The sequence below is a fragment of the Membranihabitans marinus genome, assembly GCF_019802045.1.
Classification (GTDB): Bacteria; Bacteroidota; Bacteroidia; order Chitinophagales; family Saprospiraceae; genus Membranihabitans; species Membranihabitans marinus_A.
Window position 1 is genome coordinate 461,372 of record NZ_JAHVHU010000002.1, and the last position, 57,671, is coordinate 519,042.

Annotated in this window: 40 protein-coding genes (1 of these 40 cut by a window edge); 33 read left to right on the plus strand and 7 right to left on the minus strand. The window is 42.9% G+C overall.

Annotated elements, in window-relative coordinates:
• The first annotated feature begins 130 nt into the window (after positions 1–130).
• From KUV50_RS02090 to KUV50_RS02120, 7 genes are all read left to right on the plus strand, one after another.
• Positions 131–1,423 (plus strand): hypothetical protein, encoded by a 1,293-nt coding sequence (locus KUV50_RS02090; protein ID WP_222578422.1) that lies wholly within the window; start codon positions 131–133, stop codon positions 1,421–1,423.
• A gap of 317 nt (positions 1,424–1,740) precedes the next feature.
• Positions 1,741–1,881, plus strand: a complete 141-nt coding sequence (locus KUV50_RS19670; protein WP_222578423.1) for a putative collagen-binding domain-containing protein — start codon at positions 1,741–1,743, stop codon at positions 1,879–1,881.
• A 306-nt stretch (positions 1,882–2,187) separates the two neighbouring features.
• On the plus strand, positions 2,188–3,507 hold the full coding sequence (locus KUV50_RS02100) for a M23 family metallopeptidase (RefSeq protein WP_222578424.1): 1,320 nt from the start codon (positions 2,188–2,190) through the stop codon (positions 3,505–3,507).
• 412 nt (positions 3,508–3,919) lie between these two features.
• On the plus strand, positions 3,920–7,099 hold the full coding sequence (locus tag KUV50_RS02105) for a SusC/RagA family TonB-linked outer membrane protein (protein WP_222578425.1): 3,180 nt from the start codon (positions 3,920–3,922) through the stop codon (positions 7,097–7,099).
• A 23-nt stretch (positions 7,100–7,122) separates the two neighbouring features.
• The gene (locus KUV50_RS02110) at positions 7,123–8,892 is read left to right on the plus strand and encodes a RagB/SusD family nutrient uptake outer membrane protein (protein WP_222578426.1); all 1,770 of its coding nucleotides are present in this window, start codon (positions 7,123–7,125) and stop codon (positions 8,890–8,892) included.
• Between the two features lie 323 nt (positions 8,893–9,215).
• The gene (locus KUV50_RS02115) at positions 9,216–11,099 is read left to right on the plus strand and encodes a heparinase II/III family protein (protein ID WP_222578427.1); all 1,884 of its coding nucleotides are present in this window, start codon (positions 9,216–9,218) and stop codon (positions 11,097–11,099) included.
• 48 nt (positions 11,100–11,147) lie between these two features.
• On the plus strand, positions 11,148–13,334 hold the full coding sequence (locus KUV50_RS02120) for a polysaccharide lyase family 8 super-sandwich domain-containing protein (protein ID WP_222578428.1): 2,187 nt from the start codon (positions 11,148–11,150) through the stop codon (positions 13,332–13,334).
• A gap of 123 nt (positions 13,335–13,457) precedes the next feature.
• Here KUV50_RS02120 and rluF read toward each other — a convergent pair whose 3' ends face one another.
• Positions 13,458–14,216, minus strand: coding sequence for a 23S rRNA pseudouridine(2604) synthase RluF (gene rluF, locus KUV50_RS02125; protein WP_261394958.1), 759 nt, complete (start codon positions 14,214–14,216; stop codon positions 13,458–13,460).
• Between the two features lie 528 nt (positions 14,217–14,744).
• Here rluF and proC point away from each other — a divergent pair.
• The 3 genes from proC (at position 14,745) to KUV50_RS02140 (ending at position 17,587) form a co-directional block, all read left to right on the plus strand.
• Positions 14,745–15,545 (plus strand): pyrroline-5-carboxylate reductase, encoded by an 801-nt coding sequence (gene proC / locus KUV50_RS02130; RefSeq protein ID WP_222578429.1) that lies wholly within the window; start codon positions 14,745–14,747, stop codon positions 15,543–15,545.
• Between the two features lie 30 nt (positions 15,546–15,575).
• Positions 15,576–16,346 (plus strand): glutamate 5-kinase, encoded by a 771-nt coding sequence (proB, locus tag KUV50_RS02135; protein WP_222578430.1) that lies wholly within the window; start codon positions 15,576–15,578, stop codon positions 16,344–16,346.
• A gap of 155 nt (positions 16,347–16,501) precedes the next feature.
• Positions 16,502–17,587 carry a hypothetical protein gene (locus tag KUV50_RS02140; RefSeq protein ID WP_222578431.1) on the plus strand — a complete coding sequence of 362 codons (1,086 nt, stop codon included), beginning with the start codon at positions 16,502–16,504 and terminating at the stop codon, positions 17,585–17,587.
• Positions 17,588–17,721: 134 nt separating this feature from the next.
• Here KUV50_RS02140 and KUV50_RS02145 read toward each other — a convergent pair whose 3' ends face one another.
• Positions 17,722–19,218, minus strand: a complete 1,497-nt coding sequence (locus tag KUV50_RS02145) for a PhoPQ-activated pathogenicity-related family protein (protein WP_222578432.1) — start codon at positions 19,216–19,218, stop codon at positions 17,722–17,724.
• Positions 19,219–19,456: 238 nt separating this feature from the next.
• On the opposite strand from KUV50_RS02145, the gene KUV50_RS02150 reads away from it, so the two are divergent.
• The gene (locus KUV50_RS02150) at positions 19,457–19,873 is read left to right on the plus strand and encodes a Uma2 family endonuclease (RefSeq protein ID WP_222578433.1); all 417 of its coding nucleotides are present in this window, start codon (positions 19,457–19,459) and stop codon (positions 19,871–19,873) included.
• Positions 19,874–20,048: 175 nt separating this feature from the next.
• Here KUV50_RS02150 and KUV50_RS02160 read toward each other — a convergent pair whose 3' ends face one another.
• The 4 genes from KUV50_RS02160 to KUV50_RS02175 all read right to left on the minus strand — a co-directional run bounded on the left by KUV50_RS02160 (position 20,049) and on the right by KUV50_RS02175 (position 25,411).
• On the minus strand, positions 20,049–21,206 hold the full coding sequence (locus KUV50_RS02160) for a hypothetical protein (RefSeq protein ID WP_222578434.1): 1,158 nt from the start codon (positions 21,204–21,206) through the stop codon (positions 20,049–20,051).
• A gap of 585 nt (positions 21,207–21,791) precedes the next feature.
• A complete protein-coding gene (locus KUV50_RS02165) occupies positions 21,792–23,345 on the minus strand; it encodes a hypothetical protein (protein WP_222578435.1) in 1,554 nt (517 codons plus the stop codon).
• Positions 23,346–23,395: 50 nt separating this feature from the next.
• Entirely contained in the window at positions 23,396–24,568 is a 1,173-nt protein-coding gene (locus KUV50_RS02170) for a sialidase family protein (RefSeq protein WP_222578436.1), read from the minus strand.
• A 150-nt stretch (positions 24,569–24,718) separates the two neighbouring features.
• Positions 24,719–25,411, minus strand: coding sequence for a FadR/GntR family transcriptional regulator (locus KUV50_RS02175; protein WP_222578437.1), 693 nt, complete (start codon positions 25,409–25,411; stop codon positions 24,719–24,721).
• Between the two features lie 337 nt (positions 25,412–25,748).
• On the opposite strand from KUV50_RS02175, the gene KUV50_RS02180 reads away from it, so the two are divergent.
• From KUV50_RS02180 to KUV50_RS02195, 4 genes are all read left to right on the plus strand, one after another.
• Entirely contained in the window at positions 25,749–27,146 is a 1,398-nt protein-coding gene (locus tag KUV50_RS02180) for a neutral/alkaline non-lysosomal ceramidase N-terminal domain-containing protein (RefSeq protein ID WP_222578438.1), read from the plus strand.
• A 91-nt stretch (positions 27,147–27,237) separates the two neighbouring features.
• Positions 27,238–28,908, plus strand: a complete 1,671-nt coding sequence (locus KUV50_RS02185) for a LamG domain-containing protein (RefSeq protein ID WP_222578439.1) — start codon at positions 27,238–27,240, stop codon at positions 28,906–28,908.
• Positions 28,909–29,089: 181 nt separating this feature from the next.
• Complete coding sequence (locus tag KUV50_RS02190; protein WP_222578440.1) at positions 29,090–30,685, plus strand: hypothetical protein; 1,596 nt, start codon at positions 29,090–29,092, stop codon at positions 30,683–30,685.
• 173 nt (positions 30,686–30,858) lie between these two features.
• A complete protein-coding gene (locus KUV50_RS02195; protein WP_222578441.1) occupies positions 30,859–32,004 on the plus strand; it encodes an SGNH/GDSL hydrolase family protein in 1,146 nt (381 codons plus the stop codon).
• A 374-nt stretch (positions 32,005–32,378) separates the two neighbouring features.
• Here KUV50_RS02195 and KUV50_RS02200 read toward each other — a convergent pair whose 3' ends face one another.
• Positions 32,379–33,071, minus strand: coding sequence for a FadR/GntR family transcriptional regulator (locus KUV50_RS02200; RefSeq protein WP_222578442.1), 693 nt, complete (start codon positions 33,069–33,071; stop codon positions 32,379–32,381).
• A gap of 317 nt (positions 33,072–33,388) precedes the next feature.
• Between KUV50_RS02200 and KUV50_RS02205 the strand changes: the two genes are divergently transcribed.
• From KUV50_RS02205 to KUV50_RS02290, 18 genes are all read left to right on the plus strand, one after another.
• Positions 33,389–36,553, plus strand: coding sequence for a SusC/RagA family TonB-linked outer membrane protein (locus KUV50_RS02205; RefSeq protein ID WP_222578443.1), 3,165 nt, complete (start codon positions 33,389–33,391; stop codon positions 36,551–36,553).
• A gap of 13 nt (positions 36,554–36,566) precedes the next feature.
• Entirely contained in the window at positions 36,567–38,456 is a 1,890-nt protein-coding gene (locus KUV50_RS02210; protein WP_222578444.1) for a RagB/SusD family nutrient uptake outer membrane protein, read from the plus strand.
• Positions 38,457–38,497: 41 nt separating this feature from the next.
• Entirely contained in the window at positions 38,498–39,673 is a 1,176-nt protein-coding gene (locus tag KUV50_RS02215) for a DUF5000 domain-containing lipoprotein (protein WP_222578445.1), read from the plus strand.
• 50 nt (positions 39,674–39,723) lie between these two features.
• Complete coding sequence (locus KUV50_RS02220; protein ID WP_222578446.1) at positions 39,724–40,398, plus strand: DUF4998 domain-containing protein; 675 nt, start codon at positions 39,724–39,726, stop codon at positions 40,396–40,398.
• A gap of 3 nt (positions 40,399–40,401) precedes the next feature.
• The gene (locus tag KUV50_RS02225) at positions 40,402–41,607 is read left to right on the plus strand and encodes a sialidase family protein (RefSeq protein WP_222578447.1); all 1,206 of its coding nucleotides are present in this window, start codon (positions 40,402–40,404) and stop codon (positions 41,605–41,607) included.
• A 23-nt stretch (positions 41,608–41,630) separates the two neighbouring features.
• Entirely contained in the window at positions 41,631–44,429 is a 2,799-nt protein-coding gene (locus tag KUV50_RS02230; RefSeq protein WP_222578448.1) for an FG-GAP repeat domain-containing protein, read from the plus strand.
• A gap of 160 nt (positions 44,430–44,589) precedes the next feature.
• Positions 44,590–45,726 carry a sialidase family protein gene (locus KUV50_RS02235; protein ID WP_222578449.1) on the plus strand — a complete coding sequence of 379 codons (1,137 nt, stop codon included), beginning with the start codon at positions 44,590–44,592 and terminating at the stop codon, positions 45,724–45,726.
• Positions 45,727–45,855: 129 nt separating this feature from the next.
• Positions 45,856–46,353 (plus strand): hypothetical protein, encoded by a 498-nt coding sequence (locus tag KUV50_RS02240; RefSeq protein ID WP_222578450.1) that lies wholly within the window; start codon positions 45,856–45,858, stop codon positions 46,351–46,353.
• Between the two features lie 14 nt (positions 46,354–46,367).
• A complete protein-coding gene (locus KUV50_RS02245; RefSeq protein WP_222578451.1) occupies positions 46,368–47,531 on the plus strand; it encodes a sialidase family protein in 1,164 nt (387 codons plus the stop codon).
• A gap of 1 nt (position 47,532) precedes the next feature.
• Entirely contained in the window at positions 47,533–48,309 is a 777-nt protein-coding gene (locus tag KUV50_RS02250; protein ID WP_222578452.1) for an SGNH/GDSL hydrolase family protein, read from the plus strand.
• A 29-nt stretch (positions 48,310–48,338) separates the two neighbouring features.
• Positions 48,339–49,622, plus strand: coding sequence for a sialidase family protein (locus tag KUV50_RS02255; protein WP_222578453.1), 1,284 nt, complete (start codon positions 48,339–48,341; stop codon positions 49,620–49,622).
• 4 nt (positions 49,623–49,626) lie between these two features.
• Positions 49,627–50,784 carry a sialidase family protein gene (locus KUV50_RS02260; protein WP_222578454.1) on the plus strand — a complete coding sequence of 386 codons (1,158 nt, stop codon included), beginning with the start codon at positions 49,627–49,629 and terminating at the stop codon, positions 50,782–50,784.
• Positions 50,785–50,814: 30 nt separating this feature from the next.
• Positions 50,815–51,699, plus strand: a complete 885-nt coding sequence (locus KUV50_RS02265; protein WP_222578455.1) for a hypothetical protein — start codon at positions 50,815–50,817, stop codon at positions 51,697–51,699.
• A 34-nt stretch (positions 51,700–51,733) separates the two neighbouring features.
• Entirely contained in the window at positions 51,734–53,842 is a 2,109-nt protein-coding gene (locus KUV50_RS02270) for an exo-alpha-sialidase (RefSeq protein ID WP_222578456.1), read from the plus strand.
• A gap of 165 nt (positions 53,843–54,007) precedes the next feature.
• Positions 54,008–55,171 (plus strand): sialidase family protein, encoded by a 1,164-nt coding sequence (locus tag KUV50_RS02275; protein WP_222578457.1) that lies wholly within the window; start codon positions 54,008–54,010, stop codon positions 55,169–55,171.
• Between the two features lie 250 nt (positions 55,172–55,421).
• Positions 55,422–56,243 (plus strand): HpcH/HpaI aldolase family protein, encoded by an 822-nt coding sequence (locus KUV50_RS02280; RefSeq protein WP_222578458.1) that lies wholly within the window; start codon positions 55,422–55,424, stop codon positions 56,241–56,243.
• An 84-nt stretch (positions 56,244–56,327) separates the two neighbouring features.
• A complete protein-coding gene (locus tag KUV50_RS02285) occupies positions 56,328–57,131 on the plus strand; it encodes an SGNH/GDSL hydrolase family protein (protein WP_222578459.1) in 804 nt (267 codons plus the stop codon).
• Positions 57,132–57,145: 14 nt separating this feature from the next.
• On the plus strand, positions 57,146–57,671 hold the 5' portion of the coding sequence (locus tag KUV50_RS02290) for a succinylglutamate desuccinylase/aspartoacylase family protein (RefSeq protein ID WP_222578460.1). The gene runs 413 nt beyond the window's last position; 526 of the gene's 939 nt are visible here — the first part of the coding sequence; it begins with the start codon at positions 57,146–57,148; its stop codon lies off the right edge, out of view.

Genomic DNA, 57,671 nt, shown 5'->3' on the forward strand with positions numbered 1-57,671 from the left:
GGAAGAGTTCCAAGGAGATTAGTACGGAACTCACCATTTTTATCAATACGGTCAAATTTCAAATGAGGAAGGATTTAAAGATCCTGTGGGATTTTGTACGGGTCCTGATATTCATCCACGTAAAAAGTATATGTCGCCAAAGACTGTGGGCGCTCTGCCTTATAGGGGCTTTTTTATACTATCGATTCAGCTTTTAATTGGCTTTAACCATCTTCTAGCGCAAGAGATAAAAGGCGACACCATTCCCAATACCGTTTTATCAGCGCAAGTCAATGCGCCATTTGTATATATTGATTGTCAGGATTGTGATCATAATTTTATCCGAACCGAATTGAGTTTTGTGCATTATGTCCGTGATCCGGAAATGGCCGATATTCATGTATTTGTTACAACACAAGAAACCGCTGGAGGAGGGCGGGAGTATCAATTTTCATTTATTGGTCGCCGTGCCTTTGCAGGAACTGATTATACGCTAAAACACTATGTAGGACAAAATGCGACTGAATCGGAAAATCGAAATGCAATTATCGGATTTCTGAATATGGGTTATGCATCGTTCATATTGCAAACTCCGCTTGGAGCACGATTCTCTATTGAATATAAAAGGGACGGACGTGATAGTGTCGTGCCCGAAATAAATGATCCTTGGAATTATTGGGTTTTTCAGGCATATGTGGGAAGTGTACAACTTGAAATGGAATCCAATCAAACTAAATTTAATTCACGCTGGGGACTATATGCTGATCGGGTCACGGAAGATTGGAAATTTCGGCTTAGGCCTTATTTTAATTATGGACTGGTCAATATTCAGGCAGAAGATCGAGATGATCCTGTGGTGAGTATCCAACGCCGACACGGATTTGATTCTTATGCCATAAAAAGTTTAAACGATCATTGGTCGGCCGGTCTTTTCGGTACCTATTTGACTAACAACGGACAGAATCTTCACCACAATATTGTTATCAGTCCAGGAATTGAATACAGCTTATTTCCATATAAAGTGGCTACCCGAAAAGCCATTACCTTTACTTACCAGCTTGGTTACGGTTACCATGATTATTATGAGGAAACAATTTATGGAAAGATAAAGGAAAACCTGTTTGACCATCAATTCAAAGGAGTGGTCAATATTTTGCAACCCTGGGGAAACATCGAAACCGGATTTTCGGGGTCACAGTATCTACACGATTTATCACGATTCAGGGTGGAGCTATATGGCCAGACTTCCGTCCGAGTGTTTGAAGGTTTTTCGCTTGGATTTCAGACGGAATATAGTGTAGTCCGCGATCAGCTGGGACTTCCAAAAGGAGAAGCCTCCTTGGAAGATGTCCTTCTAAACAACGCGAATTGGCCACAGATTTTTTTTTCGGAGGCTCTATTGCCATTACTTACACCTTTGGCTCAAAGTATACCAATATTGTAAATACCCGATTTTAAACACCTTTATAGAAATACCTATATAAATAAATAAAAGAATGCAGTTCGATGTCTTTAAGCCCTCCCCGGGTTGGTTATCCTATTGATCCTGGGATGTCAACAAGATAACGAACCCGTTCCTCAAATCGAATTGTATTCGATGTATGAAATTTCCATCAATGGCTCCGAAGAAGGATTTTTTCTGGAATTCCCTCGGGTGGATTTTCACAAACCTGACGGGGGTGTAGTCCGGGCAGAAGGATTTTATACGAATCGATTCGGACAGCGAATGCGGCCAATGCCATTCCTAAGACATCAATCACGTTGCCAAATTCGAAGTTTTTATTCCATTGGTATAATCCTCGGACTGGAGAATGGAGGGAGAAGAAGGAAGTGAATGGGGGAGATGTCGAATTAAAGGCCCCAGGGGATCAGGACTGGGTGGTGCTTCTCAAAAAGAAATAGGACGATCCGGGCATGAATCGATAAATTAGTCCATAGCTATGTCCTTATTTAATTTTGATATATCCTGAATGACTGACCCTTGTCTTCCTCTGTTTTATTTCATAAGTACAATATTTTGCATTCCGATAAGATCTGAAATTCGAAGGCAAAGCAGCTGTGCAGAATGTTTAGGATCTGTGTATTCTGCCTGTTCATGCCCTCATGGTTCGGGTATGATTTTATGCGTAAGAACCATCTTTTAAATATCTGCGTTTTAAAAACACTATGAACAAAAAAGTTTATTTCTTCTCAATTCAAACACGGGGCATGAAATGTAGAATGTATTCTCCTCTGGTTTGGGCACTCATTTCAGGTGTGCTTTTCGTTCTCTTAATCACCAGGTGTACCCGGATAGAAGGCTTGTTGCAGAATCAATCTCCCCGGGAATCCTATCTGGAAGCCATTGAGAACACACCGTTATCTGATAACCAACTATGGCAGCGATGGGGTAAAGTTGGAGATTCAGCAGTGAAAACCTCTGTGTCTGTTGAACTGCCTTTTCAACAAAAAATCAATTATTTTCCAGATGCACCCCTCTCCTGGGCATGGAAATTTGATATCAGGGCGGGTCGGAGGTTGGAGTTCAATTGTTTGCCAGCAGATACATCTCATCAATTATTTTTGGACTTATTTGAGGTAGAGGAAGGTGAAATCCGATATATAAAATCAGCTGTGGGTGCCAGTCTGGTATATGAAGTGAAAGAAGATGGAGTTTTAGTAGTGAGACTGCAGCCAGAATTATTGATTGGCGGACAAGCAACATTTCGGATCACCGATTACCCAACACTTGGTTTTCCTGTGGAGGGAGCGATGCCTTCTGATATCGGTAGCTTTTGGGGAGATCCACGGGATGGTGGAGATCGCATGCATGAAGGAGTGGATATTTTTGCTCCAAGAGGAACGCCTGTCATAGCGGTATCTTCCGGTCGGGTCAATCGCATAGGAAACGGGGGGCTCGGGGGAAAGACCGTTTGGGTTCGTACCAAAAATCACGCTTTGTATTATGCACACCTGGATTCTATCACCGTGGAATATGGAACGTTGGTTGGATATGGAGACACCCTTGGTTTTGTCGGCAATACAGGGAATGCGCGTACGACGCCGCCTCACCTGCATTTTGGTATTTACCGGCGTGGTGCGGTAAATCCTTTGCCTTTTATTGAACCACCGGAAACCAGATTCCAGGCTGTGGAGGTAGAACTTCAGCCGGATACCCGATGGGGAAGAATTTCAGCCTCCCTGGCCAATGTACGACCGATCCCTTCTACGAACCTGCCGCCGATCACCTCATTACGAAAAAATCAGATCGTTGGTATTCGGGGTGCTACGGCGGGATGGTTTGATGTTTTATTGCCTGGTGATACTTTAGGTTATATTCACCATAGTCTGGTGACGACAGCACTTACTGCGCTAAATCATATTGCGGTAAAAGAAGCCAGCTCACTGCTATATCCTTGGCCATTTTCTCAAATTACTTTCCAGGTAGAATCTGAATCGAATTTTGACAATTATGGTGTTTTTGACAGTATGACTTTGACCCGGTATCAGAACCATTGGGTTTTTACAGAGCTTTCGCCTGAAGATTGATATTTTGACTTTTATTACTATGGTATTGGTTAATTATTGATTCTGCAAAACCATAACTAGATGTTACTGTAAATGTAAATGGATAACAATCATTAAAAATAATGTTAAGAAAAGGGGTGTATCCTTGATATGTGCCATTGATTGATCAAATAGTGCCATAATATTTAACTAAATATAACATAAATTGGTCGTTATATTAAAGGTAGGATGATTGATATGTGATCAGAAATCTTCTATGGAGATTTTATTGGATTTAATTTTACCGATCTCAGTAGAGATTGTGTAATAACGGAATATTAGTATATATCATTACTGTTTTAGATTGTATTGAGATATGCCCTTATCAGAGTTAATCCAACCGACTATGCAATCGATTACAAAATTATTTTTTATTCAATCAAAAATGTAACAGATGAAAAGACCAATTTTAATTTTAATTCTGGCGCTGTTCGCATTCCCCGCACTGTACGCACAAGACGCCATCGATGTGTCGGGAAATGTGAGTGATGCCAAAGGGGAACCTCTGGTAGGGGTGAATGTCATCGTACAGGAAGGTGCCAATGGTACTTCTACAGATTTTGATGGGAAGTATGTCCTGGAGAATGTACAGCCTGGTGCTGTATTGTTGTTCTCGTATATTGGATATGAAACGCAGGAAGTACCTGTTGATAATAGAACGACAGTATCTGTAGTGATGAAAGAAAATCTGGAAACATTGGAAGAAGTAGTCGTTGTGGGCTATGGATCTCAAAAGAAAGTAAACCTTACTGGAGCGGTGTCCTCCATTACGAGTGAAGCATTGGAAGATCGGCCGATCCCCAGTGTAGGCCAGGGCTTGCAAGGGCTTATTCCAAACTTAAATATCTCCATACGAAATGGAGACCCCACGCGAAATGCGGATTTTAATATCCGGGGTTTTGAGTCGATTAACGGGGGATCGCCCTTGATCCTGGTGGATGGTGTTCCCATGGATTTGGAGCGAATTAATCCCAATGATATTGCCAGTGTAAACGTGCTGAAAGACGCTTCTGCGGCAGCAGTATACGGGGCTCGGGCTGCTTTTGGAGTGATACTGGTAGAAACAAAGCACGGGCAGGATGGCAAAGCCCGAATCAGTCTCTCAACGGAACTTTCACAGGCTAAACCCATATTTCACATCGATCCTGTTCATGATCCTTATGATTTTGTCTTGGCTCGTAATCAGGCGACGATGCGCACAAATGGAGCACCTGCCTACAACGACCGATTTGTGGAAAATGTTCGAAAGTATTCCCAGGAGGGTGGTCCTGAATGGGGCGTATACGAAGGTGATCTTGAATTTTACGGATTCAATGATTATCAAAACAAATTGATGACCGATTTTGCACCGCAGCAAAAATATGATATGAGTGTGTCTGGGGGCTCCGAAAGAAATTCATACTATGTGTCATTGGGTATGCTCAATAAAGATGGGTATTTGCGGAATTCAGAGAAAAATGAAAATTTTAAGCGGTATAACATCTTGATGAAAGCTGAATTCAAAATTAACGACTGGTTTTCACTCGACCCGAAGATCGTGTTTAACTCACAGCAAAACGATAAACCCCACTTTTACAACTGGGATGTGAATATTAATACAGTAGCGCGTGTAAACCCCTTGAACCCGATCCAATTCCCGGATCTGGATTACTATCTGACGCCGGGTGACCGAGATCAATATGCTCCATACATTGGAATGTATTTTGATCGCACTAATTTTTTCCCATATTTAGAGCAAGGAGGGCGAGAAACGTTTACAAAAAACGACCTGTGGCTGACGCAAGGTGTCACTATTACTCCGATAAAAGGACTCCGGATTCGGGGCGATTTTTCCTATAACAATTACCACAGGGATTTTCAAGATGTAGCCAGCAAAGTTGAGGTGCTTGAGAATCAGGATTTGTTGGGAGGTATTATAGTGGGCAATGGATTTAGTGGTAATGATTGGATTCGAAATCAAACCAATTACAATAATTACTATGTACTGAATTCGTTTGCAGAGTATACCATGGGCCAGAACAGTGACCACTATGTCAAGGCTATGGTCGGGTTTAATCAGGAATGGGGATTAAATACCTGGACGCGTGCTCAGGCCAATACCTTGATTACGCCCTTGATTACCGATTTGAATGCAACGACGGGTAATCAGCAGACCTTTGGGGGTAAATCCCATGTGTCCCTTCGGGGTGCTTTTTACCGGTTAAATTATATTTTTCAGGATAAATATCTGGTGGAAGCGAATGGCCGGTATGACGGTACTTCGCGATTTCCGAAGGACAGTCGCTTTGGATTTTTTCCGTCTTTCTCGGTGGGCTGGCGGTTGTCAGAAGAATCGTTTATGGAAGGCGCACGAGCTTGGTTGGATAATTTAAAAATCAGAGCGTCTTACGGGGAGTTGGGGAACCAGCTATTGGGTAGTAATTATTATCCCTATATTTCTACCATGGGTATTGGCACTTCTCCATATATGATGTCAGGCGGAGCACGAACCCCATACGTTTCGGCAGCGGGTCTGGTGAGTCCGACCTTGACCTGGGAAACGGTCGCTTCTAAAAACCTGGGTTTGGATTTTACGATCCTGAATCAAAAACTCGATGCCTCCTTTGATGTGTACACCCGGGAGACGAAAGACATGCTGACGGATGTAGAATTCCCTTCAATATTGGGAACCAGTGCACCTGATGCAAATGCTGCTGACCTAAAAACTACCGGATGGGAAGCGGCCCTAACTTGGCGGGATGACATCGGAAAAGATTTTAATTACAGAGTGACCTTGGCATTGTCCGATTGGACAGCCGAAATTACGAAGTACGAAAACCCCACCGGAGCGCTTTCCGAGCGTTACGTTGGTCAGAAAGTTGGAGAAATCTGGGGGTATGAAACCGTGGGAATTTTTCAGACGGACGAAGAAGTTGCTGCAGCTGCCGATCAATCTCGTATAGGCGCCAACTGGCGGGCCGGAGATATCCAATACGCGGATTTGAATGGTGACGGAGAAATTGGACCCGGTGAGAACACACTGGACGATCCGGGGGACCGCAAGATTATTGGTAATGAAACCCCGCGCTACAGTTTTGGTATAAATCTGGACTTCAGCTATAAGAACTGGTCGTTAACTTCCTTTTTTCAGGGAATTGGTCAGCGAGACTATTTCCCGCCAAATAATAACTGGGTTCGGTTTTTTCCATTTAATGCAGGGCATATTGAGAAGTATTTTATCACCGATTCTTGGTCAGAAGATAATCGAGATGCGTACTTTCCTGCACCTCATGTTTCTACCAACACCAAAAAGAATATTCAGACTCAATCGCGGTTTTTGCAAAATGCGGCTTATATGCGCTTGAAAAATCTAACCTTGGGCTATCGTTTGCCTTTGGAATGGACCAGCAAGGTCGGAATTGGTGGTGTTAGATTGTATTTGGCTGGAATGAATCTTTTCGAAGTTTCCAAAGTTCATAAGTCCATTGATCCGGAAAATTTGCACCGAAACGTACTTTCGGGACAAAACTTTAATGGAGCTGCAGAATACCCGATTCAGCGAATATTCTCTTTTGGAGCCAACGTCACCTTTTAAATTAATATAAAATGATCATACTTATGAGAAATAATTTAGCATATAGTTTATTCAGCCTGGCTGTCCTTTTATTTGCCGGGTGTAATGACGATTTCCTGCAAAGACTTCCGCTGGATGAAATCAGCAACGAGACTTTTTGGAATACCGAAAATGACTTGATGGTATACAATAACAGTTTGTATAATTTGGCGAGGGATGATAATAACGTACCGATTCTGATGGGACATGATGATGGTTTTGATAGTCACAGATATGGGATCTGGTATTTGGATGAATTTACAGATAACATCGCCCCCCGACATTCCCGTCATACCCGATATCAACAAGTGCGCTCAGGCAAACACGTTGTACCCGGGGGCACGCAGTGGTATGGTTATCGAGGGTGGAATTTTGTCCGCGCCATTAACGTTGGGATGGATAATTACGACCGGGCACAGATTGCAGATGAAGTGAAGAATAAGTATGTTGGGGAAGCCCGGCTTTTCAGAGGCTGGTTTTATGCCGATAAAGTTTCCAAGTTTGGAGATGCTCCTTGGGTTGATCGGGAGCTGAATGTAGATTCTGAAGAATTGTATGCCTCCAGAACACCGAGGGAAGAGGTGATGAGTCACGTATTGGAGGACTTGAATTTTGCAGCTACACATCTGCCGGATGACTGGGGCGATGGAGGCGGACCGGGGCGGATCAATCGATGGGCTGCACTATTAATAAAATCACGGGTTTGTCTTTTTGAAGGGACCTGGCGGAAATACCATGGCGGGTCCAATCCGGAAATATGGCTTCAGGAGGCTGCCAGTGCTGCTAAAGAATTGATGGATGACGGTCCTTATGAACTTTATGTCACGGGTGATCCGCAAAATGATTACCATGCCATCCACCATATTCGGGAGGATCTGACCGGGGTGCCCGAAGTGATGTACTGGAGACGATATGAACTGGGAATATTTACCAACCATGTTCAGTCGTATCATCGGGGTTACAACGGAGGGGCTACCAAGAGTATGGTTGAGGATTATTTATGTACAGATGGACAACCAATTACCACCTCCTCCTTGTATGAGGGAGATGCTACCATCGAAGATGTATTTATGAATCGAGATCCCCGATTGCGTCAGACGATTTTACATCCGGATGATGTATCGAGATGGGGATATAATAACTTTGATACGCGAGAATATCCAAGGTTGCGGGGAATGGATGGCGGTCAGCGGATTGAGACCGGGTATCATATTATCAAAGTGTACGACCCACTTTCTGCACATGCCACATACAATACGTCTGAAACGCCGGCAATCACATTGCGATTCGGGGAAGCTTTATTGAACTATGCAGAAGCTATGGCGGAGTTGGGCACCATTACACAGGCTGATGTGGACGTCAGTATTAACCTTCTTAGAGATCGTGTAGGTATGCCACACCTGGATATAAATAATGTTCCTGTAGATCCCAGATATGTGGACGATGGGGTGTCCCCACTGATCGTGGAGATTCGTAGAGAACGCCGCGTCGAATTATTTATGGAGGGTTTTCGGTACGATGATCTTCGCCGATGGAAACAAGGTAAAAAGCTGGAGACCCCGGATTATGGCATCCGTTTTGATGATGCTGCACAAGCTCGATACGCTGGTGCGAATGTTGCTTTTTCTGAAGTAGATGGTGTTCCATATGTAGATATTTACAAAGGAACGGATTGGGAGAATCCTGTTTTTGATGAAAGCAAGCACTATTTGTGGCCGATACCCACGAGTGCTATCTCTCAGAATACAAATATTCAGCAGAATCCGGGTTGGTGACATTAATGGAAAATCATTAATCCAGTACAGATTTAATTAAATCCTGACCGGAATACGAATTTTCGGTCAGGATTTATTTCTTGGTGGGTGGCACGCCATCAAGAATTTCATAGACCGTGAGCGAGAGGTTAGGATAAGTACGCCATGCCGGAATGATGAAGCCCGGCTTATCAGTACCATGCGCTACGCACCATGTGATTAAATAAGTATGTACAGGGGTATCGATAATTCCGGACGAACCGCTTCTTCTTTCACTGATTCAGAATTTGAAAGTATAACCCCATTTTTTAGTATATTCATATTTTTCACATAAAAAGATTAAAATGAGATATCCACTTGCCTGTATTAAAAATATCCTGGCTTTTCTGATTATTGTAGCGGGTGTAAATATTGCAAAGTCCAATATTTTTGAAGTATCGATGGATAGCACGAAATTAGAAAACCCTTTTACAGTGGATTACCTGGAAAAGAACATTCGTAAGGAAAGCCCAAGGTTGGTCCTGACCCCTGAAATTGCACAAAGACTCCAGGCAGATATTCAATCCGATCCCGTGATAGGTAATGTATACCAGGCAATTCGGCTCAACGCAGATAAAATTATGAGCCAGCCTTTGTTGGAGCGGATTATGACCGGCCGGCGACTTTTGCATGTGTCTCGGGAAATGCTTTACCGCATGAATATTTTAGGAATGGTTTATCAGATGGAAAAGGATGAAAAAATCCTGAACCGAATCGATGAAGAACTCAAGGCGGTGATTCACTTTACCGACTGGAACCCATCTCATTATCTGGATGTAGCGGAAATGGCGCTGGCCGTGGCTATTGGTCTGGATTGGACGGAAGGAGATTTGCCTAGCTCTACCATTGACCAAGCCAAATTGGCTCTGATCGAAAAAGGCATCAAGCCCAGCTACAATAAAAAAGGAAATACAGGATGGATTACCGGGAATAACAATTGGAATCAGGTATGCAACGGGGGGATGATCGCTGCATCCATCCTCACTGCCGATGTCGATCCGGAGTTAGCTGCTCGTACGATCCATCGATCGATCGACGGCATACCTCATGCTTTAAAGGAATATGGGCCGGATGGCGTCTATCCCGAAGGGGCTACCTACTGGGGGTACGGAACCACATTTTCAGTAGTGACGGTCTCCCTCCTGGAAAGTGCTTTTGGTACCGACTACGGGCTGGGAGACTTTCCTGCATTTAAAGAGAGTGCTTTATTCGTAAAACTGAGCGAAGCGCCGTCGGGTATGTATTATAATTTTGCAGACTGTGGCGACCGACGAAAAGAAAACGGTAACATGACCCTGGCCTGGTTTGCAAAAGAATCTCAGGATGCGCTTTTTTATGAAAAGGACCGATTTCTAAGGGATCCGGCTGAAATGGGGAAGCTCAATCGCATGGCGGGTGCCGGATTGGTGTGGTTGTCACAATACGAAGGAGAAGAAAAGGTTTCTTCGTTGCCTGCATCCTGGCAGGGGGATGGAGCCAATCCTCTGGTGTTTTTTAGAGATGACCAGGCCGGGTTTTATTTTGGAGGAAAAGGGGGCAGTGGAACGGTCAATCACGGTAACATGGATGCCGGTTCGTTTGTATTTGAACTGGATGGTGTACGGTGGGTAATCGACCCGGGAAATCAAAGCTATCATGCATTGGAAAAAACCGGGTTCAATCTTTGGGGACGGTGTCAGGAATGCGAACGATGGACCTTGTTAACCAAAAACAATTATGGACACAGCACATTAACGGTGAATGATCAACTGCATGTGGTGGATGGGAAGGCCGAGTTTGTCGAATATCAAAAGGGGAGCAATGGCCAGGCCACCTTGGATCTTTCGCCTGTTTTTGCCGGGCAATTGGAGAAAGCTACCCGTCGGTTTTCCAAGGAAGATGACCGATCCTTGGTGGTTACCGATGATCTGATCCTGAACGATTCAACCAGAATGGTCACCTGGCAATTGATGACCACCGCAGAAGTGGAGTCGGTCGCGGGGGGAGCCATTTTGCACCAGGATGGCCAAGCTCTACAAATTGAGAATGTGTCTCACCCCGCTATGGGTATTTCAGTAGTGCAGCTGGATCCACCTCCACTGGAACTAGACAGACGGATTAATAATTTAAAACGGCTTGAATTTCGCTACCCTGCATGGCAGTTTAAGGAGGGGAAAGGTGAAATTAAGGTGCGATTACGAGGCATGTGATGGGAGGATTTTGTACTTTTCATGAGGCCACAGAACAGTTTACACCGTATGAATAATCTTTCCCAAATAAAGTACTACATGCGTTCATGGAGTACGTATATAATAATCGCATTTTATTGTTCATCCAGCTTCGTGTGGGCAGCTTCAGATATGGAAGTGATCAAACAGCGGGTTATCGGTCATCTGCTGGAGGCTCAGGTATCGGATGCTGCTGTAAAAGACATCATAGATGGCGTTGATCCATCGGGCTTCTGGCCGGATATAGACTATGTGGATACCTCCCGCACCGGCTTTCAACATGGCCAGCATTTGAGACGAATGTTGGACTTGGCCAAAGCTTATCATCAAAAGAACTCTGATTATTATAAAAACACGCAACTCAAGAAAGTGTTATTCCGCACGTTGGACTTTTGGTTGGATCATGATTTTATCTGTGCGAATTGGTGGTGGAACCAACTCGGTACCCCGCGTTATTTGGTGAATGTATTGCTGCTGATGGAAGATGACCTTACCCCGGAAACATTGAATCGGACCGTCCGGATTGTTGACCGTTCCAATTTGCAGGCGTCAGGAGCCCGCCCTAGCGGTGATCGGATCAAGATGGCTGGCATATTGGCTAAAAAACTTTTAGTTCTGGATGATGAAAATAAATTTGCGAAGGTGATCAAGGTTATTGAAGGAGAGATTAAATTCTCTGAAGGTCGAGGTATGCAGGTTGATTATAGTTTCCATCATCGTCTAGATCGGGTCAATAATACGCTGTCGTATGGATTGGGGTATGCGCAGGCCTTTGCGGAGTGGGCAGCGTTGGTATCTGATACTAAATATCGGTTTGGCGAATCATCCATTCACCAATTGATCGACTATTATCTGGATGGAATTTGTAAAATGATGGTGTATGGAGTGTATCCTGATCCTGGAGCGAAAAACAGGTCCTTAGCGAGACCGGGTACTTTGCAGGGTTATTGGGTGGAGGCTGTTGATCATCTATTATTGGCATCTGATTACCGTGGAAAGGAGCTGCACGCTGTTCGTGCTGCAAGACTCGGAGAAAGTGCAGATCTCAGGAAATACAATAAATTCTTCTGGCAATCGGAGTACATGTCTCATCAAAGACCAGAATACTTTTCCTCGGCAAGAATGTTTTCGACCCGAAACCAAAACATGGAAGTACCTTACAATAAGGAGGGATTAAAAAACCATTACCTCGGTGACGGGGCTAATTTTATATCTCGAACAGGTCAGGAATACTTTGATATTTTTCCAGTTTTGGATTGGCGCAGGATTCCCGGAACGACCATCGTTCAAAAGCCGGAGATGCCCCCTTCGCAGGAAGTGCAGGTGAAGGGGCTATCTGATTTTGCCGGCGGAGTCACCGATGGACAAAATGGTGCCGCTGCTTTTGAATACATCAAGGAGCGGGATTCGCTTCGTGCGAGGAAGGGCTGGTTTTTTATGGATGATGTCGTTGTTTGTTTGGGTGCTGGAATAGCAACTGAATCGGTTTTTCCGGTTAATACGACGGTCAATCAATCCCTACTGCACGGTACGGTTTATGTGGCCAATGATCAAAAAATTTTCCCGGTCAATAACAGTGATAACCAGATGATAGACCATGTGCGGTGGGTGTGGCATGACCGAATCGGTTATTTTTTTCCTGAACCTGAACGCATTCATTTGTCCAATCATACACAGCGTGGTTCCTGGTATGAGATTAATCAACAAAGTGATTCTTCGAAAGATACGATTCATCAGGCTGTGTTTAAGTTGTGGGTAGATCATGGTCATCGTCCACAAACTGCGACTTATGCCTATGTGGTGATACCCGATGTGTCGTTCACAGAGATTGGGAACAGAAACTACAGCGATCGGATTAAAATAATAGCAAATACAAATCAGTTGCAAGCCGTTCAGCACCGCTTGAAAGGTCTGGTGCAGGCGGTGTTTTATGAAGCAGTGGAATTGGATGTGTCGCCCCAAATCTCCTTTTCGATGGACGCGCCGGGAATGGTTCAGCTCAATTATCGAAACGGTAAAGTGATTTCCTTAGCAGTTTCAGACCCCAGTCGAAAACTAAAAAAGCTCAACTTTTCGGTATCACAAAAACTGACAATGGATTACCCTGATGAAAAAGTTACGATCGAATGGGATCCAGATCAATTAAAATCACATTTTACGGTGAATCTTCCCCAGAATGAGTGGGCTGGGAGCAGTGTTGTTCTTGATTTTGAATAAAAAGTGATAAAACATAATCTGATTCGATTTTACCATGAGCTGACCCATTTTTACCACACGAGGAGCGGTGAGAGAAAAAGTCATCTAATCTTGATGCCCGATTCTAGCCACAGAATACCACTATCACTTAACATCCTTGGCTGATCCTGAGACCAATTCTTTCAGCTGATGAATTTCTTGCGGGGTTAATTCCCGCCAATCCCCGGTGTTGAGCCCCTCCAGGGTGAGGTGCATAATCCGTACGCGTTTTAACTTAAGTACGTTGTAGCCGAGGTGTTTACACATTCGTCGGATTTGTCGGTTCATGCCTTCGACGAGGATGATCTTGAACTGTCTTGAATTGAGTTTAATTACCGTGCATTTTTTTGTCCTGGTACCCAGGATATGGACCCCTTTGCGCATGTTGACCAAAAAACGATTTGTAATATTCTGATCAACTGTGACGATGTATTCCTTGTCGTGGTTATTACCTGCTCGCAGCACCTTATTAACGATATCGCCATTGTTGGTGAGAAGAATCAGACCCTGGGAGTCTTTGTCCAGTCGACCGATGTGGAAAAGCCGTTCGGGGTGGTTCACGAACCGGATAATATTAGCAGGTTCTCTGGAGTCAGTGGTCGATACGATACCTACCGGCTTGTTCAGCGCGATATAGATCTCACGAGGTTTTGATCCAATGGGTTTGCCATCCAAGGTGACCTGATCCCCGTCGAAAACTCTGTTTCCACGTTGAGCGATCTGCCCGTTCAGAAGAACTCGGCCATCATCGATCATTCGGTCGGCTTCTCTTCTGGAGCAGATGCCCGTCGAACTGATGTACTTATTGAGGCTGATACTGTCTTGATTGGGTGTACTCACTTTATTCACTATTGCAAAACGCAAATATACTCATTCCTTTTTATCAAAAAAGGGGCAGTTGACAGTGTTTCGTGATTATCTGTCATATTGGCAGGCGCAGAGGAGAGCTATTATATTTTTAATAAACCTTAACATTGTCAAACAATGAAACGAGCTATTGCTTTTTTATTTGAAATCCAGAAATCGGTGGATGGTAGAACGTATAACCGCTGTGCTGAAATTTATTTTTTGATTCCGGGTTAATTTGTATCGGGGTATACTCTTAAGAAATAGGGGCAGTCTATTGGAAAAACGGTACCCTGCATTGTTTTTTAAAGACGAATGCATGGTATTTGTACCTTTGTACCCGAATTGATGGGGCAGACCTGTTGTTTAGAATTAACAATGGCACAGGCTAAAGGGGCATGAATACGCAACAAAATTTATCTACGCGGATTGAAATTGGCGTGTTGTTTTTTGAATCGCTTACGAGCTAGATAGATCTTGCAACGACAATGAAAAGCCCTAATTTGCATGCCTGCAATTTTGAATTATAAAATCTGAATTATAAAAATGAAAGTATTAGTTATTGGAGCCGGGAATATGGGATTGACTTATGCCACTTCCATCGGTGAGTCTAAAATGCTTAATGGTCGTGATTTGCTCATTATGGATGCGGCGCCAGATAAAGTAAAATCTTTAGAGAAAATTGATTATTTTGACGTTTATGATCGCATTGAAAACTGCATTGATAAAGCTGATGTGGTATTGATCGCTGTAAAACCTTACCACAGTGCAGCACTATTTGAATCTATAAAGGATCTGGTTCGACAGGATCAACTCTTTGTTTCCCTTATGGCTGGTGTGACCATTAAGACCATTCAGGAGGCTTTGGGTGTCAAGAAAGTGATTCGGACCATGCCCAATTTACCGGCACAAGTTGGCAAAGGGGTCACTTCGTTTACCAGTGCACCAGAAGTGAGTCAAGTGGAGCTGGATGTGGTTAAGAAGTTACTGGATACGACCGGAGTATCGTTGTTGGTTAAAGATGAACGAACGATCGATGCGTCTACGGGTATTTCAGGCAGTGGACCAGCCTATGTATTTTATTTTATGCAGTCCATGATGGATGCAGCGCTGGATATGGAATTTTCTCCGGAAGAAGCGAAGATGTTGGTTCAGCAAACGTTTGAAGGTGCCATTGAGTTATTCAATCAAAGTAACCTGTCGCCAGAAGAGTGGATGAGCCGAGTCGCTTCAAAAGGTGGAACGACGCAAGCAGCTCTGGACTCCATGGAGAATAATAAAGTTAAAGAGTTGATCAAAGAGGCAGCGTTTGCCGCATTTAATCGAGCAGAAGAAATTGGAAGGTAAGGTATTATGGACAAATTAAGCATTAAGGATATGTATAAGAAAAGGATCGTTATAAAAGTTGGAACCAACGTCATGACAAACAGGGACAATCGGATTGTCCGGCCTGTTCTTAAAAACTTGGTTAGACAGATTGCTGCGCTGTATGAGGAAGAGATTATGTCTGTAGTGATATCCTCCGGATCTGTCATTGCGGGCATGGAAGTACTTGGGGACAGTCACATAGAAGATAAGACCATTCGCAGACAGGTTTATTCTGCCATTGGCCAACCGCGTATGATGCGGTTGTATTATAATTTTTTCCGGGATTACGGAATGAAGACCGCGCAGGTGTTGGCGACCAAACGGGATTTTAATCCAGGTATTCACCGAGAGAATATGATTAACTGTTACGAAGGATTGATGTCCGAAGGCGTAGTCCCCATAGCCAATGAGGATGATGCGGTATCTGTAACCAAGTCCATGTTTTCCGATAATGATGAGTTGGCCAGTCTGGTTGCGGAGTTAATCGAAGCGGATATGATGATCATCCTGACAGATATCGACGGACTGTACACCGGGCATCCTGACGCAGAAGGGACTTCGGTGATAAAAGATGTAAAGATTCATGAGAATGTGGAGCAATATGTCCAGGAAAATGAAAAAGGAGAAGCCGAAGGTCGGGGTGGCATGGGTTCCAAACTCAAAATCGCTAAAGGAGCTGCAGCAAAAAATATCCCAACCTATATCGCCAATGGGAACAAAGAGGATGTTATTCTCGACATTGTCGCAGGTAAAAATGTGGGGACAAGAATCTCTTTGTAAATTTCAATTTATTGTTTTGTGTACGTGTGGTGTCTCGATATATAGTGTTGTTTTTTGGGTGATGTGTTATGTTGTGCGGAATTAAATGTGCGTATATAGAAATATTTGATTATATAAAGTTTTTATTGTATCTTATGGCGGTATGAAACATGTTTATGATGTCTATCGTCAAAATATTTGGCAATTTTCTGTGGGTCTGTCTTGCAATTTCAAATAGCTCCGCTCAATTCATTAGTGAGTTCCATTATGATAATATAGGAACAGGTACTGGGGAATTTGTGGAAGTTTTTTTGCCCGACCCGCAGCCCGGTACGGCCTCCCAATACCGGATATATCTGTATAATGGGAATGACAGTTTAGTATATGAGAGCCGAGGCTTGCAAGGAATTATGGTTGGCTGTGATGCAAGGCAACAGGGCTGTTATTACGTGTGGGAAAGAACAACCTCTTTTGTTCAAGATGGTCCACGCGATGGTATAGCACTTGTATTTCAGAATATGACGGATACCGTAGTCTTTGACTTTATAAGCTATGAAGGCGTTCTAAGGGCATTGGGAGGGCCTGCGAAAGGTATGATAAGTTCAGACATTGGCATTTCAGAAAATAACAGTACGCCCATCGGTTGGTCGCTTCAAAAACGATCAGACGATACTTGGTTTGCAGGCCCGTCCACACGTGGCGCTGTGAATCCGATTGAGTTGCTGTCATTTGAAGGAAAATACTTCGAGGATGCAGAAGGGGTTGTGCTAACGTGGCGGACAGCTTCCGAATTGAACAACCATTTTTTCGAGGTGCAAAGGAGTGATGATCAACGCTCATTTTATGCCTTGACTGAAGTCGAAGGGGCTGGTCATAGTCAAGAACTGCAGTCGTATACTTACGTTGATCAAAATATTGATCAACCACAGATATACTACCGACTCAAGCAAGTCGATTACGACGGGAGCTTTGCGTATTCACCGGTTATCACTGTCACGGTAGATGGTCCGGAACGAGCAGCGCTTGCCCATATCAATCCTGTTTTACGTAATAATCAGGAGATTTATTTGCCAAGATCTGACTATCGGCACCCCGTGGATCTTATGATCTATGATGGGTTGGGACGACAATTGTTTTATCAGAAACAGATGAAGCAGGGTGATTGTACTCCATTTAGATATGCGTCATCCGGTATTCTCTTTTATAGGATTCAGTCGCGTGGGCAAACCCATGCAGGACGTCTGCTAGCTCTTGATCATTGAATTAATACTGATATTCCTTTCCTATATTCCATCAGCAATATTTCATTCCTTTCGTAATATCATGAAAGACAACAGTCTGTGGCGTTTTTTTTACGAATTTTAACCATTAACCATTAACCATCAATAATCAATAATCACTGCTGGTGTCCTTTAGGATCTTTACTCTCGAAGGGTGGGTATGGATACTCGTCCGGAAGGACAACCGTCCCGGTGGTTAATTTTAATGGAATTTGATCCACACCGGGGAAGGTTAACTCCACGAAATAAGCGGTCCAACCCTCACTGGGCGCATCAACTGTGATCGTATATTTTCCGTCTGCTTCGATGGGAATATCCTGGCTTTGATATGCTTCGCCGATCTCTTTCAGCTGGAAGTTTCGCGCCGCCGGATTATGCGCTTTCCAGAGTTTGACTGCAATCGGCTTATGATTGTCGTTTGTTTTGATGGATGTGACCCCGTCTTTAACGCTCCAGTCAAAATCCGGACGCGATTGATTGGCCAAGATCATTTGATAAAATGAGATTAATGAAGTCAGCACGTCTGAGTTTTTCATCCCGTGATCGGTGTTGGGAATATAACGGAGGTGTTTTTCCCCTTTCAGATCTTTCCAGTAAAACTGCCAGGAATCAGGCAGGAAAAATTGGTCGCCGGCCGCATTGAGTATTAGCTTCGGGATGGTAAGTTGGTCCAGAAAACTGTACGGTTCGGTCAGCCGAACCAGTGCTTCATACTCTTTGGAATCCTGCCATTCCATGATGCCTTCGTGATTGTAATCATATATGGCATCTGCCCAGCGGCCGTATGCCCGCCAGTGATGCTGGAAGGAGGGGACCATGTTCAGTAAATCGATGACAAGGGGAGCTATAGCTACCACCCGTTTGTCAACGGCCCCGGTGGTCCAGGTGGTCCATCCTCGTTTGGACGCGCCAGCCACTACATATTTTTTTATCGTATTGGTTTTATTCTCTTTTTGGGTTAGATCGGTGATGGCGTCCATGGCACGAACAGCGGCTTTGGTCATGGGGAAACGCGCTAACCATTCGCCATCTTTGTCCTGACCACCTCCCTCTAAGAATCTTCGCCAACCGAAAGCGATGAGTTCATCTTCTTTCCGGGGGCCGAAATCATCATTTTTGAAAACTGTATGTTGATTGGGAACATTGTGTAGCTTGGCCACTACACTCCTTGTGTTTTTGGCAATTTCCAGGATTTCTCCACTCGCTTTTTCTGGCATGTTGGAACTTCGGCTGCCTCCGCTGATAAATAAGAAACCTGTCTCTGGAACCTCCCCATCGGGAACGACGACCGAGACCCAGTGCCACCAGGTTGGATCCACGACTTCTTTCGTGCTCAACCATTCCTGAGAAATCATACGTAACACATAGAAGGTGTATCCTGATTCTTTCTTCTGAAAAGCAATTTCATATTCAAAAGCATCGTCCGGTGTATAGACATAATCCGAAAGCGGGTTCTTGGCTCGGCGATGATCTTGCTGGGGTTCCAACTTTGAGACCGATGTCCCCGGAGACTTTTGTGCTGATCTGTTGCAGGATGGAGCAACAAGCAGGGGCAAGATGAAGAGGACTGGTAAGAAAATGTGGATTATTTTTCTTGGAAAGACAACAAGCATGTTTCTATCAATTTTGAGGTGAAAAAGAAAATGTATTTTTGAACCAAAGTCAAAATTAACAAAATGATTGAGAAATTGGGTTATAGAGATGTTAATCAGGCCGGGATGAATATAAAAAACAGATTTGTACCTTAATCAAGGACTGTATTAAACCTGGGGATTTTACATCTATGTTCGGTTGTTCAAACATATAATCAGGATTATATCGTTTATTTAAAACGAATTAAATTATTCAGGAATGTCAGTTGTAGCAGTCAACAAAAGATTGATCACCAGTGAAGAATACCATAAAATGGGTGAGACCGGGCTGTTGAAGCCTGATGAAAGGATGGAACTTATTAACGGAGAAATCTTTACTATGGCCCCCATTGGAACCAGGTATTTTGCATCGGTTAACAAAATAAATGCACTTTTTGTCCCGGTATTTGTTGATCAATACATTGTCAGTATTCAAAACTGTATCCACGTTGATAAATGGAACGAGCCCGAACCTGATTTGGTTATTTTGAAGAAAGATAAGAAGGAATATTCAAAAATACTTCCAGGTCCTAATGGTACTTTGGTAGTTGTAGATGTGTCTGATATAACTTATAGTGTAGATAAAAAATCAAATGGCCCATATATACTTCACCAGGTATTCCGGAATGTTGGGTAGTGAATTTACCGGAAGATTGGGTAGTGAATTTACCGGAAGATCGTATAGAAGTATATTCTGACCCGGAATCAGATCGGTATAAAGATCAGACCATTTTTAATCCCGGGGATAAAGTGTTTGATGTTTCGGAAATTCTTATAAATCGATATAAATAATCAGGTGAAGAGTTTATCTATTATTGTTCAATCTGAAATTTCTGCCATTGTTCACCATTGATCCTGTTGTCGATTCTGGGATCGTAAAGTGAATTATCCGTTCCAAAATATTCGCCATCTTTATTGACCCAATAATAGCGGCTCCCGGCCTCAACCTGGTACCGTTCTCCGGTTTCACCGTTGCCGATGATGGCGTGGCCGCCAATAGCATTGACTGTACGGGATTGACCGGCATTGACCATATTGTTCCGTTTGAGATAACCGGCGTGGTTGATGTCTGAAATTTCGCTGTAAATCTGACCAACAGACCGGCTGGCAGCTCCTCTTGCCTGTATAGCTGTCATTCTTTGCTGGTGGGCTTGCGCGCTTTGTGCGGAAGCCTGTGCCCAAAATGCATCATTCTGACGGATCTGGCCTATGAGCTTTCCGTTCATATACTGCTGCCACTGTGGGTTGATTTCCGTTTGAGAAACGGCATAGAGATAGGCTTCTTTTGCTTTTTGAAACTGCGATGCCGGAGCCTCCATTTCGGACGTTTGCAGGGTCCAGTTGATTATTTGCCCTTTTTGAGTCACAAGTTGCACAAGCGTAATCAACGATTGATGGCCCTGGGTATCCTTCCATTCTGATCCCAGCGTGTAAATGCTTCGATGACTTCCTGTCTGCGGCAAAGCGGCCGTAAATCTTTCCCAAAATGCCTGAACACCTGGTACGGAATAACTTCTGACGAATGAATATCCCTGTGCTTCTGCAGAGGGTCTGATCAGTTGATCCAGTATTTGCTGTAACGAATAAACCGGTGCGATTTGCTGGCCGGACATTTGAATGGTTTGCAGTGCAAATGGATCCTGGGAGTATCCATATTGTTCTGTTTTAGGTTGACTGACTTTAATGCCATTCGGTCCGGTGATAGAATAGGGAGCGTTGGGATCCTGATGCATGAGCCAGCTGGAGGGCAGTGGGGAACGTGACTGAATCAATCCGGATTTCCGGTCCCGGTAATATTGAAATTTCAGGAGATCGTCATTCTGATGTTTTGTATTTTGATTGTCAGTGTTGATAACCATTTTCTGTGCAGAATGCACCACTTGCGAATGGCTATCTCTCCCTTCTTGAGAAGTGGATGAATTGCAGGAAATGACCATGGGAATGAGTACTAAAAGCAATGAAAATTTCATAATAGATTTTTTTTCAACGTCTTTAAAAAAACAGTTGTACTCTCCTCAAGGGGGTAAAACAACCGGTTTAATTTACAACAAGAATCTATATTTAACATCGAAATCATTCGGAAATGTCATCAATAGAATTCAATAAGCTATTGATCAGCAGTGAATAATACCATAAAATGGGTGAGACCGGTCTGCTGAAACCCGATGAGAATGTGGAATTGATCCACGTAGAAATAATTAATAAGTGTCCTGTGGGATGTAACCATGCAGCTATAGTGGAAAAGTTGAATGAATTATGGGCTCAAGCTTTTGCCGGTAGAGCCATAATTCGGATGCAAAACCCTACAGAACGAATTTTCATCCTCGTGACCAAATAACCTTACTCGACAAAAATTTTGATGTGTCTGAAATACTGACCTTATCATGAAGAAAGGGTGGCCAGCGGGCTGCTTTTGTAGTAGAGCATATCATCGGCTAAATCCTGGCCATTCGGCCAGGCTATGCTCCCATTTTTTACAAATACTTTCTTGAGGTATATTTTGATATATCAGCGGATAAAAGATACGAATGAGAGATTTCAATCCATGTCTAAAATTAATTTAATTTCAAAAGTACCTCTTTGAGTTCCTTATAAAGTATGGGTGCTGTCTCCGGCCCCAATGAATTTTCTTCGCCATATGGACTGTTGTTGTCGTGATACAACCAGGGTTCTTTTTCGTCCCATTCGCTTTTGGGGATGATGTAGCCGACCAGATCATTTGATAGTCCGATGTAGTAATGATAATCGCCGGTCATGAAGTCTTGAAGCGGAGGAGTTTCTATGGGTTCAATGTCGAAATCTTGCCCGGGAGGAGATTCCACGCCACCAAAAACAATCTCCGGATACAGTTCACCCGGAATACTGAGCCAGGTTGATGGACCGATCCGTAGGCCGGCCACCTCTGACGTCGCCTTGAACCACCCGGTCATCCCTCTGTGAAGCAGACCGATGGAAGAAGCAATCCGAAAGATGGTGTTTTTTACGGGTACAAAGACTGTTTTGGCCTGCAGTCGCAATGGATCAAAACGAGTTAAAGTATCTGCATTTTCCAATGCTTTCAAAGACCAGATCGCTACTTGCTCTCCGATGGCCCGCGCCTTTTCGAACGAGGGTTCAGTGTATTCTTCGTTTCGAAGCGAATCATAGATGGATAGTGAGGAGTGAGGAGCCATCAACCCGCCAATTACGCCGCTGAAAAAAACAGAAGTTCCACCCAGTCCTTTCACCAGGGTGTCCCCCTGAATACTAATTCCTTGTTCCAGGGCGTCCCGGATGTAATGTGGGTAATCGGAACTAATCAATAAGTTCTTACTCCATAGAGCCTCCGGATGATTCGACCAATTGACTATTGAACCTAAGGTGGTGTCTTGTTCTGCATCCAGAACTTCCATGATTTGAATGCCGGTCGCTTTCACGATTGGCTTTCGGGTATCTTTGATCAAGATGGAGTCCTGACCACTTAGATCCTGACCGAGAACAAGCTTTGCTGGTCTTAGACGGGTACATGCTTCTTCAATGGAATTTACCACTTGTTCTTTTAACCATTTCATATGTTCGGAGTCTACCCCTGATTTAAACATACTGGGCCCCCAGATGCCCACCAGGTCATTGCTTTCATGAGTGTGGGTAGAAGAGATTAGCGTATAATCAATATTGAGGTCTGCTGGGATTGCTTTGCGTATGTCAATGACATCGGAATGCATAAAGCCTATGGCATCGAGCGAAACCAGGGCGATCCTCGTCGTCCCATCATCCACCACTACCGTTCGGGCCCAAACGTCATCGTGTACGCCATTTGCAGGTCTGTTATTGTGAAAACCAGCGATCCATACCGCATCAAATTTCCCGTTGTTATTCAGGTCGTTGTAAGTTTCACCTTCGTCGAACCGGGCATTTCCATTGGTGTCATTCCAGGTGTCTGCAATGGTGGGGGTGACGGGTTTCTTTGCAAAGCCGACCTTGTAGTTTACCTGGTCAACGGAATGATTGATGGACAGGTCTACCTTGTACCCGGGGTGTCGGTCCCGATTGTTGTATACGACAAATATGAGAATAATAATGATCAAAAGGGCGGCAACAATAAGTGCCCATTGAAGGAGTTTTTTCATTGGTTTATTAGGTTTTAGGGTTCGCTGAGGTTGATCTTTATGGTGGGCGTTTATTGACCACCATCACTTATTATTTTTCGATTGTTAAAAACTTTGAGCATACTTTCGTCATACTTCGGTGACAATATATCATCTTCAGTGAAGCTGGTCAAGTATATTTTTTGTTCACCTGTTCGACTATAATCATACGCGATGTAAATAGGTCCATCTTCGGTTTGCTGGCCATCCGGATAGGATACGGAAGGTCTTTCATCCAGTAACAATCCTCTTGACCAAGTGTTCCCGTCATCTTGAGAAATGAAGGCCATCAGATGGGATCTTCCGGTGCGAACTTGTATGGGGCCGTGTTTTACTACCAACAGATTTCCTGAAGCCAATTTTCGTATAAAAAAACGGGCGCTTGGGTGTTCAACTTTTGGTTTCTGTAAAGAGCTCCAGGTTTTTCCTCCGTCACGAGAGGTGCTTTCACCGATGCCTGATTTCGTTCTCGCCCACAGCAAAAGGGCACCATCGTCTTTCTCTACGATCATATGCTCATCAAAGGTCCTGATTTCTTCAGGTACGTGGGCCGCTCCTTTGATGTTCCACCTTAGACCGCCATTTATAGTAGATACTACTTTAGCGCTATTCTCTGTCAGGTACCAGGTAGAGACAGGAAGCAACCATTCCCCATTTTTCAAAACGGTTGGCTTGCACATCATCACGCCATCTGTTATTCGGTAAGGTTTTGACCATACAGGGTTTTCATGGTCGTCATTTTGGAGGGTTGTCGCCCAGACACCGGCAATTTTGCCGTCTATTTTCTCCTGGATTTTGCCAGCATAGCCTTGGGCCCAAAAAATCCAGAGTTGCCCTTCAGGATCCATCCATACTTCCGGATCAAAAGCCCGAACAGGACCCTCTCGGTCCGGGTCGATAACGAGGACCTCTTTCCAGGTAGAACCCTGGTCGTGACTATTGGCCACCACTACATAGTTGTTTTCATCTTCGCCAGGGCTGATTCCTGCATACCATACCGCCCATAGGGTTCCCGAGGCTGTCACGGCTAAGCTAGGTATACCTGTAAATTTTCTATTTTCAGGAGAATATAATTCATGTTGACCGGGCGTTTTGATGAGGTTGGGAGAAGATAGGAAGGTGGGATTGCGCTGTGAATATACGGAGTTTTTGATGGACAGCGATCCGGCGAGGGCTAGTAATAGGAGAAGGAGTGATTTTTTCATACCCGTTGTTTTTGATTTACCTTTTGATGAACAGCGCTTTTAATAGGTGTCTAATATAAAAGATTAAAAGGAAATAGAATGCGCATGATTTTCGAAGCTATGTGCCGGGCTTGGGAGAGAAGAATGGTTTGATATTGTCATCCGTTTTTCTTACAAATTGATCAATTTAAAATAGGGTCCCAGATGGATTTCCATAGCTTGTCGGAAGTCATAGACGGTACCGGATTTTAACACCTCTACCAATTGATCATGATGAACATGATCAGGGGGTGCAGTGATTTCTTCGCCATTCCGGTATTCGGTGAACACGTGGTCAAAGACCGGGAAAAGCATTTTTTGAAATCGCTTGAATGTTTCATTGCCGGTCATGCTGTATAATTTGGTGTGAAATCTGATTTCTTCTTCTTTTGTTGGCCGTTCGATGCTTTGTTGACTGGTTACGATCTCTTCAAGTTCCAGAATATCTTTTTTAGTTTTTCGCGCAAATAAAAATTCGGCCATACCCATTTCGTGGATGAGTCGGATCTCAAAGACATCCCGGAGTGTTTTGTCGCCCAGTATATAGGGATTGAGGACGCGCTCCAGACCACCCAGGATGTCTGGCCGGGCCATAATCATGCCCCGCCGCGTCTTGGATTCCACGATGCCCAGCATGCGGAGCCGGCTGAGGGCTTCGCGGACTACATTGCGACTGACCTCCAGTTTTTCGGCGATTTCGACTTCACCGGGCAATGAGTCACCGGGCTTGAAACCGTTGTCTTCAAAATATTCTCGCAGGATATTTTCTACACGGTCGGTCATGGAAAGCGAATTCAGGGGGCGAAGCGGTGATTTTTTAGTCATTTAAATCGCTGATTTTATTGTTAATGGCTTGATTCCTAATTTGGGAGTTTACTGATTAAATTGGACTTTACAGCAAAGTTCCATCCTAAGTATCTGCTTTGGTTGAACAATTTCTTCTCAAAGGTACTATAAATATAATTTTATGATTGATTTGATATTTCAATTAAAAATGTCAATTTGTCCAACAATTTGGCATTTTCGGAATCCAGTAGCCCACCTGGGTAGGGTTGTCGGAAGGTATAGTGTATTTGGTCGGCGAGTAACCTGAGAGGCATCGACCGTAGGCCTAGCAACATGAATCGATTGAAACTGTACCAATAATGAAATTTTTGTAGTAATGACGGACCAGACTGATTTTCATCGAAGGGACTTTCTCCGGTTGTTGACCGTGCTGCCCTGGAGTGCATTGTTGCGCAAACAGGAAGAAAAGGAATCGCTTCGCTGGAAAGTTGGTATTGGACGGCGTATAATCACGCCAAAAACAAAGGTGTGGCTAGCTGGGTATGGTTACAAACGAATTCCCTATGGTAAAGTGCACGATTTATATGTCAAAGTGGTCGCGCTCAAAGATGCGAGCGGGTCTGTAGTGGTGTTAGCTACCACGGATCACCAAGGGATGTCCAAAACGGTTTATGAAAGTATATATCAGAAAGTTTATCAACTTTTTGGTGTGGTTCGAAAGCGATTTATGTTAACCTTTTCTCACAACCATTCGGGACCGCGGTTGACTGAAGATTTGCAGGATTATTATCCGGTTGATGAATCGCAGGAGCAGTTGGTGGATGAATATTCGGATTGGATGGGGGATCAGATTGCTGAGGCTGTCGGTGAAGCCTTGGATAACTGGCAGGACGCGTATCTTTATGAGTCAACCGGCACCTGTACATTTGCCGTTAACCGACGAGAAAATGTAGAATCTGAGGTAGAAGAGATTCGGGCAACCGGCCAAAAGCTGAAAGGACCAGTTGATCATGATGTGCCCGTATTGGCCATAAAAGGATCATCTGGAAATCTAATAGCCGTTCTTTTTGGTTATGCTTGTCACCCCACCACGATCTCTTACAATACGTGGAGTGGCGATTACCCCGGATTTGCTCAAATTAATCTTGAAAAAGCGTACCCTGGAATGGCTGCCATGTTTTTCAATGCTTGCGGTGGGGATCAGAATCCAATTCCCAGAAGATCCATGGCGTATTGTAAAAAATATGGAAGCATGTTAGCACAGGCTGTGGAGGCAGTCCTGTCCGGTAATATGGAACCGATCAGGTCTCATATAGGAACAGGTTTTGAATATGTGGCGCTAAAGTATGAAGAGTTAGCCACGCGGGAAACCCTTTTACCCATTGCAAATGGAGACCGGAAGTTGTCGGCGAGATGGGCCAGGCGAATGCTTAAAAGATTGGAGGAGGGCGTTGTGTTTGAGTCTCATTATGATTATCCGGTCCAGGCATGGATGTTGGGTAAGGAATTGCTTTTTATCGGAATAGGTGGCGAAGCTGTGGTCGATTATTCACTTCGGTTTAAAAAAGAATATAATCAACAAACGACCTGGGTGTGTGGGTATGCAAATCAAATGGCGGCTTATATACCGTCAAGGCGTGTGTGGGAGGAAGGGGGCTATGAGGGTGGACCACATCTGGACGAATATGGTCACCCAGCCTGGCGGTGGGCAGGTGATGTCGAAGAGCGGATTGCACGTACTGTTCGCAATGTCGTGACGCAAGCCAGGCAGTAGTTTACAATGGTGCGCACATCTCTGATGGCGCGCGTTAGTAAACCTTTCAATACATAAGCCTTATTGTTTAAATTAAATATCGAATCTAGAGATGAAGTACCAAAAGGTTTTGATTGTATTGCTGACCATTTGTTTTACTGGTTGGGTCAGTTTGTCGTGCCACACCAACGAGTCCGGAGGAGGAGAATTGAATGACGGGCTCATCGGTTATTGGAAGTTGGATGGAGATGGAATCGATTATTCGGGGAACAACCTTCATGCCGAATTAATTCGCTCACGGAAAAGACCGGATTCCGGTTCTACAAATGACACCGAACATAACGACGCTTGGCATCAGGTTTCCGCATCATCTAATTTAAAAATGGATGATGATTTTAGCATCTCAGTTTGGATAGATGCACTGTCTCCTGATCGAGATGTTTCGGGTGATATTATAAGTCAATATGATGTGGGGAGGCGGAAAGGTTTTCATCTCAGTCTTACAACGAATCCTTCACCAACAGGGGTGGGCAACAGTCGACGGTTGAGTTTTGGTATGGATAATAATATTGCATCAGAATGGATGGATTGTGGGCGGCCTGGTCAGGCTTTGTTGGCCTTTGGACTTGCAGAATACAACGGTGATTTGTATGCATCCACCTGTGAACCTGAAGCAGGTGGAGCTGGTCATGTGTACCGTTATGACTCAGAGAATAACACATGGAAAGATTGTGGTGCCCCTGATCGATCCAATACGGTTTTTGCATTGACCGAGTATAAAGGGGCGTTGTATGCAGCTACTGGTAAGTACCGGGTAGCGGGTTCTTCATTGCCTGAATCGGAAAACACTCAAATTGGCGGACGTATTTTCCGATACGAAGGGGCTGAAAACTGGGTGGAATGCGGTCAACTTCCCGGCGTGGAAGCGATTATGGGACTTGTAGTTTATCAGGGAGAACTGTACGCCAGCTCTTTATATTCTCCCGGCTTGTTTAAATACGAGGCAGATAATACCTGGACGCGATGTTCAACACCGGACGGGAAAAGAATTCAGAGCTTCGGTGTATACGACGGACACTTATTTGCAACCAGCTATGATTTGGGACACGTTTATCGATTCGATGGAACAGAATGGGTAGATTGTGATCAGGTGGGGCAAAATAATACCCAGACTTATGGATTTTCGGTCTATCAAGGAGAATTGTATGTATCTTCCTGGCCCAGTGGGAAAGTATATGCTTATGAAGACATCAAACAATGGCGGGATGTCGGACGGCTTGGTGAGGAATTGGAGGTGATGGGGTTGATCGTGTACAATGGTCAATTATTGGGAGGGACCCTTCCAATGGCTGAGGCGTATAGATATCAAGGGGATACTACATGGCAACGGATGGATCAATTGGATACAACTGAAAATGTAAAATATCGTCGAGCGTGGACGATGACTGAGCACGCGGGTCGGGTTTATTGCAGTACCCTGCCTTCGGGACACATCTATGCCTACAAAGCGGGAGAAACGGTGGCCTGGCGAAAGTCATTTCCGGAAGGTTGGCACCATGTGGTGGTTTCCAAGTCTGCCAATAAATTGAGTTTGTATGTAGGTGGTGAATTGGTGGACCAAAAGTCGATACCAACTTCGGATTCCTATCATCTGAGCTCCGGATCGCCCTTCAATATTGGTTTTGGGCAACACGATGTTTTTCAAGGTCGAATTAAAGAGTTGCGGATGTACAATCGGGTGTTGACCAAGCATCAAATCGATGTGTTGGGCTCTCCAGATTAGGAGGGGGGATTATATGGAAATTGACCGTACTTTTTTGTTACTCATCAGATTCATTTTATAGCAATAGAATTTGAAGGAGTTCTGTATGGCGTTACTTGATCAGTAAATCTCCTTTATTTTTGCATCCGGTGAAAATTAATTTTTTAAGAGATGGTCTCAATTAAAAATAGAAGAAGGACACATGAAAGCCTATAAAATAATTAACGTTCTTTTGGTCGCGATACTATCAGGAGTTGGGATGCAGTTGGAAGCCCAAACGGCTGTTCATAACAGGGGACGCATGACAGAAAGGAATCATAGAGAAGAACCTATTGCTCCGATAATGATTGATTCCCGTCTGGAATTGTTTGTTGATAATTATCTGATACAGGATATGAAAGGGGGTGCGGAAGTTGTATTGCATCATCCCACTCCTCAGGAAGTAGTGATGGTACATGATGAGCACTGGGAGGGTAGTGGCAGCGGCTATCACAGTGTGTTCTTTGACGGGGAGATTTATAGGATGTATTACAAGGCTTGGCAGCACGTCGCGAGCAGCGATCTGTCCAATGTTCACCCATTGTTTTGTGCATACGCTGAAAGTAAAGACGGCATTCATTGGACGAAGCCTAATTTACGCCTGCATGAATTGAATGGGTCTAAAAATAACAACATCGTTTTTGTGAGTGGTGAAATGAATGGTTTCAATATAGATGCCGGGCATCCTGCGGTTTTTAAAGATGAAAATCCGGACGTGCCAAAAGATGCGTTATACAAAGCCATATTGATTTCAGGAAACCCCAAGCGAGGTCTGGTTGTCTTTAAGTCGCCGGATGGTATTCATTGGACGCTGATGTCCGGGGAGCCGATCATCACCGACGGGGCTTTTGATTCTCAAAACCTGGCTTTTTGGGATCCTGTAAATAAGGAGTACCGGGCATATTGGAGGTATTTTTCAAAAGGGGATGAAAAAAATTTGTATGTGGGAATTCGAGGAATACGAACCGCCACCTCCAAAGATTTTATCAACTGGGAGGAAGAGACGAATGTGCATTACGAAGATTCTCCGGAGGAGCAATTGTATACCAATCAAATTAAACCATACCATCGTGCGCCACATCTTTTACTGGGATTCCCGGCGAGATATATTGATCGCGGGTGGTCGGAATCTATGCGCTCTTTACCTGAATTGGAAGAAAGAGAAAAACGCGCTGAAAAAAACCAACGGTATGGCACGGCGCTCACAGAAACGATACTTATGTCGAGTAGAGATGGAAAGACTTTCGATCGGTGGGGTGAGGCATTTATCAGACCGGGAATCGAAAGGAAAGGCAGCTGGACGTATGGTGATAGCTATATGGCCTGGCATGTAGTGGAGACCAAATCAACGATGGCTGGCGCGCCAAATGAGTTGTCATTGTATGTTTCTGAAAACTATTGGAAAGGGACAGCCAGTGCTTTGCGCAGATATACCCTGCGAATGGATGGGTTTGTTTCGATTAATGCACCCATGCAAGGTGGGGAAATTATCACCAAGCCTTTGGTTTTTAAAGGCAGCTCCCTGTTTCTGAATTTTTCTTCTTCGGCCGCTGGGGGAATTTTGGTTGAAATATTGGACGAAAATGGAGCCCCTATTCCTAACTTTACTTTAAATGATTGTGAAGTCATGTTTGGTGATTCCATCGAAAGGAAGGTGTGTTGGAATGGGGCACAGGATGTTTCTCGATTGGCTGGTCAGACGATTCAGCTGCGGTTTAGACTAAAGGATGCGGATTTGTATTCGTTTCAATTTAAATAAAATGGAGAACGGAGATGTTTTTTCAGGAAATCGCTGGTAAGCTGACGCTACATTCCCCACAAGTTGAAATTTGAAGTTTAGATCCAAGCGGGATGATGACAGCACTGAAGTTCTATTCGACAGGGAAGGGTTAGAGGCTGATGGGAATACTTTTTAATATATAATCTATGATAATGTTTAAGCCATACATAATTGCAGTTCTGAGCGTTGCTTTTTTTGCGACAGTCGATAGTTGGGATTCGCTGATTACAAGACCAGACAGTGACAATGCACCGGTGGATGTATTAAATCACACGGAAATCGAATATATTGACGGATTAAAATTGACTGTTCAAGGTAAACTTCATCAAGAAGCTAACTTCCGCAGGTTGCCCATCCAGTACAAGGGTGTTGTGAGACCTGTAGTGTGGAATCTCAGCAGGCACTCTGCCGGTATTATTGTTCGATTTACGACCAATTCTCCTGAAATTTGGGTTCGATGGGGATTAGAGAACTTTACGAAGAAAGCTAATATGACAGATATTGGAGCTTCCGGTATCGATCTATACTGTAAAAAAGAGGGGAAGTGGCAATATGTGAATTCAGGCATCCCACAGGGGATGTCGAACGAGGCCTTATTGATTAAGGAAATGGATTTGGAAAATAAAGAGTTCCTATTGAATCTCCCCCTCTATGAAGGTGTTACTGAATTAGAAATAGGGGTGTTAAAAGGAACAACTATTTCCGCCGTCAACGACAGCAAAGATAGTATGAGGCCTGTAATCTTTTATGGTACAAGCATTACGCAAGGAGCCAGTGCGTCAAGACCAGGAATGGCTTATCCATCGATCATCTCGCGTAATCTTGATATCGAAACCATTAATCTTGGGTTCAGTGGAAATGGAAAATTTGAACGATCAATCGGACAGGTGATTTGCGATATAAACCCTAGTCTGCTTGTTGTCGATTGTACTCCGAATTCTTCGCCAGAGGTTATAGATCAAAATGCTTTGGATCTCATTTTACAGATCCGGGAATGTCACCCTGAGTTGCCGATCCTTCTTGTAGAAAGCATCATTAGGGCGTACTCATATTTTCGAACCCAGAATCAAGAATCTTTTGGAAGCCGGGATTACATTAAACGTCAGAACGCCAGTTTGAAACAAGTCTTTAATAATGCCATGGCAGCTGATATTGACAATTTATTTTATTTGGAGGGGCACGAATTGATCGGACACGATCATGAAGCAACTGTAGATGGAACGCATTTATCTGATTTGGGGATGGTCCGTATAGCCTCAAAAATACAATCCAGGATAAATCATATTTTAAGTGAGTAGTAATATTAACAATGTTTGGAAAATCAAATTAAAAACAGTGGTGCCTAGGGCGTAGAAACATGACGATCCCATTAATGTTGAAATGTGGACTGAGGGAAACTGCGGTTGACCGCTTGATCAGTGGATCGTCTATGGTGCACGATCAGGTTGTATTGGACACCCTCTTACAGGGAAATTCAGATATCACATGCTGGTTTCATCCTAGTATAGGTGGGTAAGGAAAAAAAAGGAATTGATGCTCTGGTCCTGACGATACAGATATTGTTGAAAGGAAGGCCAGATGTTTGTTTCTCTCATTACACGCAAGTTAACCTTATTCAAGTTGTATTTATTAGTAATTTCATATAATGAAAGGGTCTCCATGATGATGCCTGTTATACATTAATCATCTTAAAGTAAGGACCGAGGTGAATTTCCATGGCTTTTCTGAAGTCATGGACGGTACCGGTTTTTAAAATCTCAACCAGTTGATCATGATGCACATGATTGGCGGGGGGTGTTATTTCTTCACCATTTCGATATTCGGTAAACACATGGTCAAAGACCGGAAAAAGCATATTTTGAAACCGTTTGAAGGTTTCATTGCCGGTCATGCTATATAGCTTGGTGTGAAACCTTATTTCTTCTTCTTTGGTTGGGCGTTCGATGCTCTTTTGACTAACTACAATCTCTTCCAGTTCCAGGATTTCTTTTTCGGTTTTTCGGGCAAAAAGAAACTCGGCCATTCCCATTTCGTGGATGAGTCGGATCTCGAAGACATCCTGGAGTGTTTTGTCCCCCAAGATGTATGGATTGAGGACCCGCTCCAGGCCACCCAGAATATCGGGTCGCGCCATAATCATACCCCGACGAGTCTTGGATTCTACAATGCCGAGCATTCGGAGCCGGCTGAGTGCTTCCCGGACGACGTTTCGACTGACCTCCAGTTTTTCAGCGATTTCGACTTCGCCTGGGAGTGAGTCTCCGGGTTTGAAGCCGTTGTCTTCAAAATACTCTCGAAGTATATTTTCCACTCGGTCAGTCATGGAGATCGAGTCGATCGGGCGGAGTGGTGTTTTATTTATCATAGGTTTTCTTTGATGCTTTAAAAGCCTAGTTAAGATAATAAGATGAAATTCAATTTGGCTTTTGCTTCTTACGCTAAGCTTTGGAAGCAGTAAAGAAAATGAACGTTTCAAAGGTACGATAAAAATCATTAAACAAATTTTTGATATTTCAAATAAAAATGTTAATTTGTCCAACAATTAAAAAATGGCTTCCATCGAATGGCATTATCCATAAAACTGATGTTATTGCTAAGCAGTGAGTTTATCTGCATCACTGTAAAGCTTATTGAAGTTTGTCAATGGAGAATGACTTTTAAGGGATTAAAATATTTCAAACCATGAAAAGAGATTTGCTAATAAGTTTAGTATTAGTTATTGGGTTGACTACATGTTCTTCTATATATAAAGCGTCTGCAAAGAATATTGAATTACCAATAAATGTGAATGATTCTGTTTCAATTGTGGTAATAGGTGTTGTGACTAACCATAGCGGAGAAACTTTGCCAGGGGTGAATATAACTGTTGTAGGGGACACGCGAGGAGTGTCTACAGATATTGATGGCAGGTATGAAATAAATGTTGAATCAGATGCGGAATTGCTTTTTACCTATATCGGAATGCAAGAGCAACAAGTCTCGGTGGAAGGGCGCACTGAAATTAATGTTGTCCTGGAAGAAAAAGCATCAGAACTGGAAGGTTTGACCGTAGTGGCTTTTGGGACTCAAAAGAAAGAAAGTGTTATTGCTTCAGTCACCTCGGTTAATCCCAAAGAGCTAAAGGTGCCTTCCAGTAACTTAACAACTGCACTAGCGGGCCGGATGGCCGGTTTAATTGCTTATCAACGGTCTGGAGAACCAGGAGAAGATAACGCAGAGTTTTTTATCAGAGGTGTGACAAGCTTTGGATATACTGCCAGCCCATTAATTTTATTGGATGGTTTAGAGATAAGTACATCTGATTTATCGAGGTTGCAGCCAGATGACATAGCAAGTTTTACGATTATGAAAGATGCTTCTGCAGCGGCATTGTATGGAGCGAGGGGAGCTAATGGTGTGATCTTGGTAACGACAAAAGAAGGTAAGGAAGGTAAAGCGCAGGTTTCCGTAAGATATGAACAATCCATATCCAGCCCTACAAAAAGAATTGAGTTAGCTGATCCTATTACTTATATGAATCTTCATAATGAAGCCATACTCACTCGTGACCCACTAGGAGTATTGAAATATAGCAGAGAAAAAATTGAAAAAACAGAAGCGGGTGCGAATGAATTGGTCTATCCAGCGACAAATTGGCACGATATGTTATTTAAAAATTCAACGATGAACAATCGCTTGAATTTTAATGTGAGTGGAGGTGGTGAAGTGGCTCGATATTACATCGCAGGAACTTTTAATCAGGATAACGGACTTTTAAAGGTGGATCAACAGAATAATTTCAATAGTAATATTGATTTAAAAAAATACTTGTTGAGGTCCAATGTTAACATCAATGTTACTAAATCTACTGAAGTTGTGGTGAGGTTGCACGGCACTTTTGATGATTACAAAGGTCCTCTCGATGGGGGTAAAAGCCTATATCAGAAAGTGATGCGGACGAACCCAGTATTGTTTCCGCCATTTTATCCTAAAGATGAAGAACACGAGAACACTCGACACATTCTATTTGGAAATTATGAAACAGGAAACTACCTGAATCCGTATGCCGACATGATGCGCGGATATAAAGATTATACGAAGTCTTTAATGTTGGCGCAGTTTGAAGCAAAGCAAGACCTAAGTTTTATTGCTAAAGGATTGAGAATTAGGGGTTTGTTTAGTACGACTCGGTATTCCTTTTTTGATGTAAATAGATTTTATAGTCCATTTTACTATAATATTGGAGGTTACGATAAGCGTGAAAATAAATATTCCTTGTTTGGGTTAAATCCTGAGCAAGGCCAGGAACATTTGAGTTATTCGGAAGGTCGGAAGGATGTAAACAGCAATACATATTTAGAATCTGCCATTAATTATGACAAAACCTTAGGGGAAGACCATCTTATTGGTGGTATGGTGGTGTTTTATCTCAGAAATGAACTGGAGGGTAATGCAGGATCATTACAAAAATCATTAGCCTATCGCAATATGGGCTTATCTGGCAGAACGACATATGGGTACAAGAGTCGTTATTTTTTGGAGGCAAATTTTGGATATAACGGGTCTGAACGATTTTCTAAAGAGAATAGATTTGGGTTTTTTCCGTCAATTGGTGCGGGATGGATGGTTTCAAATGAGTCGTTTTGGGGAGATAGATTACAAGAATTATTTCCAATCCTACGCCTTAAGGCTACCCATGGATTGGTTGGGAATGATGCGATAGGAGGCGCGAATGATCGGTTTTTTCATTTGTCACAAGTCAATATTGGGGATGGTAGTAAAGGGTACACCTTTGGATCTGATTTTCAATACACTAGAAACGGTGTAACTATTGAACGGTACCAGAACCCAAACATAACTTGGGAAACAGCTGAAAAAACTAATTTTGGAATTGAGGTCAACATGCTTAATATGATTGACTTAAATATTGATTTGTTTTCGGAACACCGGAGAAATATCCTAATGAACAGAGCATATATTCCCACTACAATGGGATTGCAATCCACTCCTCGTGCAAATGTTGGTGAAGCGAAAGGACAGGGAGTTGATGTTTCAGTAGATGTGCAAAAAAATTATAATTCAGGTTTTTGGTATATCGGAAGATTCAATCTCACTTATGCGACGAGTGAATTTAAAGTATATGAAGAACCTAATTATTTTGAATCACCATGGAAATCAAGAATCGGACATGCTATCGGTCAGCGATGGGGGTATGTGGCTGAGCGGTTGTTTGTTGATGAGTTAGAAGTCATAAATTCGCCATTTCAGTCCGGAGAAGTTATGGCCGGAGATATTAAATACAAAGATATTAATGATGATGGAGTGATCAATGAGTTGGATCAGGTGCCGATAGGATACCCTACAGTTCCAGAAGTAGTCTATGGATTTGGTTTGTCAACTGGATATGGAGGGTTTGATTTGTCATTTTTCTTTCAGGGGTTGGCCCGGGAATCTTTTTGGATAGATAGTTACAATACTGCGCCATTTATCGATACTGATGGAGGCTCCACGAACTCAAATAATGCCTTATTGCAGGTGTATGCTGATAGCCACTGGTCAGAATCCAATAGAGATTTAAAAGCCATCTGGCCACGACTGTCCAATAATGTAAGTAACAATAATAATGCTACAAGTACTTGGTTTATGCGCAACGGATCCTTTCTGAGGCTTAAAACCGTTGAAGTCGGGTACAATATGCCTTCAGGTATTATAGATAGAATTGGTCTAGGATCTGCAAGGTGGTATGTCAGTGGGGTAAATTTATTGACAATTAGTGCTTTTAACCTCTGGGATCCGGAGATGGCTGGGAATGGTCTCGGTTATCCTATACAACGAACGTTTAACATCGGATTGCAAGCAACATTCTAAAAAAAAATAAGACATGAGAAAAACTCTACTGTATCTATATTCCGTAATGTTATTGTCTATGAGCTGCAACGATTATCTTGACATTGTTCCAGATAACATTGCAACATTAGAATTTGCATTTAGGGATCGGACTCGAGCTGAACAGTATTTATTTACGTGCTATTCATACATGCCAAAAAATATGACTGCTGTGGACCCTGGATTCACTTGTGGAGATGCTATTTATTCCAATCCAAACAGGTCTGGTAATTTTCCTAACATTGGTTTTGATTTAATGTACTACGGGAATAATGTGAACAGTCCTTATCTAAACTACTGGGATGGTGGCAGCGGGGGTGAAAATTTATGGCAAGGCATTAGGGATTGTAATATTTTTATAGAGAATATACATGATGTTAATGACATGGAAAGTTTTGAGAAAAATCGATGGGCAGCAGAAGCAAAATTCTTGAAGGCTTATTATCATTTTTATTTAATGAGATTGTATGGGCCCATCCCAATAGTCAGAGAAAATCTTCCGATTTCTGCTTCCCCTGAAGAAGTGGCTGTATACAGAGAACCAGTCGATGACGTAGTTGAATATATTGTAGCACTAATCGACGAGGCTTTGGAGGACCTTCCAATTACCATTACTAATGAAGTCTCGGAATTAGGAAGAATTACGAAGCCCATTGCGATGTCAATAAAGGCTAAAATTCTTGTCACTGCAGCAAGCCCTATGTTTAATGGTAATCAAAACTATCAATCATTAAAAGATGGAAGAGATATTGTGTTGATTAACCAAGCTTACTCCGCAGATAAGTGGCAAAGGGCATTACTCGCTTGTGAAGAGGCTATAAGTGTTAGTCATCAGGCCGGTCATAAACTGTATAGAAAAGAGAATATTTCTCTGGATATCTCTGATTCAACCAAGCAGGTTCTACTAGTAAGTCAGATTGTTACGGATAAGTGGAATGAAGAGATCATATGGGCGTCCGCTAGATATAATAGCTTGAATGTTGAGAAGTTAACCATACCTCCTCTTACACAAGATCACCGGTTGTTTTCAGGAGGTGGAACATGGGCACCCACTATGAAGATGGCCGAAATGTTTTATTCTGAAAATGGAGTTCCAATAGGAGAGGATTCGGAATATGACTATGAAGATAGATATAGCTTGACCTCTGTCAGCGATAGTTTACGATACTATTTGCAACCTGGGAAACAAACTGCAGTTCTCCATACTCACAGAGAACCTAGATTTTACGGTGCGTTGGCAGTTGATGGTGGCTGGTTTTATGGATTGGGGCGATTGAACGATAAACAACAATGGCCTGTGAATGCAAAATCTGGAGAACAATCGGGTCGACAAGGTATCGAACGTTTTACACCTACTTCGTTTTATTTGAAAAAGCTATATAATTACCGGTCTACCTATAGTGGAGAATCATACATTAACTTTAGGTGGTCAATTCCAATTATGCGTTTGGCTGATTTATATCTTTTGTATGCTGAAGCTTTAAATGAGACATTGGACGCTCCAAATGAAGATGTGTATAAATACGTGGATCTCATTAGAGAGCGGGCGGGCTTGAACAGTGTGGAAGAATCCTGGAGCCGATATTCTGTTTACCCTCGTAAATATTTGTCTAAGGAAGGTATGCGGGAAATTATTCATACTGAAAGAAACATTGAACTCTCATTTGAAGGTCAACGATTTTGGGATATCAGAAGATGGAAAAAAGCATTGGAGGAATTTACGGATGCTCCCAAAGGATGGAACGTGGATGGAGAAACTGTTGAAGAGTTTTATCAGATCCGAACCCTAGAATTAGCTCCCTATTCTTTGAAGGATATTTTATGGCCAATTGCTCAGAGGAATATTTCTGTCAATAATAACTTAGTTCAAAACCCAGGATGGTAGAATTATTGGTAAAAATCAAATTTCAATAAAAAACAATGCGAATGAAACTGTTCATTTATAGCTCAATCTTTTGTCTGACTGTACTGGCTTCGTGTGAAATGGAAGAGAGGGGACAATATCCGATCGATAATCATCCTCCAGGTCAGGTTAGTGACGTTCAGGTAGAGAATCTTCCTGGTGGAGCGATCATTCAATACTCTATACCAGAAGACGAGGACCTCTTATATGTGAAGGCTGTTTATGACAGAAAGGATGGTGAGATTGTAGAGCAAAAGGCTTCTGCCTATGCTAATAGTCTTAAGATTGAGGGGGTTGGTAAGTCGAGAGAAATAGAAGTACAACTAATTTCTGGCGATCGCAGTCAAAATGAATCTGAGCCTGTAAAAGTGATTGCGAAGCCAACGGATGCTCCTATTTTTAATATCCTTGATTCTATACAAATTACCAGTGATTTTGGAGGAATTCGATTGAGTTGGAAAAATGATACGGAAGCAGATATTGTTATTACTGTATCTACGATTGATGAATTGGGAGAATGGGCAGATGTAGAAAGCTTTTATACCAAAATTAAAAATGGATCTGGGGCGGTTCGAGGGTTTGAAAGTCAAGAGCGTTTATTTGGCATTACTGTTAGAGATCGATGGGGTAATGTGACAGACACTTTGAAAAATTCCTATACCCCTTTGTACGAGGAAAGAATTGATCCGGAAGCTGGTTTTAGACGATGGAACCCTCCAGGAATTGATTATAGTCATTATGCGGATGCCTACTCGATTGAGAAATTGTGGGATAACAATCCGAGTACTTTTTATCTCGTCCGAGCACCCGGAATCCCATATTCATTAACATTTGATATGGGACAGACTGTAAAATTTAGTAGGATAAAACAATATCAGAGATTACATACTCCTACCTATGCTTATACTGGGCAAAATGTCGAATCTTTTGAATTATGGGGAGCCGAGAGTGATCAAGGGTTGAATGAAGATCTATCATCTGGTTGGGTAAAATTAGGTGCATTCAGTATCGATAAACCATCTGGATTGCCCTTGGGTGAATTGACAGATGAAGACATCTCAGTTGCACAGTCCGGTCATGATTTCAATATCGATCCGGATGCTCCCGCTGTAAGGTATATAAGATATGTAATTACTAAAAACTGGTCGAGTAGTAATATTAATTCAATCGCAGAATTACAGTTCTGGGGAAGTAGATAACGTTTTTTGAGTATGAGCCACTTAAATTTAATTAAAGGAAAAAGAATAATATGAAATATGTGATTATAAGTATCTCTGTGCTTTCATTTCTCTTTTCATCGTGTACAAAAATGAATGATCTACATGATGTTTACCTAAAAAGAGGCGAGAAAATTTATGTAGGGAAATTAGATTCAGCATATATCTTTCCTGGAAAAGAACGGGTAAAACTACGTTTTTGGCCATCGGATCCTCGCGCTACAAAAATGGTGATTTACTGGCAAAGCCGTAGCGATTCTATGTTAGTGGATATCACTCCTGAGATAGTAGGAGATTCAAGTGACGTAATTATAAAGTCTTTGCCTGAATACGATCATATATTTGAGGTAGTTACTATGAATAATGACTTTAGTAATAGGTCTATCCCCTATACAGTAACTGGATCAGTCTATGGCGAGCGATATCAAAGCATTACAGCGAATAGAGTTATTAATGAAATATTTCAAGATACGTTATCAGAAAGTTGGGTGATTAAATGGCTCGGAAAAGTTGAGACAGGGATTGGTTCTGAGATAATATATAATACAGTTGACGGAGAGCAAATGAAAGTTTATACACCAATGAGTGAGAATGTTACAATGCTTGAGAATTTAAAATCTGATTTGAGATACCGGACTTTGTTTTTGCCTGAGACTGATGCTATTGATACTTTTTATACTGGATTCACTGAAGTACCACTTCAATAAGCTATGATTTTAAAATACCTAAATCCGATTAACTTTTCGAGAAAATGGTCTTTGTTCATTGCAGTTATTTTTTTTGCTATAAAATACACCACTGCTCAAAGTGATTTTCCGATCTCCTCAAGGTGGGATTATCCTTGCCAGTTAAATGAGCATTTAGAACCAAACAACCAAATGCCAGTAGGGCCTTTTGCTCGCCTGAGTGAAAGTGAACTTGTTTGTGCCTCATCATCTTCTGGAAAGGAAATTTTGATTAGTGAGGATAATGGTAAATCATGGAAGTCTCATCAGGTGTTCAGTGATCCTGGTAAATATACCATCAGTGCGAAAGCTATTCAATGTACCAATGATGGAATTGTTGTCCTGGCATTTTCAAATATACTTGAAAAAAAGTGGAATTGGTCAGATTCGCTTGGAGATGCTCCAGGTGCTGTTCTCCCTACATATGTCGTTAGAAGTCTTGATAGAGGCAGAACATGGGAAGAACCAGTTAAACTGCATGATGAATGGACTGGATATATTACAGATATGATCATAACATCTGATGGAGTTATTGTTTTTACATCTATGATCATGCGTCACAATCCCGGCCGACACACTGTATTGACCTATATGAGTGAAGATGACGGAGCTACTTGGCATCGAAGTAATGTGTTGGACATGGGCGGTGCTGGTCACCATGGTGGTTTGACAGAACCCACATTGGTAGAACAGAATGATGGTCGATTGATGATGTTAATACGGACTAATTGGATGGAATTCTGGTGGGCAGAATCAAAGGATAACGGACGGTCATGGCATTTGATGGGACCAAGTGGTATTCCTGCAAGCCCGTCACACGGACAGATGGAAAGATTGGCAAGTGGTCGTATTATTCTTGTGTGGAACCAACCTTTTCCCAAAGGAGAATCTTCTTATCCAATGGTGGGTGGTGATCGAATATGGTCCGCTGTTCCAGTGAGTAACTTTAGAGGGGAACTTTCTATGGCTTTTAGTGAGGATGATGGTAAGTCCTGGTCCGAGCCAGTAGTAATTGCATCAACAGCTACAGAGGGCTTTAGAAAAACGGGAGCAGGGGGCACTGGTAAGTATATGCCCGTTAAAGAAGTTTGTTACCCCTATGTTTTTGAGTTTGCACCTGGAGAGATTTGGGTTACAACAGCAAGAGGTCCTGTTAGAGCAAAGTTGTATGAAAAGGATTTTGTGGATTAAGTAGCTTTAATACTGATTTTAAAATGAAGATAGTTAGCATTTTGGTATGTGTATGTTGGGGATTGCTATGCATCCCCTATTTTTGTTTTAGCCAGACCTGGACTGACGTTACCTTTGGAGACTTTTCAAAAGGGGTAATTAGTGCATCGGGGCAAAACATTTATATAAGTCAGAAAGGGGAAATCAAAACCATTCGACGTTATGATGTGAATCAGGATGGTTGGATAGATTTGCTATTTAATAATACCCATGACCAGGAGAATTATGTGGACGCCACCCTTGTGACTTTCGAACCTTCCGGCCATACATTGATTTCCAAACTTCCTGTACAAGGGAGTATCGCAGCAGAAGCCGCAGATTTGAATAAAGATGGTTATCCAGATATCGTTTTTTGTCCTAATAAAAGTGGTATACAAAACCCTCGTCGCTTTCTGAAAATTTATTGGGGAGGAAAAGGTGGGTGGAGCGAATCCAGAAGTGGAGTTTTACCAGTCAATGGTGTTATATCCGTACAAATAGCTGACATAAACAATGATTCATGGCCTGACATTCTCACTTTAAATTCAGCAGCATGGTTGCCAGGTCAACCGGAAGGCCAAATTCTTAGGGTGTACTGGGGAGGAGAAAATAGTTATCATCTGGACCAATACTCTGATATTGGCTTAATTGGTGCACATCAGATCGTTGCAGAAGATTTCAATGGCGACGGATTGACGGATATATGTTATTCCAATAACAAAGGAGAAATTCATTGGCTAGATGGGAAAGAATTAAAAAATATAGGTTCACAGACTTATCCTAAAATCCTTTCACCTGATATTAACCGATTAGTTATATTGGAAGGAGTTCCGTTGGATTTAGTAGTCAGGAAAAAGAACGATGAGGCCCAACTATATGTGTTGGGTGACCAGAATGAAATACTGAAGCTCTATTATACTCGAGAGAATGAATGGAAGCAAACAACTGTAGCGGAAGGAATACAAGGAACTAGGCTAAGCATTGGCGATGTTGACCTGGATGGTCAGGAAGATATCCTGGTGATTAATTATGCGATCAGAAAAGCGGCGGGTGGTGAAATGGTGGGTGCTGATGGAAGCAAAAATGACGGGTTGACCATATTGTGGGGTGCGGATGAGAATTGGTTTATTGAACAGACTAGGATAGAAATTCCCAATGCCATTTCTGCACAGACAAGTGATCTCAATGGAGATGGGATTCCTGATATTGCAGTGGCTGTTTATCAGGGTGAGGATACGTATTTGGCACATTCTAAAATTTTATTCGGGCAGGGAAATAGATTATTTAAAGATTCAGAGATCAACATTCCAACACAAGGCGCTCACGATGTGTGCATTGTAAATCATCCCTTATTTGGTAATAATACTGTTGTCTTTAGCAACAGTATGGGGGGGACCTTATATGAGAATGTCCCCTTATATCTTTATTTGGGAGGGGAATCTGGGTTTAATGAAGAAAATAGGATTGAAATTCCTTTTACCAGTGGATACGAAGGCACTGCAGCCGATGTGGACGATGATGGGTTTGTGGATGTTTTGGCAGTTAATTCCATGCATGGTGGAGGCTTTAATGACCCGCTAGGGGGGATTAATATTTTTAAAGGAAGTGAAAATGGTTTTGATTTTATTGGTGAAAGAGAAGTTTTACCTGAAGTCAATGCTTCCACCAGCAATGTAGCTGACCTCAATAAGGATGGTTATCTTGACATAATCATAGGCCTCTTTGATCAACAAGATAAGACAGAAACTGAATTGGTGATCTATTATGGAGGACCAACTGGTTATTTAAAGGAAAATCGACAGGCGATTCCTTCTTCTGGTCGGTCATCCAGTCCTATGGTGGCTGATTTCGATAATGACGGCTGGCTGGATATAGCGGTAAGCTCATATAGCGAAAATAAACTTCGGATTTTCAAAGGTTCGGAAAATGGCTTTAAGGAGGATCACCAACATGTTATCCCCATGCAATCAGTCATTGATTTGGAGGTAGCTGATCTAAATGCAGATGGGTATCTTGATATCATTGCCTGTCATTATATGGATCGTGCAAATGGACATCACGATGCAGGTATGACCATTCTTTGGGGAAGTGAAACTGGATTCGAAAACTGGAATTCCCAGTGGCTCCCCAGTTATACCCCATTAGGTCCTGTTGTAGCCGATTTTGATCAGGATGGTTATTTGGACATTTTTGCTCCGGCGTATCATGGTGACATATCGCGGGAGAATTTGCCCATGTATTTATTTTGGGGTGGAAAAGATGGCTTTGTTGCTGATCGACGGACTACCTTTATTGGAAATTCCGGTACGGATGCATTAGCTGCTGATTTTGATAAGGACGGAAAATTAGACCTGGCAATAGCTCAGCACACGGTGCATGGCTCCCATGCAAAAGCACGATCAGAAATTTACTTCAACGATGGGAATAGATTTAAGAGTAATCATGTCCGGATAGAAAATATGGCTAGTCCGGGTGTTCATTGGATGTGGAATAAGGATATGGGGAATATTTATGATCGATCCTGGTCAGAATCATACACTTCAAAAATATTTACCTGGAAAGATTCCAAAACTCATCTTAAACTTAAATATGTAGCCCAAGAAACCAGAGGAGCTCATGTCGATCTGTTATTCAGGACTGCAAAAAAGAAAGAAGATATAAGAGAGGCAGCCTGGAAAAATTACACTTCCAATAAAGTGTCTATTCCTAAGGATGACCGGAAAATGCAGTATAAAGTAATTTTTAACTCACCCAATGGTGACTGGTATCCTTCACTAAAATCTATTACTATTGAAATTGACTGAAATGAAAATAAATAAACAAAACATTAAACGTCGAACTTTTCTGAAAAGGTCACAAAATTTGGTTTTAGGGACAGCATTAATTCCCGGTAGCACCATGACCTTAATGGGGCAAAGCTGTTCAAAAAGAGGGGCTGTCATCATGGAACAAGCATCTAAATCTATGCCGGAAATAATAGACAAAGAGGTCGTCTTTATCGATCAAACTTCAAGTTTTCGACCTATTCCATCGGACCCGAATTTTCGGACGGGTTCAAACATTCCATCTTTACCTCGTACGGTTGAAGTTCCGTTTCCATGGGAAGAGGAAAAGCTAATCAGTAATAATCAGGGCTACATCACCGGTAATGTTTTTGTCGATCCGGATAGTCGTTTTATATTGCAGTTAATGTTATCAACGCCGGGTACACCAGATACATCCAGTGGTTCCCCTCAATACAAAACCTGGTATCGGGTGTCTACAGATGGGGGACGCACATTTTCAAAACCTGCGTTGGTTGTAATCGAGGGAAATACGCTGGAAAATCCTATTGACGGCGTTGAAATCGGACGGAATGGCTACAATGTCAATTTTACCACGCCCATTATCAAGAGTTCTTCAGGGAAAATCATCGTGCCGGTTAATTTGCACCCATGGGATGAGGAAAAACAAAAAATATACAACCCGGCCGATGCCTATATATTTCAGGATGCCGGAGCGCTTGTTGGAGAATGGGACCATCAATCAAAGGATTTTAATTGGCGATTTGGCGGGTGGCTTCGAATAGATCACCATGTTTCTACCAGAGGGCTATCAGAGCCTTCGATCGTTGAATTGTCAGAAGGTCGATTTGTGATGATCTCCCGCGGATCCAACCTCAAAAAACCTGATCTTCCCGCTCATGCTTGGGTCTCTTTTTCAGATGATGATTGTATGACATGGTCCAAACCTCGGCCCTTTAGTTATTCGGACGGAACGAGTTTTCATGTGCCGGCTTCCTGTTCTACAATATTTCGATCCCGAGTTAATAATAAGTTGTACTGGATAGGTAATTTGGTGGAGGGTAATCCTGATGGGAATTTTCCCCGGTTCCCGATAGTTATCGGAGAGGTCAATGAGAAACCGTTTGGAATTATTAAGGATACCGTACTCCAGCTCGATACCCGGCATTCAGAAAAAGAGGGCGAAAAAATCCAGCTGTCCAATTTCAATATTTTGGAGCATTCCCATAATGGTGAAATCATTATAACACTGACTCGACGTGAAGGAAGAAAAGTGGCCAAAGGCCTGTCCTGGTATCGAATTGCTTTAGCCACATGAATAAGATTAGGTGATTTCTATGGATTTGAGATTTTTCTCAGATCATGAAATTAGAGAATTTTTCTCTGTTTTACTTAATGTGTAAATTCTTCCAACTTCTAATTTTTTTTTACTTAAAATCACTTTGATATGAAATTTCATCCCTATGCCCGGCGATACTGTCTGAAATGGGGGATGAGTGCTCTGACGCCTGTATTGCTGCCTGGTATAGTAGGGAGAATAAGACGAGGAGCTTTATTGAAATGGAATACAGGACCCCAACCTCAATACCTGGATAATGGCCGGGCCTTCATGTGCAATCCGGCGATTTATACTTCAGTCCGGGTCTGGATTAAAAACCAAACGATTATTGTCGATGAGCAATCAGGAAAGGAAGTGGTCTATTACCAGGGAGGTTCTTGTAGAATTGAGAGTAGGTTTGGTGAGAAAGATCTGTTTTCTGAAAATGATGGGGAAACCTGGAGTCAACCGGTTGTGATTGCAACGGCAACGGATACGAGTAAAACAAAAACATTATCGTACCCACGAGTTTTTGAAGCAAATCCCGGAGAGATATGGATTACAACTACTTATGCAGGTTTCGCCGGTTATCTCAGTGTTCGATTGCATGAGAAGGATTTTAATTAAAAAAATAACTAGAGATGAAAAATTGGAGCGTATTTATAGCTAGAATGGGCGTTTGCCTGATCTTATGCAGTTTTGTCTTTAAGAGCGCAGCGCAAAATGTTAATGGCGTCGAAGGGAAAGTAACCACTACTGGTGCCTGGATTCCCAATGAGGTTGAAGAATTGGAGGGAATGAAGATGGGGCCTTTTGTACAGCTTGATAATGGACAAATTCTGACAATAGAAGACAAGAAGTGCTTAATTAGTGATGATAATGGGAAATCATGGATGGAGTATGATGTGTTTGATACCCACCAGAACGTCAAAATTTCCAATGAAAGAGCCCTCTTAAAAACCAAAAGTGGTGTGATAATTTTGGCTTTCATGAATCTTGAAGAAAGGAAGAACTGGAATTGGAATCCCGCTATATCTGATTCTCCCGGTGCGATATTACCAACTTATACGATCCGTAGCCTGGATGGCGGAAAGACCTGGCAGGATCTGCAGAAATTGCATAACGAATGGGCCGGAGCAGTCCGGGATATGATTGAAACCCGAAGTGGTAATGTTATATTCACGTCGATGATGATGCGACATAATCCCGGACATCATACGGTACTTACCTATACATCACGAGACGATGGGAAGTCTTGGGAACGCAGCAATATTATTGATCTGGGAGGCGCAGGCCACCATAGTGGAGTAACCGAATCTACGATTGAGCAATTGGGAGACGGAAGGATTTGGCAGTTGATGCGGACGAATTGGGGAACATTTTGGGAAGCTTTTTCTGAGGACGAGGGGCTCACCTGGAAGGATATTCAACCCACGAACATCGATGCCAGTTCCGCACCTGGTCTACTAAAAAGATTGGAAAGTGGACGACTGGTTTTGATTTGGAATCGACAATACCCTGAAGGGAAAGATTATTATCCATTACGAGGAGGAGATAATCAATGGTCTGAAGTTCGAGCCAGTAATCACCGGGAAGAATTGTCCATTGCTTTTTCTGAAGATGATGGTGTCACCTGGAGTAAGCCTCGAATAATAGCAAAATCATACAGCGTGCAGAACGAAGACACTGGCAAAACTTGGCTGTCGTATCCCTATTGTCTGGAAATGAAAACCGGTGAATTATGGGTTACGACAATGCAAGGTAACCTTAGGATTCGATTGTTTGAAAAGGACTTTAAAAGATAAGATGAAAATCTACAACCATATCGTCTTTCCCTTTGCATTCTTATTGTTTTCATTGGCTGGAGTAATGGGCGCCACTTCTGTTTCATATAAGACTGATTTGGATTTTTTGTGGTTGCCGTCTTGGGATTCCTCCGATACCCTGACTATTGTTGCATTTGGAAATTCAATCACGGCAGAACGGTCTACTATTAAACAGGTTTTTGCACAAAGACTACCCCAATTGTTAAACAACCACGGAATAGAGTCCCATGTCACAAATTCAGGGATCCCGGGTAGTCATACCGGCAGTGTCAAAGACAACAACTTATTTAAGATAAGACATGGCCGGGATCGGTTTGAAACAGATGTTTTATCATACCATCCCGATCTTGTAATAATCGGTTTTGGAACCAATGACTCATACATCGATAACAAGATAAAAAAGGGAGAACCCCGGATTCCTATAAAAAACTATAAAGAGAATTTAGAATTCTTTATTACGCAATTAAAATCAAATGGTTCAGAAGTCATATTGATAGCACCAAATATATTAGGAGATAAATTTCCCGATTTTCAAAATAAGTGGTTGTTGAGATACGTGAAAACAGTAAGGAAATTGGCGAAAAAACATAAAACGGGTCTGGTTGATAATTATAAACTTTTTATAGAGTATGAGAAAAACTCTGGATCGAGCTTTGATGACCTTATGCTCGATGGATGCCATCCCAATGATAAGGGGCATGAACTCATTGCGAATCACTTAGTGGCGGAAATTTTAAAGGTGCTGTGTACAAAATAATTTAGCAATGCAAAACAAAAAAGCAAAGCATGAAGCGTAAGGTACTGGAAAGCAGTCGCAGGAATTTTGTGAAGGGAGTTTCAACACTGATAGTTACTTCAAAATTCGGATTGAATCAATTCAGAATAAACAAATTATTTTCTCCTATGACTCATGATGGATTGAAAGTGATCGATAAAGAAGTTGTGTTTGTCGGAGATCAAGTGGATGGTTTTTATCGGCCGGTGTCTTCCGAATTTATTTTTAGTCAATTTCCTGAAATCCCGGAGGTGCCCGAGTCTATTCCTGTTCACTTTCCTTGGAAAGTAGAAACTTCTGCCACCTTTCCAGAAAGGTCACTCAATGGTTTTGGAGCATTGAACGAAGGAATCTATTCAGAAGGTCCGAATATACTTCAAATCATTGCTACCACACCAGGAAAGCCTGATACCAAAGGCGGATCGCCATCCTATAAAAATTGGTATAGAGTTTCAAATGATAGTGGCAAGACCTTCTCTGATTTCCGATTGATCGTATTGGAAGGGAATTCTGAGAATAATCCGATTGACGGCGTGGAAATTGGTAGAAACGGGTACACGATACCCTTCACATCAGTCATTTTCAGAAGTCATCAGGGTGAATTGATGGTTCCTATTCATCTCCACCCCTGGGATGAAAAGAAGAAAGAAATTTATAACCCCGCGAATGCCTACTTATTTGGAGATTCTGGGGTGCTTATAGGGAAGTGGGCACCGGATTTTAAGGATGTGGCATGGAAGTTTGGCAATTGGTTGAGAATTGATCATCAATTATCTACCAGAGGATTATTTGAACCTTCAGTCGCAGAATTGAAAACCGATGGAAGGTTTGCAATGGTCATGAGAGGGTCCAATCATACTCAAGCTGATCTACCCGGTTACACCTGGTTGTCCTTCTCCAATGATCAATGCAGGACCTGGTCCGACCCGGTTCCTTTTACATATTCTAATGGAAAGAATTTTTATACCCCAGCTTCATGTTCGACCCTTTTTCGGTCTGAAAAAACCGGCACTTTATATTGGATAGGCAATGTCCTTCCTGAAAATTCAAACGGGAATAATCCACGCAACCCATTGGTAATCGGCCGGGTGGATGAACATAACTTTGGTCTTATCAAGGAGTCGATTGTTGGAATTGATTTCCGACATAAAGAATCAGAGTCTGAAAATGTTGAGCTTTCCAACTATAAAATTATGGAACATGCGGATTTGGATGAAATACTAATTGCATTAACCCGAAGAGAAAAGGGGAAGTGGGCACAGGCTCCTTCCTGGTATCGAATAGAACTAAGTTAAGCATATGAATAACCTTCAAGCAATTTTTGAAAATATTATTTTGTTTTGTGCACTGATTTTATGTTTTTCTATTAGTGTTGCAACACTTGATGCCCAGTCGTCAGGACCTGTTGTAACACTACAACTAAATCCTGGCGATAATAATCCCCGAAATAGTGAAGGTGATTTTGTGACCTTGAAAGACGGCAGCATCCTGTTCATATATTCACATTTTGTGGGAGACGCACCCAGCGATTTTGGTAACTCACACCTCGCATCCCGACGGTCCTATGACAACGGAAACACTTGGACGGATTTAGATGAAATCGTAGTGGAGAACGAAGGAGCCATGAATGTGATGTCTGTTTGCTTGTTGCGATTGCAGAATGGTCAGATTGCATTGTTTTATGCCCGAAAGAATTCTATTCATGATTGTATCCCCTATATGCGGATATCAGAAGATGAAGGTCTTACCTGGAGTGATCCTGTAAAATGCATTACGGATCGTCCGGGGTATTTTGTGTTGAATAACAGCCGCGTAATACAACTGGAGAATGGGCGTCTTCTTATGCCGGTGGCTCTTCATGAATCTGAAGAAGTCAAGGGTGGAGCCTTGGAATTACAGTTCAATAACTATGGGAAATTGTTTTGTTATTACTCGGATAATAACGGACTCACATGGAAAAGGAAGGGTAGGATCGACGTACCTCAGGGTGTTATGGCCCAAGAGCCTGGCCTGATTGAATTGAAAGATGGTCGTGTTATGATGTACATCAGAACCAATTCGGGGGTACAATACGCTTCTTATTCAAAAAACAAAGGGAAGAAATGGTCAGAGGCGATCCCCACTAATATTCCGTCACCGCTTTCTCCGGCTACCATCGTACGTATTCCTGCAACGCAAGATCTCCTGCTGGTATGGAACAACAACGGCGTAAAGAAAAGTGCCTATGGAGGGAAAAGGACGCCCCTCAATCTGGCTGTTTCTAAGGACGAAGGCACAACGTGGGATCTTATAAAAACCATTCATAGTGATCCCGATGGATGGTATTGCTACACAGCGGTCCATTTATTAAACGACAAAGAGTTTTTATTAAGTTATTGTGCCGGAAATCGACCGGCCGGAACCGGGTTGTCCATTACAAATATTACGAAGGTGAATTTGGATTGGGTGTATAAATAGAATGAAAACTATTATATTATGAGCAAATCTATGATTAAGTTACATGCTACTGCAGAAGAGAAAGAGCAAATCGACACAAGGCGCCAATTTTTAAAATTGGGAATGGGTGCTTTCACGCCAGTGCTGCTTTCCGGTATCTTCAGTACAAAACAAAACAGTTTATCCGAAAAATCAAGCAATAAATTGAAATATCAATGCCTGGATTATGGTCGGTCCTTCATATGCAATACCGCAGCTTTTAATTCAGTCCGGATGTGGATTGAAAGCCGAACGATTGTGGTCGATGAGCAATCAGGAAAAGAAGTGGTCTATTACCAGGGAGGTTCTTGTAAAAGTGAGAATACGTTTGGAGAGAAGGACTTATTTTACGAAGACAATTACGACTTTTTACCCATATTCGGTGATGGCAAAGTGTTGGTTTTTCGACGCCATTCCAATGTCAGAAAAGATAAAAATTATAGAAGCATCAAAAAAATGGTAGATATGTGGGGTGCGGATCCCAACATCGTACTACCCAAGCCAAAATCCATCACAGAATTGAAAACCTGGAAAGATATAGAAAAAGCGACAGCAGCGGGCACCCCCATCGTCACGCAAACGGAGATTTGGAATGAGGAAACAGGATTGAGGGCCATTATTGAATGTCCCTGTAAAACCATGAATATCAGCCATCCAAAGAAAATGTACCAGATAGATACCGGACCGGTGGCGCTTCCCGATCTTTCTCAAAGATATCCGGAGATGATGGAAGGCCTACGATTGGCCTACCTGGCGTTTAATACGGATAGTTTTACGGATTTTGTGGTCGAAGTACCGACGCCGATACAGAATGAATTCAAGAATGGGGCCCACGTTTATCACTACTCAGAGCACATATCTGTAACAGCTAAAAACAAATTATTTGTCGTCTTATAGTTCCACTATGCATCAATTAACACATATCCTCTCCATGATAAAAATAAAACGTTCTGTTCTGTTTTCGATTGCGATCGCCTGGGCCATTCAACTACCTATGACATGGGCCCAAAAACACCCGTCAGAGATGTCTATGCACGATTTATTATCCTCTGCAGAAAACCCTCGCAATTCCGAGGGCGATTTTATCCCGTTAAAAGATGGTCGTATTCTTTTTGCCTATACCCGTTTTATGTCCTCCTCCAGTGACCATGCGCCGGCACAAATCATGGGCAGATTCTCCAATGACGGAGGTAAAAGCTGGACCGCTGAAGATGTGCTGATTGTGGACCGTGAAGGCGATCAGAATGTGATGTCGGTGTCCTTTCTTCGATTACAAAATGGCGATATCGCTTTGTTTTATGCCCGAAAAAATTCATTGAGTGATCTCATACCCATGATGCGGGTTTCTAAAAATGAGGCTCAGACCTGGAGTGGTCCCCAACCGGTGATCACAGATCAGAATGGTTATTTTGTACTGAACAACGACCGGGTCATCCAGTTGGAAAGCGGCCGATTACTGGTGCCGGTTTCCTTGCATAAAACCCCCAATTCTGAATGGAGCCACCGGGGTGAGATCCGGTGTTATTACTCTGATGATAATGGTGCATCCTGGAACCGTGGACAAGTTCTCCCCGCACCGGAAGATGTGATTACGCAGGAACCCGGCGTAGTGGAGCTCAAAGACGGTCGGGTTCGCATGATTATTCGGGCCAATCACGGCGTGCAGTACACATCTTTTTCATCTGATGGTGGAATAACCTGGAGTCTGGCGGAGCCTTCCAATATTCCATCGCCGATCGCACCGGCGTCGCTCGAACGATTAAAGCGTACCGGGGACCTGATTCTGGTGTGGAACAATAACGGAAAGTCCGGACCCGGTTATTTTAAGTCGAAAAGAACCCCACTGACCATGGCTATATCCCGAGATGATGGGAATACCTGGGAGTTTATGAAAAATGTGGAAGGAAGTATTCACGCCTCCTACGCCTATACGGCAATTCAGGAAGTGGATGACTATGTATTGTTTGGGTATTATATAAAGCACGATGAGAAGCCGGGGTACGATTTGCGTATCAAACGAATACCTATTGAAAACGTATATCGGGAACTAAAACCTGATCCGGTACTCGTCGTGGCGAATAAGCATTCGAACACATTGTCCTACGTGGATCCCATGGCGATGGAAGTCATGGAAACCATATCGGTGGGAAACAATCCCCACGAGATCACCATCACTCCGGATCAGCGCTTTGCCTATCTGAGCAGCTATGAGGCACCGGGAAATTTTATCTATGTGGTCGACTTGATGAAACGGCAACAGATTGATTCCATTTTTACAGGGGTGGTAGGACGGATCCATGGTGCTGCGATGGGGCCGGAAGGCAAATACGCTTATTTTACTGCGGGCCAATCGGGGCAGATCGTAGAGGTGGAAACCAAAACAAACACCATCTCTCGAATCATTCCCAGCCATGGGAAGATATCACATATGGTGTATGTGTCTCCCGATGGAAAACATCTCTTGACGGCGAATATAGTTTCCGAGGATATTTCCGTGATTGAGCGGGAAAGTGGAAAATTAGAGAAGATCATCCCAGCTGGAAAAGGGGTGGAAGGCATGGCTTTTACGCCCGATGGAAAATTTCTTTGGGCCTTGAATCAGACTGGAGGAAGTATATTGATTATTGACTGGGATCGGCGTGAAGCCATGGATCAATTTGAATGCAAAGGAATGCCGGTTCGAATCAAGTTTACAGATGATGGTAAAAAGGCCCTGGTTGCGAATTGGACGGAGGAGGGTACGCTGACGATCATTGATGTGAAATCAAGAAAAGAGATTAAACGAATCCCGGTGGGTGATTATGCTATTGGTGTGGAGATCTCCCAGGATGGGAAGTATGCTTTTGTAGGTTGCGAGGATTCCGTTGATGTTAAAGTGTTATCGGGCGGATCTGAAACGAGGAAAGGAAATAAGGAAGATTCGGATGGCGTACATGTGGTGGACCTGGAAAAAATGGAAGTGGTCAAAATTATTAAAACAGGATTGGGTCCCGATCCAATGATAATGTGGGTTCCACCAAAATATATTGAGGGAAAATAAGAAGGTGAATATTTATCAAGAAATCATCTCGTTTTTGAATGTCGCTTGTGGCGGGCTGCCCTGGAAAAACGTGGGGGTGTGGGGGACTACTTGGATACTATAATTGGTGTAGGTATAATAGTTCATATATGGTGACAAATTAATGAATATAAAATTGGATTTAATATGAAAACACTTAGAAGCATCTTTTTTAAATCAGTTTCATTGCTAATAGTAGGACTGCTGGTCTCTTCTTGCAATGATCATAGTGAGAACGCAAAAAGCGATTCATCCCAGCCGGAACGTCCTAAGATCACCCTCAACCTTTCTCCCTCAGAAAACAATCCCCGCAACAGCGAAGGTGATTTTGTCGATTTGAAGGATGGACGTATGATGTTCGTATACAGCAAGTATGTGGGAGAGTCCTCCAGCGACCATGCCCCCGCCTCGTTGGCCGCCCGGTATTCTTCGGATGGGGGCAAGACCTGGACGACGGAGGATGAGATCGTTGTACCCAATGAAGGGGGAATGAACGTCATGTCGGTTTCTCTGTTGCGATTGCAAAATGGTGATATTGCGTTATTTTATCTCCGAAAGAATTCCACTCAGGATTGCATTCCGATGTTGCGTATATCGAAGGATGAAGGCAAATCCTGGGGAGAGGCCATCCCATGTATCACCGATAAGGAAGGATATTTTGTGTTGAACAACGATAGAGTCATCCAGTTAGAAGATGGTCGATTGATGATGGCCGTGGCGCTCCATAATACCCCGGGCGGGGAGTGGCGTAATCAAGCTGACTTGTATGCTTATTATTCGGATGATGACGGACAGACATGGACGTGCAGTCAGCAAGTACCCAATTCCACTGATATAGTGACCCAGGAACCTGGACTGATTGAAATGAAGGACGGCCGGATTATGATGTACATCCGGGCGAGCGGAGGATTCCAGCAACTGTCCTATTCCTCGGATCGGGGAGAGACCTGGAGCCCGATCGAGACCAGCAATATTCCTTCACCTTTGTCACCGGCTACCATTGAAACAATCCCTTCTACTGGAGATTGGTTGCTAGTATGGAACAACAACGATGGCAGTAATCCGGACTTGAAAGGTAAGCGGACTCCGATCACAGTGGCTGTATCAAAAGATGAAGGAAAAACCTGGAAGTACATCAAAAACATCGAAGAAGATCCCGATGGGTGGTACTGCTACATAGCGATTCATTTTCCGGAGAATGCCCCGGATGATGTCATGCTAAGCTATTGTGCAGGGAATCGACCGGCCGGAACGGGTTTGTCCGTAACCCATGTGACCCGATTGACGAACGATTGGGTGTATGGGGAATAGTAAAAAAATAGCCAGACGTTAACCTGTCAGCGTCTGAGGTAAAAGTAGTTGTTAAAATGAGATTATGTTTTTGATAGAGATCAGTTATGGTGTTGCTCATTGACCTGACAGCGTTTTTAATTGGCCCCAAAATGCTGACAGGACTCTATCATACAACTGAATATAATGATTGAAATGAACATTTACAACGATTTAAAAGTATAAGGAACCCCGGCGCTGTCAGGTTTGATAATAATTATAAACAAATAAAATGAACGGAAAAAAAATAAGACAAGCACTGCATGACGGTCGGAGAGTATATGGTACCGCCATGATTTCCCAATCTCCCCATTGGCCCGGCATCCTTGCATCGGCCGGAATAGACTTTGTATTCATCGATACCGAACATACGGCACTGGGAAGACAGACTGTCGGTGAAGTCTGTCATCTGTACAAAGGGCATGGGATAGCGCCGGTGGTACGGATTCCTTCCCCGGATCCCTATCAGGCCACGATGATGCTGGATGGAGGGGCAAGTGGTGTTATCGCCCCCTATATAGAACGTGCAGAGCAAGTCAGAAAGTTGGTTGGTGCCGTGAAATACAAACCCCTAAAAGGGGAGCGGCTGGCACAATTTCTCAAGGGTGAAAAAGAGCTTGAACCAGAGCTTCGTGACTATTTGATCAAACACAATGAGGATACAGTTCTGATTGTTAACATTGAGAGCACGCCGGCGCTGGAAGCCTTGGATGATATCCTTTCAGTGGAAGGGTTGGACGGTATTTTGGTCGGACCCCACGATTTGACCTGTAGTTTAGGGATTCCAGAAGAGTATCACCATCCCTTGTTTATCGAGACCATAGAATCGATCATTGACAAAGCACGAAATAATCAGGTGGGAGTGGGTATTCATGTGTGGGATGCGGTGGGTTTTGATCAGGAAATAGAATGGATAAAGCGCGGAGCCAACCTGGTCGTCCACAGTAATGATCTTTCCCTGTTATCTGGCACTTTAAGAACAAATATTAATAATATAAAGACGGCCTTGGGACAATCGGGTGTAGATGGTCAGGATGCAGAGCCTATTGTGTAATTTAACATTATGGAAAAAGTTAATGTCACAGCTCATCCGAGACAGAAAATTATTTGTAATTCCCTAATTGATTAAAAAAGGAGCATGCATAGTAATAGAAGAGATTTTTTAAAAAAGACAGGAACCTATATTTCTGTAGGTACTATGACCTCTTTGGCAGGGCTGAATCCTGACTTCGCGGTTCATCGTACCATCCAAACCAGCAAAGGAAAAGATCTTGAGAAAATCAAAGCTCTTCTAGAAAGAAAGAAGCCCAATATATGGCTTTTTACCGGAGACAGTATCACCCACGGCGCCAAACACACCCATGGTTATCGCTCTTATCCCGAAGTGTTTCAGGAACGAATCCGTTGGGAAATCGGCCGGGTACGGGATGTGATTATCAATACCGGAATCAGTGGGAATGCAGCTTCGAATATTCTCAGTGACTTTGAATGGCGAATCCAGCAGTTCAATCCGCATGTGGTGTCCATTATGATCGGAACCAATGATTGCGCGAGGGAAGGAATGAGTCCGGATCAATTTAAAAAGAATGTTGAACGCTTGATTAACCGCATAAGGGATATTGGCGCTATCCCGGTATTGCATACGCCCAATGTGATTATTTTGGATAAGAGTCCCAAGCGAAAAACTTTACCAAACTATATACCTGCATTGAGATCATTGGCAGAGGAAGTAGACATCGTTTTAATCGACAATTATCAACATTGGGAAGAGGCCATGCAGCGTGATTCTGAAAAGATTGTTTTCAAAAACTGGCTGAACGATCCCCTGCATCCCAATCAATTTGGACACCAGGAGATAGCCCGGGTGATGTTTAGGAAGTTTGGGATTTTCGATCCGTCTGCTGCCACCTGTGGCGGGGAATATTACGAAGGAGAACATTAAAAATTGGAAAAACTATGTCTACATCATTTCAACATATTATGCCCATTACTTTTGATTCTGGGGAGGAAGGTCCACACCTGTTGATTCTTGCCGGAGTCCATGGGGATGAGTTGGAACCGGTCCAAGTTGGTCTGAAATTAACGACCCAATTAGCGGGCGCTATCAAAATCAGAAAAGGAACATTAACCATTGTCCCAATAGTAAATAGACCTGCTTATAAAAATAAGTCTCGTACTGCTGAGGACGGGCTGGATCTCGCTCGCACCTTTCCCGGCCGGAAAGAAGGTAGTAAAACAGAGCAGATCGCTTGGGAGATCAGTCAATTGATCCGGTCCGTGGATTTTTTGATCGATATGCATACGGGTGGGAAGACCTATGAAATTTATCCCCTTTCCGGTTATGTGTTGCATCGGGATGAAAAAATTCTTGAAATACAGCGGACTATGGCAACAACCTTTGGACTTCCAGTCCAGTGGGGAACTTCACCCGAGCTGAATGGTCGTACCATCAGTGTGGCCCGGGATGCGGGCATTCCGGCTA

Coding starts and splice junctions, on each gene's coding strand:
- KUV50_RS02090 (WP_222578422.1), top strand. CDS start 131: ATGTCGCCAAAGACTGTGGGCGCTCTGCCTTATAGGGGCTTTTTTATA.
- KUV50_RS02100 (WP_222578424.1), top strand. CDS start 2,188: ATGAAATGTAGAATGTATTCTCCTCTGGTTTGGGCACTCATTTCAGGT.
- KUV50_RS02105 (WP_222578425.1), top strand. CDS start 3,920: ATGAAAAGACCAATTTTAATTTTAATTCTGGCGCTGTTCGCATTCCCC.
- KUV50_RS02110 (WP_222578426.1), top strand. CDS start 7,123: ATGAGAAATAATTTAGCATATAGTTTATTCAGCCTGGCTGTCCTTTTA.
- KUV50_RS02115 (WP_222578427.1), top strand. CDS start 9,216: ATGAGATATCCACTTGCCTGTATTAAAAATATCCTGGCTTTTCTGATT.
- KUV50_RS02120 (WP_222578428.1), top strand. CDS start 11,148: ATGAATAATCTTTCCCAAATAAAGTACTACATGCGTTCATGGAGTACG.
- proC (WP_222578429.1), top strand. CDS start 14,745: ATGAAAGTATTAGTTATTGGAGCCGGGAATATGGGATTGACTTATGCC.
- proB (WP_222578430.1), top strand. CDS start 15,576: ATGTATAAGAAAAGGATCGTTATAAAAGTTGGAACCAACGTCATGACA.
- KUV50_RS02140 (WP_222578431.1), top strand. CDS start 16,502: ATGATGTCTATCGTCAAAATATTTGGCAATTTTCTGTGGGTCTGTCTT.
- KUV50_RS02145 (WP_222578432.1), bottom strand. CDS start 19,218: ATGCTTGTTGTCTTTCCAAGAAAAATAATCCACATTTTCTTACCAGTC.
- KUV50_RS02150 (WP_222578433.1), top strand. CDS start 19,457: ATGTCAGTTGTAGCAGTCAACAAAAGATTGATCACCAGTGAAGAATAC.
- KUV50_RS02160 (WP_222578434.1), bottom strand. CDS start 21,206: ATGAAATTTTCATTGCTTTTAGTACTCATTCCCATGGTCATTTCCTGC.
- KUV50_RS02165 (WP_222578435.1), bottom strand. CDS start 23,345: ATGAAAAAACTCCTTCAATGGGCACTTATTGTTGCCGCCCTTTTGATC.
- KUV50_RS02170 (WP_222578436.1), bottom strand. CDS start 24,568: ATGAAAAAATCACTCCTTCTCCTATTACTAGCCCTCGCCGGATCGCTG.
- KUV50_RS02175 (WP_222578437.1), bottom strand. CDS start 25,411: ATGACTAAAAAATCACCGCTTCGCCCCCTGAATTCGCTTTCCATGACC.
- KUV50_RS02180 (WP_222578438.1), top strand. CDS start 25,749: ATGACGGACCAGACTGATTTTCATCGAAGGGACTTTCTCCGGTTGTTG.
- KUV50_RS02185 (WP_222578439.1), top strand. CDS start 27,238: ATGAAGTACCAAAAGGTTTTGATTGTATTGCTGACCATTTGTTTTACT.
- KUV50_RS02190 (WP_222578440.1), top strand. CDS start 29,090: ATGAAAGCCTATAAAATAATTAACGTTCTTTTGGTCGCGATACTATCA.
- KUV50_RS02195 (WP_222578441.1), top strand. CDS start 30,859: ATGTTTAAGCCATACATAATTGCAGTTCTGAGCGTTGCTTTTTTTGCG.
- KUV50_RS02200 (WP_222578442.1), bottom strand. CDS start 33,071: ATGATAAATAAAACACCACTCCGCCCGATCGACTCGATCTCCATGACT.
- KUV50_RS02205 (WP_222578443.1), top strand. CDS start 33,389: ATGAAAAGAGATTTGCTAATAAGTTTAGTATTAGTTATTGGGTTGACT.
- KUV50_RS02210 (WP_222578444.1), top strand. CDS start 36,567: ATGAGAAAAACTCTACTGTATCTATATTCCGTAATGTTATTGTCTATG.
- KUV50_RS02215 (WP_222578445.1), top strand. CDS start 38,498: ATGAAACTGTTCATTTATAGCTCAATCTTTTGTCTGACTGTACTGGCT.
- KUV50_RS02220 (WP_222578446.1), top strand. CDS start 39,724: ATGAAATATGTGATTATAAGTATCTCTGTGCTTTCATTTCTCTTTTCA.
- KUV50_RS02225 (WP_222578447.1), top strand. CDS start 40,402: ATGATTTTAAAATACCTAAATCCGATTAACTTTTCGAGAAAATGGTCT.
- KUV50_RS02230 (WP_222578448.1), top strand. CDS start 41,631: ATGAAGATAGTTAGCATTTTGGTATGTGTATGTTGGGGATTGCTATGC.
- KUV50_RS02235 (WP_222578449.1), top strand. CDS start 44,590: ATGCCGGAAATAATAGACAAAGAGGTCGTCTTTATCGATCAAACTTCA.
- KUV50_RS02240 (WP_222578450.1), top strand. CDS start 45,856: ATGAAATTTCATCCCTATGCCCGGCGATACTGTCTGAAATGGGGGATG.
- KUV50_RS02245 (WP_222578451.1), top strand. CDS start 46,368: ATGAAAAATTGGAGCGTATTTATAGCTAGAATGGGCGTTTGCCTGATC.
- KUV50_RS02250 (WP_222578452.1), top strand. CDS start 47,533: ATGAAAATCTACAACCATATCGTCTTTCCCTTTGCATTCTTATTGTTT.
- KUV50_RS02255 (WP_222578453.1), top strand. CDS start 48,339: ATGAAGCGTAAGGTACTGGAAAGCAGTCGCAGGAATTTTGTGAAGGGA.
- KUV50_RS02260 (WP_222578454.1), top strand. CDS start 49,627: ATGAATAACCTTCAAGCAATTTTTGAAAATATTATTTTGTTTTGTGCA.
- KUV50_RS02265 (WP_222578455.1), top strand. CDS start 50,815: ATGATTAAGTTACATGCTACTGCAGAAGAGAAAGAGCAAATCGACACA.
- KUV50_RS02270 (WP_222578456.1), top strand. CDS start 51,734: ATGATAAAAATAAAACGTTCTGTTCTGTTTTCGATTGCGATCGCCTGG.
- KUV50_RS02275 (WP_222578457.1), top strand. CDS start 54,008: ATGAAAACACTTAGAAGCATCTTTTTTAAATCAGTTTCATTGCTAATA.
- KUV50_RS02280 (WP_222578458.1), top strand. CDS start 55,422: ATGAACGGAAAAAAAATAAGACAAGCACTGCATGACGGTCGGAGAGTA.
- KUV50_RS02285 (WP_222578459.1), top strand. CDS start 56,328: ATGCATAGTAATAGAAGAGATTTTTTAAAAAAGACAGGAACCTATATT.